Annotated in this window: 52 protein-coding genes (2 of these 52 running past the window's edge); 25 read left to right on the forward strand and 27 right to left on the reverse strand. The window is 59.9% G+C overall.

Translation table 11 applies throughout. From position 1 onward, the window contains the following. On the reverse strand, nucleotides 1-116 hold the beginning of the coding sequence (locus PspS49_RS29265) for an acetyl-CoA carboxylase biotin carboxylase subunit (protein ID WP_025112637.1). The gene continues 1300 nt to the left of window position 1, outside the view; only the first 116 of its 1416 coding nucleotides appear in the window; the start codon lies at nucleotides 114-116; its stop codon lies off the left edge, out of view. Between the two features lie 190 nt (nucleotides 117-306). On the opposite strand from PspS49_RS29265, the gene PspS49_RS29270 reads away from it, so the two are divergent. Continuing rightward, the gene (locus PspS49_RS29270) at nucleotides 307-1269 is read left to right on the forward strand and encodes a LysR family transcriptional regulator (protein WP_016984010.1); all 963 of its coding nucleotides are present in this window, start codon (nucleotides 307-309) and stop codon (nucleotides 1267-1269) included. Here the strand turns inward: PspS49_RS29270 and PspS49_RS29275 are convergent. From PspS49_RS29275 to PspS49_RS29285, 3 genes are all read right to left on the reverse strand, one after another. Then, nucleotides 1211-1414, reverse strand: coding sequence for a hypothetical protein (locus tag PspS49_RS29275; protein ID WP_008078845.1), 204 nt, complete (start codon nucleotides 1412-1414; stop codon nucleotides 1211-1213). The genes PspS49_RS29270 and PspS49_RS29275 overlap by 59 nt on opposite strands. Nucleotides 1415-1653: 239 nt before the next feature. Then, the gene (gene hexR / locus PspS49_RS29280) at nucleotides 1654-2520 is read right to left on the reverse strand and encodes a transcriptional regulator HexR (protein ID WP_008078846.1); all 867 of its coding nucleotides are present in this window, start codon (nucleotides 2518-2520) and stop codon (nucleotides 1654-1656) included. Nucleotides 2521-2647: 127 nt separating this feature from the next. Further along, nucleotides 2648-5518 (reverse strand): GGDEF domain-containing phosphodiesterase, encoded by a 2871-nt coding sequence (locus tag PspS49_RS29285; protein ID WP_160042398.1) that lies wholly within the window; start codon nucleotides 5516-5518, stop codon nucleotides 2648-2650. A 257-nt stretch (nucleotides 5519-5775) separates the two neighbouring features. Here PspS49_RS29285 and uvrD point away from each other — a divergent pair, with 257 nt between their 5' ends. From uvrD to PspS49_RS29300, 3 genes are all read left to right on the forward strand, one after another. After that, nucleotides 5776-7959, forward strand: coding sequence for a DNA helicase II (uvrD, locus tag PspS49_RS29290; protein ID WP_003229685.1), 2184 nt, complete (start codon nucleotides 5776-5778; stop codon nucleotides 7957-7959). Nucleotides 7960-8255: 296 nt separating this feature from the next. Further along, nucleotides 8256-9131: a Tim44 domain-containing protein gene (locus PspS49_RS29295; protein ID WP_127930292.1), complete on the forward strand. Its 876-nt coding sequence runs from the start codon at nucleotides 8256-8258 to the stop codon at nucleotides 9129-9131. Nucleotides 9132-9269: 138 nt separating this feature from the next. Further along, nucleotides 9270-9677, forward strand: a complete 408-nt coding sequence (locus tag PspS49_RS29300; RefSeq protein WP_008078852.1) for an SMI1/KNR4 family protein — start codon at nucleotides 9270-9272, stop codon at nucleotides 9675-9677. A 21-nt stretch (nucleotides 9678-9698) separates the two neighbouring features. Here PspS49_RS29300 and PspS49_RS29305 read toward each other — a convergent pair whose 3' ends face one another. Next, the gene (locus PspS49_RS29305) at nucleotides 9699-11462 is read right to left on the reverse strand and encodes a cation:proton antiporter (RefSeq protein WP_127930293.1); all 1764 of its coding nucleotides are present in this window, start codon (nucleotides 11460-11462) and stop codon (nucleotides 9699-9701) included. 279 nt (nucleotides 11463-11741) lie between these two features. Between PspS49_RS29305 and PspS49_RS29310 the strand changes: the two genes are divergently transcribed. Then, nucleotides 11742-12224, forward strand: coding sequence for an acyl-CoA thioesterase (locus PspS49_RS29310; RefSeq protein WP_003229693.1), 483 nt, complete (start codon nucleotides 11742-11744; stop codon nucleotides 12222-12224). A gap of 118 nt (nucleotides 12225-12342) precedes the next feature. On the opposite strand, the gene pdxY is transcribed toward PspS49_RS29310, so the two are convergent. Then, nucleotides 12343-13215 (reverse strand): pyridoxal kinase PdxY, encoded by an 873-nt coding sequence (gene pdxY / locus PspS49_RS29315; protein ID WP_127930294.1) that lies wholly within the window; start codon nucleotides 13213-13215, stop codon nucleotides 12343-12345. Nucleotides 13216-13332: 117 nt separating this feature from the next. Here pdxY and PspS49_RS29320 point away from each other — a divergent pair, with 117 nt between their 5' ends. After that, entirely contained in the window at nucleotides 13333-13746 is a 414-nt protein-coding gene (locus PspS49_RS29320) for a DUF3301 domain-containing protein (RefSeq protein ID WP_122593228.1), read from the forward strand. Between the two features lie 6 nt (nucleotides 13747-13752). Here the strand turns inward: PspS49_RS29320 and PspS49_RS29325 are convergent, their stop codons facing one another. Continuing rightward, nucleotides 13753-14718, reverse strand: a complete 966-nt coding sequence (locus tag PspS49_RS29325) for a CobW-like GTP-binding protein (protein ID WP_160042400.1) — start codon at nucleotides 14716-14718, stop codon at nucleotides 13753-13755. A 29-nt stretch (nucleotides 14719-14747) separates the two neighbouring features. On the opposite strand from PspS49_RS29325, the gene PspS49_RS29330 reads away from it, so the two are divergent. Beyond that, nucleotides 14748-15104: an NADH:ubiquinone oxidoreductase gene (locus PspS49_RS29330; RefSeq protein ID WP_150749887.1), complete on the forward strand. Its 357-nt coding sequence runs from the start codon at nucleotides 14748-14750 to the stop codon at nucleotides 15102-15104. A 4-nt stretch (nucleotides 15105-15108) separates the two neighbouring features. Here PspS49_RS29330 and PspS49_RS29335 read toward each other — a convergent pair whose 3' ends face one another. Both PspS49_RS29335 and zigA read right to left on the reverse strand, forming a co-directional pair. Then, nucleotides 15109-15753, reverse strand: a complete 645-nt coding sequence (locus PspS49_RS29335; protein ID WP_160042402.1) for a DUF1826 domain-containing protein — start codon at nucleotides 15751-15753, stop codon at nucleotides 15109-15111. Next, entirely contained in the window at nucleotides 15753-16958 is a 1206-nt protein-coding gene (zigA, locus tag PspS49_RS29340; protein ID WP_150774650.1) for a zinc metallochaperone GTPase ZigA, read from the reverse strand. The genes PspS49_RS29335 and zigA overlap by 1 nt, the downstream gene beginning before the upstream one ends. 222 nt (nucleotides 16959-17180) lie before the next feature. Between zigA and PspS49_RS29345 the strand changes: the two genes are divergently transcribed. Then, entirely contained in the window at nucleotides 17181-17558 is a 378-nt protein-coding gene (locus PspS49_RS29345) for a glutamine synthetase (RefSeq protein ID WP_127930299.1), read from the forward strand. On the opposite strand, the gene PspS49_RS29350 is transcribed toward PspS49_RS29345, so the two are convergent. Further along, entirely contained in the window at nucleotides 17555-18757 is a 1203-nt protein-coding gene (locus PspS49_RS29350) for an N-acetylmuramoyl-L-alanine amidase (RefSeq protein ID WP_160042404.1), read from the reverse strand. The genes PspS49_RS29345 and PspS49_RS29350 overlap by 4 nt on opposite strands. Before the next feature lie 84 nt (nucleotides 18758-18841). Here PspS49_RS29350 and folE2 point away from each other — a divergent pair, with 84 nt between their 5' ends. From folE2 to PspS49_RS29380, 6 genes are read left to right on the forward strand one after another with little or no spacing between them, the layout of a single operon-like run. Then, nucleotides 18842-19738 carry a GTP cyclohydrolase FolE2 gene (folE2, locus tag PspS49_RS29355; protein WP_160042406.1) on the forward strand — a complete coding sequence of 299 codons (897 nt, stop codon included), beginning with the start codon at nucleotides 18842-18844 and terminating at the stop codon, nucleotides 19736-19738. Next, entirely contained in the window at nucleotides 19735-20403 is a 669-nt protein-coding gene (locus PspS49_RS29360; protein ID WP_150774646.1) for an ATP-binding cassette domain-containing protein, read from the forward strand. The genes folE2 and PspS49_RS29360 overlap by 4 nt, the downstream gene beginning before the upstream one ends. Next, nucleotides 20403-21269 (forward strand): metal ABC transporter permease, encoded by an 867-nt coding sequence (locus tag PspS49_RS29365; RefSeq protein WP_160042408.1) that lies wholly within the window; start codon nucleotides 20403-20405, stop codon nucleotides 21267-21269. The genes PspS49_RS29360 and PspS49_RS29365 overlap by 1 nt, the downstream gene beginning before the upstream one ends. 11 nt (nucleotides 21270-21280) lie before the next feature. Beyond that, on the forward strand, nucleotides 21281-22156 hold the full coding sequence (locus tag PspS49_RS29370) for a metal ABC transporter substrate-binding protein (protein WP_160042410.1): 876 nt from the start codon (nucleotides 21281-21283) through the stop codon (nucleotides 22154-22156). Next, on the forward strand, nucleotides 22153-22713 hold the full coding sequence (locus tag PspS49_RS29375) for a carbonate dehydratase (protein WP_122842141.1): 561 nt from the start codon (nucleotides 22153-22155) through the stop codon (nucleotides 22711-22713). The genes PspS49_RS29370 and PspS49_RS29375 overlap by 4 nt, the downstream gene beginning before the upstream one ends. A 3-nt stretch (nucleotides 22714-22716) precedes the next feature. After that, a complete protein-coding gene (locus PspS49_RS29380) occupies nucleotides 22717-24048 on the forward strand; it encodes a dihydroorotase (RefSeq protein ID WP_160042412.1) in 1332 nt (443 codons plus the stop codon). Between the two features lie 114 nt (nucleotides 24049-24162). Here PspS49_RS29380 and PspS49_RS29385 read toward each other — a convergent pair whose 3' ends face one another. Next, on the reverse strand, nucleotides 24163-24681 hold the full coding sequence (locus PspS49_RS29385) for a DUF3617 domain-containing protein (protein WP_150749895.1): 519 nt from the start codon (nucleotides 24679-24681) through the stop codon (nucleotides 24163-24165). Nucleotides 24682-24812: 131 nt separating this feature from the next. Between PspS49_RS29385 and cls the strand changes: the two genes are divergently transcribed. Then, nucleotides 24813-26252, forward strand: a complete 1440-nt coding sequence (cls, locus tag PspS49_RS29390) for a cardiolipin synthase (RefSeq protein ID WP_127930306.1) — start codon at nucleotides 24813-24815, stop codon at nucleotides 26250-26252. Nucleotides 26253-26280: 28 nt separating this feature from the next. Here the strand turns inward: cls and cfaB are convergent, their stop codons facing one another. From cfaB to PspS49_RS29430, 8 genes are all read right to left on the reverse strand, one after another. Continuing rightward, nucleotides 26281-27468, reverse strand: a complete 1188-nt coding sequence (gene cfaB / locus PspS49_RS29395) for a C17 cyclopropane fatty acid synthase CfaB (protein WP_127930307.1) — start codon at nucleotides 27466-27468, stop codon at nucleotides 26281-26283. An 86-nt stretch (nucleotides 27469-27554) separates the two neighbouring features. Next, the gene (locus PspS49_RS29400) at nucleotides 27555-28343 is read right to left on the reverse strand and encodes a DNA-binding domain-containing protein (protein WP_160042413.1); all 789 of its coding nucleotides are present in this window, start codon (nucleotides 28341-28343) and stop codon (nucleotides 27555-27557) included. After that, on the reverse strand, nucleotides 28334-29179 hold the full coding sequence (locus PspS49_RS29405) for a DUF692 domain-containing protein (protein WP_160042414.1): 846 nt from the start codon (nucleotides 29177-29179) through the stop codon (nucleotides 28334-28336). Before PspS49_RS29405 ends, PspS49_RS29400 begins: the two co-directional genes overlap by 10 nt. Nucleotides 29180-29243: 64 nt before the next feature. Beyond that, on the reverse strand, nucleotides 29244-29495 hold the full coding sequence (locus PspS49_RS29410) for a hypothetical protein (protein WP_150774640.1): 252 nt from the start codon (nucleotides 29493-29495) through the stop codon (nucleotides 29244-29246). Nucleotides 29496-29606: 111 nt separating this feature from the next. After that, entirely contained in the window at nucleotides 29607-31514 is a 1908-nt protein-coding gene (locus PspS49_RS29415) for a heavy metal translocating P-type ATPase (protein ID WP_160042415.1), read from the reverse strand. Further along, nucleotides 31511-32560, reverse strand: a complete 1050-nt coding sequence (locus tag PspS49_RS29420; protein WP_160042416.1) for a protease modulator HflK — start codon at nucleotides 32558-32560, stop codon at nucleotides 31511-31513. Before PspS49_RS29420 ends, PspS49_RS29415 begins: the two co-directional genes overlap by 4 nt. After that, a complete protein-coding gene (locus PspS49_RS29425; protein ID WP_160042417.1) occupies nucleotides 32557-33597 on the reverse strand; it encodes a protease modulator HflC in 1041 nt (346 codons plus the stop codon). The genes PspS49_RS29420 and PspS49_RS29425 overlap by 4 nt, the downstream gene beginning before the upstream one ends. Continuing rightward, entirely contained in the window at nucleotides 33594-35555 is a 1962-nt protein-coding gene (locus tag PspS49_RS29430; RefSeq protein ID WP_160042418.1) for a protease modulator HflK, read from the reverse strand. Before PspS49_RS29430 ends, PspS49_RS29425 begins: the two co-directional genes overlap by 4 nt. Nucleotides 35556-35766: 211 nt before the next feature. Between PspS49_RS29430 and lpdA the strand changes: the two genes are divergently transcribed. Continuing rightward, nucleotides 35767-37167 carry a dihydrolipoyl dehydrogenase gene (gene lpdA / locus PspS49_RS29435; RefSeq protein WP_150749902.1) on the forward strand — a complete coding sequence of 467 codons (1401 nt, stop codon included), beginning with the start codon at nucleotides 35767-35769 and terminating at the stop codon, nucleotides 37165-37167. A gap of 129 nt (nucleotides 37168-37296) precedes the next feature. Here lpdA and PspS49_RS29440 read toward each other — a convergent pair whose 3' ends face one another. After that, complete coding sequence (locus PspS49_RS29440) at nucleotides 37297-37770, reverse strand: Lrp/AsnC family transcriptional regulator (RefSeq protein ID WP_064116528.1); 474 nt, start codon at nucleotides 37768-37770, stop codon at nucleotides 37297-37299. Nucleotides 37771-37914: 144 nt separating this feature from the next. On the opposite strand from PspS49_RS29440, the gene PspS49_RS29445 reads away from it, so the two are divergent. Continuing rightward, nucleotides 37915-38544 (forward strand): LysE family translocator, encoded by a 630-nt coding sequence (locus PspS49_RS29445; RefSeq protein ID WP_127930316.1) that lies wholly within the window; start codon nucleotides 37915-37917, stop codon nucleotides 38542-38544. On the opposite strand, the gene PspS49_RS29450 is transcribed toward PspS49_RS29445, so the two are convergent. From PspS49_RS29450 to PspS49_RS29470, 5 genes are all read right to left on the reverse strand, one after another. Continuing rightward, the gene (locus PspS49_RS29450) at nucleotides 38541-40679 is read right to left on the reverse strand and encodes a hypothetical protein (protein ID WP_160042419.1); all 2139 of its coding nucleotides are present in this window, start codon (nucleotides 40677-40679) and stop codon (nucleotides 38541-38543) included. The two genes, PspS49_RS29445 and PspS49_RS29450, sit on opposite strands and share 4 nt — an antisense overlap. After that, nucleotides 40666-41850, reverse strand: a complete 1185-nt coding sequence (locus PspS49_RS29455; RefSeq protein WP_160042420.1) for a DUF3142 domain-containing protein — start codon at nucleotides 41848-41850, stop codon at nucleotides 40666-40668. Before PspS49_RS29455 ends, PspS49_RS29450 begins: the two co-directional genes overlap by 14 nt. 148 nt (nucleotides 41851-41998) lie before the next feature. After that, nucleotides 41999-42823, reverse strand: a complete 825-nt coding sequence (locus PspS49_RS29460; RefSeq protein ID WP_160042422.1) for a class I SAM-dependent methyltransferase — start codon at nucleotides 42821-42823, stop codon at nucleotides 41999-42001. Nucleotides 42824-42878: 55 nt separating this feature from the next. Beyond that, a complete protein-coding gene (locus tag PspS49_RS29465; RefSeq protein WP_160042424.1) occupies nucleotides 42879-44180 on the reverse strand; it encodes a glycosyltransferase in 1302 nt (433 codons plus the stop codon). After that, nucleotides 44174-45751: a glycosyltransferase gene (locus PspS49_RS29470; RefSeq protein ID WP_238786310.1), complete on the reverse strand. Its 1578-nt coding sequence runs from the start codon at nucleotides 45749-45751 to the stop codon at nucleotides 44174-44176. Before PspS49_RS29470 ends, PspS49_RS29465 begins: the two co-directional genes overlap by 7 nt. A 428-nt stretch (nucleotides 45752-46179) precedes the next feature. On the opposite strand from PspS49_RS29470, the gene PspS49_RS29475 reads away from it, so the two are divergent. Genes PspS49_RS29475 through PspS49_RS29510 form a run of 8 tightly spaced genes read left to right on the forward strand, consistent with a single transcriptional unit; the run spans nucleotide 46180 to nucleotide 55168 of the window. Continuing rightward, on the forward strand, nucleotides 46180-47094 hold the full coding sequence (locus tag PspS49_RS29475) for a GDP-mannose 4,6-dehydratase (RefSeq protein WP_150774632.1): 915 nt from the start codon (nucleotides 46180-46182) through the stop codon (nucleotides 47092-47094). Further along, nucleotides 47091-48062 carry a GDP-mannose 4,6-dehydratase gene (gmd, locus tag PspS49_RS29480; RefSeq protein ID WP_160042428.1) on the forward strand — a complete coding sequence of 324 codons (972 nt, stop codon included), beginning with the start codon at nucleotides 47091-47093 and terminating at the stop codon, nucleotides 48060-48062. Before PspS49_RS29475 ends, gmd begins: the two co-directional genes overlap by 4 nt. 3 nt (nucleotides 48063-48065) lie before the next feature. Further along, nucleotides 48066-49508 carry a mannose-1-phosphate guanylyltransferase/mannose-6-phosphate isomerase gene (locus PspS49_RS29485; protein ID WP_150749908.1) on the forward strand — a complete coding sequence of 481 codons (1443 nt, stop codon included), beginning with the start codon at nucleotides 48066-48068 and terminating at the stop codon, nucleotides 49506-49508. After that, nucleotides 49509-50306, forward strand: a complete 798-nt coding sequence (locus tag PspS49_RS29490) for an ABC transporter permease (protein ID WP_093429564.1) — start codon at nucleotides 49509-49511, stop codon at nucleotides 50304-50306. Next, nucleotides 50306-51559 (forward strand): ABC transporter ATP-binding protein, encoded by a 1254-nt coding sequence (locus PspS49_RS29495; RefSeq protein WP_160042430.1) that lies wholly within the window; start codon nucleotides 50306-50308, stop codon nucleotides 51557-51559. The genes PspS49_RS29490 and PspS49_RS29495 overlap by 1 nt, the downstream gene beginning before the upstream one ends. Beyond that, nucleotides 51556-52923, forward strand: a complete 1368-nt coding sequence (locus PspS49_RS29500) for a glycosyltransferase family 1 protein (protein ID WP_127930326.1) — start codon at nucleotides 51556-51558, stop codon at nucleotides 52921-52923. Before PspS49_RS29495 ends, PspS49_RS29500 begins: the two co-directional genes overlap by 4 nt. Further along, nucleotides 52907-54037, forward strand: a complete 1131-nt coding sequence (locus PspS49_RS29505; protein WP_160042431.1) for a glycosyltransferase family 1 protein — start codon at nucleotides 52907-52909, stop codon at nucleotides 54035-54037. Before PspS49_RS29500 ends, PspS49_RS29505 begins: the two co-directional genes overlap by 17 nt. Continuing rightward, complete coding sequence (locus PspS49_RS29510; protein WP_160042432.1) at nucleotides 54038-55168, forward strand: glycosyltransferase family 4 protein; 1131 nt, start codon at nucleotides 54038-54040, stop codon at nucleotides 55166-55168. A gap of 134 nt (nucleotides 55169-55302) precedes the next feature. On the opposite strand, the gene PspS49_RS29515 is transcribed toward PspS49_RS29510, so the two are convergent. Continuing rightward, a complete protein-coding gene (locus tag PspS49_RS29515; protein ID WP_160042598.1) occupies nucleotides 55303-57333 on the reverse strand; it encodes a pyridoxamine 5'-phosphate oxidase family protein in 2031 nt (676 codons plus the stop codon). A 45-nt stretch (nucleotides 57334-57378) separates the two neighbouring features. After that, nucleotides 57379-57464: the end of a glutathione S-transferase gene (locus PspS49_RS29520; protein WP_160042433.1), read on the reverse strand. It continues 541 nt past the right edge of the window; only the last 86 of its 627 coding nucleotides appear in the window; its start codon lies beyond the right edge, outside the window; it ends in the stop codon at nucleotides 57379-57381.

Consider the following 57464-nt stretch of genomic DNA (forward strand, 5'->3'; position numbering starts at 1 on the left):
GCATGGCGGTCGGCGTCGGAGAAAATCGCAACCGAGCGAATGCCCATTTCGGCGCAGGCTCGCACGATTCGTACGGCAATCTCACCACGGTTGGCGATCAGGATCTTTGTTATCACTTGGAGGTTCCCTTGAGCCGGTGGCACCACGACCTGCTAGACCCAGGTCGACGCGTGACCAAATGTTTCAATTTAGTCGCAGGTCCACACTAGCGCTCATGAGGGATTAACAAAAATGAATAAAAATTGGGTCAGGCATAAGTAAAGACTTATAGTTAAACGACAAGCCCGCCGCAAGAGCCAATAACAAATGCGTAAGTCCTTGATGCGTATGACATTACGCCAGTTGCAGATCTTCAACGAAGTGTGTGATTTACGCTCCTACAGCCGCGCCGCCGAGGAAATGTCGCTCACACAACCGGCCGTCAGCCTACAGATTCGTCAGCTCGAGGAGCTGATCGGGCAGCCATTATTCGATTATGTCGGCAAAAAACTCTACATGACCGAGGCTGCCGAAGCACTCCAGCGCGCCAGTCGGGACATCTTCGGACGCCTGGAAAACCTCGATATGCAGCTGTCGGACATGCAGGGTTCACTGCAAGGTCAGCTGAAACTGGCAGTGGAATCCAGCGCCAAATACTTCGTGCCGCATCTGTTTGCCGCGTTCAAGCGCCAGCACCCGGAAGTGAATCTGCAACTGACCGTGGTCAACCGTGGCCAGGTGATCCGCAGGCTTTCGGATAACCGCGATGATCTGGTGATCATGTCGATGGTGCCGCAGGACATGGGGCTTGAGTTTTTGCCGTTCCTCAACAATCCGATTGTTGCCGTGGCGCGTCCGGATCATCCGTTGGCGCACATGGGCCCGTTGCGTTTGCAGGATCTTGAGCCTTACACGCTGCTGATCCGCGAGCCCGGTTCGGGGACGCGACTGGCCTGCGAGGAGTATTTCAAAGAGAAACGCGTGCACTTCACCCAGACCCAGGAAGTGGCCTCGGCCGAAGCGCAGCGTGAATGTGTGCAGGCGGGTTTGGGCCTGGCGCTGTTGACGCGCCACGCCCTGAACCTGGAGCTGGCGACCGGTGGGCTCGTCGAGCTGCCGGTCGAGGAATTGCCGCTGCTGCGTAGCTGGTGCCTGGTGCAAGCGAAAGCCAAACGCTTGTCACCGGTGGCGCACGCCTTCCTGGCGTTTATCCGCAGCGAGCGCGTGCAGATCAGCGCGCTGGTTGAGCGCTTCGACGGGAAGCTGCGGGTGCTGCCTGCCAGTGAGTGATCTCGGGAAAGTCGCCGATTTCGGCTTGAAGCTGACGGAGTTCGAAGCGATCTTCGATAGCGCGGCGAAATTCCATGCGGCGCTGATCTTCCTGCTGACGACGGGTTTTCGCGGCGCTGTTGCGTTCTTCGTAGGGCTGAGCCATTTCGAGTCTCCCAAGGCGATGACGGGAGTTTCACGATAGGCGGCGGGGATGACGGTTTGGCTGCGCGAGGATGACAGTGCGATGAAACTTGCGAAGGGTTGTGGTGTTTTTGAGGACGCTATCGCGAGCAGGCTCGCTCCCACATTTGATCTCGGTATGACACAGAATTTGTGTACCTCGGAGATCCCCTGTGGGAGCGAGCCTGCTCGCGAATGAGGTTGGAACGAACTTAGATGGCTTCAGTCATCCAGCGCTTTGGCAGCTTTCGGCGACAAGCGCAAGCTGCGCAGACTGCGCTTCACGCTCTTGAGGTGATTGACCAGGCTCGGCCCGCGCGCCATGGCCACGCCCATCGCCAACACATCGATTACCACCAGGTGCGCAATGCGCGAAGTCAGCGGCGTATAGATTTCCGTGTCTTCGTGCACATCGATCGCCAGATTGACCGTCGACAATTCGGCCAGCGGTGTCTGGCTCGGGCACAAGGTAATCAGCGAAGCGCCGCTCTCGCGCACCAGATTGGCAGTGATCAGCAGATCCTTGGAACGCCCGGACTGGGAAATACAGATCGCCACATCGGTCGGTTTCAGGGTCACCGCCGACATCGCCTGCATGTGCGGATCGGAATACGCCGCCGCGGTCAGCAGCAAACGGAAGAACTTGTGCTGCGCATCCGCCGCCACTGCACCCGAGGCGCCGAAGCCATAGAACTCGACCCGCTGCGCCTGCGACATCAACGTCACCGCGCGCTGCAGCTCAATCGGATCGAGTTTCTCGCGAACCTCCATCAAGGTGTGCAACGTGGTGTCGAAAATCTTCAGGCTGTAATCGGCGACCGAGTCGTCTTCATGGATCGCAAACTGGCCGAAGCTGGCACCGGCCGCGAGGCTTTGCGCTAACTTCAGTTTGAGATCCTGAAAACCGGAGCAGCCGATGGCGCGACAGAAGCGCACGATGGTCGGCTCGCTGATGCCGACGCTGTGGGCCAGGTCGGCCATGGAACTGTGCATCACCGCCGCAGGGTCAAGCAGCACGTGGTCGGCGACCTTGAGCTCCGACTTGCGTAACAGGTGACGTGACTGGGCGATGTGTTGCAGCAGATTCAAGGGGCTGGACTCTTCTTATGGGCAAGGATGTAGCATGCTTGTAGTTATACTACATGAATTGGCTTTTTGCCTGCTCAATGCGTAACTCCATGTCCCCATATCAGGCGCGATGAGGTGCATGTAGCCCTTAAAGCGGTTTTTCCTGATCGCGCAAAAGCCCGGCCAGACTGTCAGCCTCCACGGGCCGGCTGATCAGATAACCCTGAACTTCATCACAACGCTCGGCGCGTAAAAATTCCAGCTGCTCTTGCCGCTCGACGCCTTCGGCGACCACCTTCAGCGACAAGCCATGCGCCATGGCAATGATTGCGCGGGTGATCGCCGCGTCTTCACTGCCCTCACCCAACCCGCGAATGAAGGCCTGATCGATCTTCACGTAATCCACCGGAATGCGCTTGAGGTAACTCAGCGACGAATACCCGGTGCCAAAATCATCGATGGCCAGTTTCACCCCCAGATCACGCAGTTGCTGGAAGGTCGCGATGATGTGTTCGACGCTGTCGAGCAACTGGCTCTCAGTCAGCTCCAGCTCGAGGTAGTGCGGCGCCAGCCCGGTTTCCTCGAGCACCTGGCGCACCAGACTGACCAGCTTGCCTTGGCGCAGTTGATGCACCGACAGGTTCACCGAAACACGGATCGGCGCAAGGCCCTGACGCTGCCATTCGCAGGCCTGCCAGCACGCCTGACGCAGGACGAATTCGCCGATCGGGCCGATCAGACCGGTCTCCTCGGCCAGCCCGATGAAATCCCCCGGCGGTACTCGGCCCATGGTCGGATGATCCCAGCGCACCAGCGCTTCCGCCGCATTCAAGCGCCCTGTTTCCAGACACAGTTTGGGCTGATAGAACACTTTCAGTTGCTTGTCTTCAATGGCCTTGCGCAGCTGGTTTTCCAGTTGCAAGCGCTCAAGGGTGCTGGCCTGAAGGCTGTCGGTGTAAAACTGGAAGTTGTTGCCGCCCAAGTGCTTGGCGTGTTGCATGGCCATGTTCGATTGACTGACCAACGCAGAAATCTCCCGGGCATTGTCCGGCAGCATGCTGATGCCCATCGAGGCGCTGACCACCAGTTCATGCCCCTCGACTGTCAGTGGCAGGCGCAATTTGCTCGACAGGCGCGTGGCGACCCGGGCCAGACTCGACAGGTTGCCATAGGCATCGAACAGCACTGCAAACTCATCACCGGACAAGCGGGCGATGGTGTCGGCTTCTGGCAAGGCGTTGACCAAGCGGCGCGCCATTTTCTGCAGTAACTGGTCGGCAATCTCATGGCCAAGACTGTCGTTAAGCAATTTGAAACGATCCAGATTGATGTGCAGCAGCGCCAGACTGCGCCGGCCCTGACGGGAGCGCTGATGCGCTTCATGCAGGCGTTCGCGGAACAGTGAGCGGTTGGCCAACCCAGTCAGTTCGTCGTAATGGGTCAGGTAACGCATGCGCTCTTCGGATTCGCGGCGTGCTGACAGATCGGCGAAGAAGCCGACGATATGACTGACATTTCCCCGACCATCACGCACTGCATTCAGTTGCAGCCACTGCGGGTACAGCTCGCCATTCTTGCGGGTTTCAACCAGTTCGCCCTGCCAACTGCCGTGTTGCTCAAGTGCATGACGGATGGCGACGTAATGGCGGCGGGCATCACGGCTGCACGGTAACTCGACGACGTTGCGACCGAGCATGTCCTCGATGTCGTAACCGGTGACCCGGCTGAACGCCTGATTGATCGCGATCAGCGCGTAGTTCGGGTCGAGAATCACGATGCCTTCACTGGCCGCTTCGAACACCGTCGCCGCCAGTCGCTGCTGCTCTTCAAGGCTTTTGCTGGCACTAATGTCGCGACGGGTGCCGACCATGCGAATCACCCGACCGCTGTCGCTGCGTTCTACCGCGCGGCCACGGTCTTCGATCCACACCCAGTGGCCATCGCTGTGACGCACGCGGTATTCGATCTGATAGTCCTCGGTGCGCCCCTTCAAATGCTCGATCAACGCGTATTTCAGCGTCGGCACATCGTCGGGGTGCAGACGTGGCTTGAGGTCGCGCAACAGCGCCGTGACGTATTCGGGAGCGAGGCCGAACAGTTCCTGAATCTGCGTGTGGTGGACTTCGTCGGTTTGCAGGTTCCAGTCCCACAGACCCAACTCACTGGCTTTCAACGCCAGTGCCAGCCGTGCCTCGCTTTTGCTCAAGGCCTGATTGGCCGCGTCCAGCTCGCGGTTGCGCTGGGCAACGCGGTCTTCGAGTTCAACCTGAGCTTCACGCAGCTTGCCCTCGGCACAGCGGCGCTGGTCGATTTCCCTGGCCAGTTCCTGATTGAGCTGCTCGCTGCGCGATTGCGTCTGTTGCAGGTGTTCGATCAAGTGCTGATTCTGAAAGCGCCGCAGCAAGCCGCGATCAATCAGGCGATTGACCTGCCACGCGACCACACTCAGCGAGCCAAGCAGAATCAGCCCGAGCCAGCCCCAGCCACGCGCCTGCTCGTCGCCGCCCCAGAACAGATAGCCGATCGCCGGCAACAGACAGGGCAAGGTAAACGACAGGAACGCCGGCAGGCTCACCGCGTAGGCAACGCTGGCCGACAGAGTCGCGGCGCCGATCAGGCCGAACACCCAGGCTTGTTGCATGAAATTATCGGCGGGCACCAGCGCAATTCCGGCGCCGGCCAGAGTCAGGCCGGTCATGGTCGAACCCAGCAGAAACATCCGCCGCCAGATCGGTTGTGCCTGCCGGTCAGGGATTGCCGAGTCGAATGCTGCGACCTGAATCACCCGCAACGCCACCAGCGACAGCAACCACACCAGCCAGACGCTGACCACAAAGTAGCGCTGCGGGCTCCAGAGCAAAGCGGCGCAGACCAGACCATTGATCAACATGAACAGGGTGGGCAATAACGAGCCCTGATACAGCAGGCGCGTGCGCTCGACCGCCATTTCGACGGCATAGTGCTTGCGGATAACCCGGGGTTCCACGGAGGGGCCCGACAGTTCGGCGCTGAGGGTCATGGGCAACGTTCTTGTTCTTATAAGGAGGGCGTGCGCCCGAAACGTGGACGGAGCATACACAAGCCGATCCCGTTGCCAAACTGCCCCAGATCATAATTTCAGTGAAACTTTTCCGTCCTTTGCCACCGGCCAAACCCTTGGAGCGCGGCGGGCCGATGCCTGTAGGCAGTGACCGACCGGTCGTCATCGACAGGAGTTTCATCGGCTAATGCAAAGCTCGGTTTGCCCGGGCCTGCGGCGCACCCTAGAATGCCCCGATGCGCGATGATCTCTCCCTTCTGCTGAATTCCCTCAACGATGCCCAACGCCAGGCCGTAGCAGCCCCCGTTGGCCGTCAGTTGGTCCTGGCCGGCGCCGGTTCCGGTAAAACCCGAGTGCTGGTGCACCGTATCGCCTGGTTGATCCAGGTCGAAAACGCCTCGCCCCACTCCATCCTGTCGGTGACCTTCACCAACAAGGCCGCTGCCGAGATGCGTCATCGCATCGAGCAGTTGCTGGGGATCAACCCGGCCGGCATGTGGGTCGGCACCTTCCACGGCCTCGCGCACCGCTTGCTGCGGGCGCACTGGCAGGAAGCGGGCCTGAGCCAGACCTTCCAGATTCTCGACAGCGACGACCAGCAACGGCTGGTCAAGCGGGTGATCCGCGAGCTGGGTCTGGACGAACAACGCTGGCCGGCCCGTCAGGCACAGTGGTTCATCAACGGCCAGAAAGACGAAGGTCTGCGTCCGCAACACATTCAGGCCAGCGGCGATCTGTATCTGGCGACCATGCGCGGCATTTACGAAGCCTACGAGGCGGCGTGCCAGCGTGCCGGCGTCATCGACTTCTCCGAACTGCTGCTGCGCGCACTCGACTTGTGGCGCGATCATCCGGGCCTGTTGGCGCACTACCAGAAGCGCTTCCGCCATATTCTGGTGGACGAGTTCCAGGATACCAACGCCGTGCAGTACGCCTGGTTGCGCCTGCTCGGCAAGGGCGGCGACAGCCTGATGGTGGTCGGCGACGACGACCAGTCGATTTACGGCTGGCGCGGCGCGAAGATCGAGAACATTCATCAGTACTCCTCTGACTTCCCGGATTCGGTGACCATTCGTCTGGAGCAGAACTACCGCTCCACCGCCGGTATCCTCAAGGCTGCCAACGCCTTGATCGCCAATAACACCGGTCGTCTCGGCAAAGAGCTGTGGACCGACGGCGGTGATGGCGAAGCGATCAATCTGTACGCCGCGTTCAACGAACACGACGAAGCGCGCTACGTTGTCGAAACCATCGAAAGCGCGCTGAAAACCGGCCTGGCGCGCAGCGATATCGCAATTTTGTACCGCTCCAACGCCCAATCACGCGTTCTGGAAGAAGCTTTGCTGCGCGAACGTATTCCTTACCGCATCTACGGCGGCCAGCGCTTCTTCGAACGTGCGGAAATCAAGAACGCCATGGCTTACCTGCGGTTGCTCGAAGGCCGCGGCAACGATGCAGCGCTGGAACGGGTGATCAACGTGCCCGCCCGTGGCATCGGCGAGAAAACTGTCGAAGCCATCCGTGATCACGCGCGCCACAGCGATGTGTCGATGTGGGAAGCGATGCGCCAACTGGTCGCCAACAAAGGCCTGACCGGTCGTGCGGCCGGTGCCCTGGGTGCGTTTATCGAACTGATCGAAAACCTCGCCGCCAAGTGCATGGAAATGCCGCTGCACCTGATGACGCAAACCGTCATCGAGCAATCCGGCCTGATTGCTTATCACGAAGCGGAAAAAGGCGAGAAAGGCCAGGCCCGGGTAGAAAACCTTGAGGAACTGGTCAGCGCCGCGCGCAACTTCGAGAACACTGAAGAAGACGAAGAACTGACGCCACTGGCGGCGTTCCTCGGCCATGCTTCGCTGGAGGCCGGCGACACCCAGGCCGACGAGCATGAAGACAGCATTCAGCTGATGACCCTGCACAGCGCCAAAGGCCTGGAATTCCCTTACGTGTTCCTCGTGGGCATGGAAGAAGGCCTGTTCCCGCACAAGATGAGCCTGGAAGAGCCGGGGCGTCTGGAAGAAGAGCGGCGCTTGGCTTACGTCGGCATTACTCGGGCGATGCAGAATCTGGTCATGACCTATGCCGAGACCCGACGCCTGTACGGCAGCGAGACCTACAACAAGGTTTCGCGTTTCGTCCGCGAAGTGCCGAAGGGGCTGATTCAGGAAGTGCGCTTGTCGAACAGCGTCAGCCGTCCGTTCGGCGGCAATCAGTCGATGAGCGGCAGCAATCTGTTCAGCGGCAGCGAGATTCCGGAAACGGGTTTCAGCCTCGGTCAGGCGGTACGCCATTCGATCTTTGGCGACGGTGTGATCCTCAACTTTGAGGGCGCCGGTGCGCAGGCGCGGGTGCAGGTGAACTTCAGCGAAGGCAGCAAGTGGCTGATGCTCGGCTACGCCAAGCTGGAAGCGATCTGACGCCGGTTTTGCTTTTCTGTGAGAGCGAGCCTGCTCGCGAATGAAGTCATCGCGGTTGATCTGATAGACCGCGATGGGGCTTTCTCAAGCAGGCTCGCTCCCACAGGGTTCGGGGTTCTGACCAACAATCCCGCTGAACCTATCTCCTTTTCCTACAGACAAAAGTACATAGGCTGATTGCCTCGCGAAGCTGAACGCGACCTGTCAGGCAAAAGCCCGAAACACTCTCTCGCTAGCCAGTAACACTTCAGCTGTGCAACATGGCGCGCGTGTCTCCACAAACGGGAATTCCCTTTATGAAACGTTTTCTTAGCATCGCCATGGCGTTGTGCATCGGCCTGACGATGAGCCTCGACGCCAACGCCAAGCGCTTTGGTGGTGGCAAAAGCGCCGGCGCTGCGCCGACGCACCAGACCAGCCAGATGGCTCCTTCTTCTCCAGGTGTCGGCGGCGCTGCTGCGACCGCTGGTGCTGCCGGTGCCGCAGGCGCTGCCGCCAAGGCCGGTGGTGCTTCGAAATGGCTCGGCCCTCTGGCCGGTATCGCCGCTGGTGGCCTGCTCGCTTCCATGTTCATGGGCGGCGGCTTCCAAGGCATGCAGATCTTCGACATCCTGATCATGGCTGTGATCGCATTCGTGATCTTCCGCTTCATTGCCGCACGTCGACGCAAGCAGCAGGAGCAATTCGCTCCGGCCGGCGCGCCGATGCAGCGTGAAGCGTTCGAGCAGAAGCCTGCTGCCATGGGTTCGATTTTCGGCGGTTCGGCTGCGCCTGCTGCCGCTCGTCCGGTGATCAACGCGCCAGCCTGGTTCAACGAGCAGAACTTCCTTGAAGCTGCACGCAGCCATTTCCAGTCGCTGCAGCAGCACTGGGACGCCAACGAAATGGACAAGATCGCCGAGTTCGTGACCCCGCAAATGCTCGAGTTCCTCAAGCGTGAGCGTGCGGATCTGGGCGATGCGTTCCAGTCGACCTACATCGACAACCTCCAGGTACAACTGGATGGCGTGGATGACCGTGCCGACAAGACCATCGCCACCCTGACCTTCAGCGGTGTGTCGAAGTCTTCGCGCTTCGATCAGGGCGAAGTGTTCAGCGAAAGCTGGAACATGGAACGTCCGCAGGGCGAGAACCAGCCTTGGCTGGTTGCCGGTATCCGCCAGAACGGCTGATCCCTCACTACGCTTAACTTGCGGTAATAAAAACCCCAGCCTCGGCTGGGGTTTTCTATTTCGCGGTTGCATCTATAGCGAGCTACTGTATAAACCGGCCCATATAAACCGCGCCATTCAAGCAAGAGGATCCCGGACGTGGAAGAAATCATCGAACAACTGCGTGAAGCCAACGAACCCGTGCCGGTTCCTTTGGAATTGCCTGACGAAGACCAACTGGTGGAAGTCGAAGAAGAACTGTTCATCAATATTCCGTTCGTCTTCAAAGAATTTTTGCTGACCGTCAGCGACGTGGTTTACGGCAGCCTCGAGCCGGTGACTGTCACCGACCCGCAATCGCACACCTATTTGCCGGATGTCGCGGCCAATGCATGGGACATCGGCGTACCACGTGACCTGATCCCGATCTGCCAGGACGGTGAGAACTACTACTGCGTCGAAGAAGACGGCACCGTGGTGCTGTGGTCCGGCGAAGAAGAGCTGATCACCGAAGAGTCCTGGGAATCGGTGTGGCACTGGGCGCGGGACGTCTGGCTGGAAAGCTGATCGACCCAACGCCCAGGATGATCAGTGCCCCGACGACTCCTTGTGGTTGTCGAGGGTTTCCAGCAGCGCCACCTGCATCCGCGTGTGCACACGGATGAACCAGCGCCAGAGCAGCGCCGCCACGGCGGCAGCGACCACGGCGATCAGCATCAGCAACTTGTTGGTCGGCAAGATACTGGCCGACAAGGCTGCCAACAGCAGGAAAATCACCAGCAGCGAGAGAATCGGGATCACTTCGGAGATCACCCGGCGCACTCGCTGCGTGTGCCGCCCGGCCATCTCTGGCTTCACGCCCATTTCCGCCAGCAGCATCGACAGTGCCTTGAGCTTGCGATAGGCCGCGATCAAGAACGGCAGCGAGACCAGCAGCGCCCCACCCCAGATCAACGCCTTCTGCCAACTCGGGTCGGCAATCCAGTCCTGCAGCCAGGTCGAGAGGCGCTCGGCGAAGAATGCTCCGCTAAAGAAGATCGCAATCACCAGCGCCAGATTGACCCCGACCTGCAGCAAGATCTTGCGGATAATCGAAGCCAGCATCGCACCCTCACCTTGCGGCTGAATGCTGCGTAACCATTCGCCGTACATGCCCAGCACTCGGCCAAGAGGCTTGGGCACCGCCGCCGACAGCTTGATCGACAGCGGATCCGCCGCACGGATCAGATACGGCGTCAGCAGCGTGGTAATCACCGACACCGCCACGGCGACCGGATAGAGGAAGTTGCTGGTGACCTGCAAGGTCATGCCCAGCGCGGCGATAATGAAGGAAAATTCGCCAATCTGTGACAGCCCCATCCCCACGCGCAGTGAGGTACGTCCGTCATTACCGGCGATAAACGCACCGAGGCCGCAGGACAACATCTTGCCCAGCACCACGGCGACGGTAATCACCGCGATCGGCCACGCGTATTCGAGAAGAATCATCGGGTCGAGCATCAGGCCAATGGCAACGAAGAAGATCGCACTGAACAGATCACGAACCGGCTCGATCAGGCGTTCGATTTTAAGCAACTGCCGCGACTCGGCCATAATCGCGCCGATCAGGAAGGCGCCGAGCACCATGCTGTACTCAAGCTTGACCACCAGCAGACAGAAGCCGAAACACAGGCCCAGCACGGTGATCAGGAGCATTTCGTTGCTTTCGAATTTGGCCACATAAGCCAGCAGGCGCGGCACCAGCAGGATGCCAATGACCAGCGCGACGATCATGAACAACGAGAGTTTGCCGACAGTGGAGAACACCTCACCGGAGCTGACCGTACCGCTGACAGCAATGCTGGATAGCAGCGCGATGATGCCGATGCCGAGGATGTCTTCGACGATCAGGACGCCGAAAATCAACTGCGCGAAGCGCTCGTTCTTCATCTTCAGATCATTGAGCGCTTTGACGATGATGGTGGTCGAGGAGATCGCCAGAATCGCGCCGAGGAACAGCGAGTCCATGGTGTTCCAGTCGAACCAGCGGCCGATTTCATAGCCGATCCAGATCATCAGGACAATTTCGAGGAACGCCGCAATAAACGCCGTGGCACCCACCTTGAACAGCTTGCGCAGGCTGAACTCCAGTCCCAGGCAGAACATCAGGAAAATCACCCCCAGCTCGGCGAGGGTCTTGATGGTTTCTTCGTCGTGGATCAGGCCGAACGGCGGCGTGTGCGGGCCGATGATGAAACCGGCGACGATGTAGCCGAGCACCACCGGTTGCTTGAAACGGTGGAACAACACGGTCACCACACCCGCGACCAACATGATCACTGCCAGATCCTGAATAAAACTGATGGCATGCATGGCGTGGGCTCCTTGAATGACGAGGCTCGCAGTCAGACGTCAGAAAACTCTGAGCGAGCGAAGTAAAAATCCGCTTTTCGTGTGGGAATTGCCCTTGAGAGGGGCTTTTGCAGGTTAACACCGCGACTTCCGCCTGGAAGGCGGTGCAATATATGGAAACAGATCGATTCCGGCGTGACGGCGGCCAGTCGCCCGGCGTCCCGATAACGGTGCTTTCGAAAAGCGACCAGGCACCCGTAGAGGTGCTTCCAGAAATCAGCCTTGATCCGTGAGAACGTTATGGAACCCGGAAACGCCCAGCTGTCGATGACGGTACTGATGACCCCCGACATGGCCAACTTCTCTGGCAATGTCCACGGCGGCACCCTGCTCAAATACCTCGACGAAGTGGCCTACGCCTGCGCGAGCCGTTACGCCGGCCGCTATGTGGTGACGCTGTCGGTGGATCAGGTGATTTTCCGCGAACCGATTCATGTCGGCGAACTGGTGACCTTCCTCGCCTCGGTCAACTACACCGGCAACACATCGATGGAAGTCGGTATCAAAGTCGTCACCGAAAACATTCGCGAGCGTTCGGTGCGCCACACCAACAGCTGCTTCTTCACCATGGTGGCGGTGGATGACCAGCGCAAGCCGGCCGCCGTGCCGCCGCTGCAACCGCAGAACAGTGAAGACAAGCGTCGTTATATGCAGGCGCAGCAGCGTCGGCAGATTCGTCAGGAGCTGGAGAAGCGCTATCAGGAGATCAAGGGCGACGCCTGATCTTTGTAGCGCTCAGACCGCGTTCGCGAGCAGGTCGAATCGTCGCACCGTCGCTCCCACAGATGAATGCATTTCAAATGTGGGAGCGAGCCTGCTCGCGAATGGGGGCAGCACGGTCTTAAAGACTGATTGCAGTAGCCTCGAACTTCACCCGCGGATGTGCAATCCGATCCTGCGCCCGCACCAGCTGCAGCTCGTAACTGGCGCACGCCTGAGTCTCCAGCAGCACCTCATGCACCGCCGCCGCCGTGAATTCGAACGCCGCCACCAGACTGTCGCCCAGCAGCACCCGCGCCAGAAACAGGCCGGACGTCAGATCGCCCACACCCACTGGCTGACGGGGAAACGCCAGCAGCGGGCGGCGCAGATGCCAGCTGCCTTCAGCCGTTACCAGCAGCATCTCGAAGCCATCCGCCGGTTTGCCCGGATAATCCAGATGCTTGACCAATACCGCTTTCGGTCCGCGCGCCAGTAGCGACCGCGCCATCGCCAGACAATCGAACAGCGACTGCGGCTTGCGCCCGGAAAAGCTGTCCAGTTCCAACTGGTTCGGACACATGATGTCCGCCATGGCCGCCGCCTCTTCCAGCAGGAAGTCGCTAACCTCGGTCGGTACGCTGCAGCCCTTCTCCGGGTGGCCCATCACCGGATCACACAGGTAAAGCGCCTTCGGGTTGACTGCCTTGATGCGCTCGACGCCGCTGAGAATCGCTCGTCCCTGCGCCGCGCTGCCGAGGTAACCGGACAGCACCGCATCGCAGTTGCCCAGCTCGCCAATTGCAGCGATACCTTCGACAAGCTCGGGAATCTGCTGCGGCGCCAGCACTTCGCCGGCCCATTGGCCGTACTGAGTGTGGTTGGAAAACTGCACGGTGTTGAGCGGCCAGACGTTGACCCCGACCCGCTGCATCGGAAAAACCGCCGCGCTGTTACCGGCGTGGCCGAACACGACGTGGGACTGAATGGCGAGCAGATGAGGCGTACGTTTCATTCGGGTCATTCCGTAAAACGATTGAAATTCAAGCCGCGCAGTATGCGACGAAACGCAGCCTGTACGACAGACCGGCGACGCAGTTAAGCTGACGCTATCTTTTGGAGTTCGATGTTGATGCTGACCCTGGAAAACATCTTTGTGCTGATGCTGTTTGCCGCTGCCGGCGCATGGCTGTGGCACAACCACGGCTTGCGCGAACGCGCACTGGAGCGGGTCAAACAGCATTGCCTGAACGTACGGGTCGAATTGCTCGATGGCAACGTCGCGCTGAAGAAGATCGGTTTCATCAAGGACGCCAACGGTCGCCGACGACTGGCGCGGGTGTACAACTTCGAATTCACCGTGACCGGCGAAACCCGGCATAACGGCACCATCACCCAGTTTGGTGCGCACAGTGCGCAGATCGAACTCGCGCCCTACCCGGCACCGTTCGACGATACGCCGCCAGTGGTCGAAGTGCAGAGGCCACGGGCAGAAGTCATCGAGCTGAGTCAGTGGCGGCAGGAACACACGAAGTGGAAGCCTTGAGCTGAATCACTGGGTTCGGCATCGCGCCAGACCTGCCTGCAATTGATCAATATTTTGCGGATCGACGAAGATCAGTTCGATTCGCGAATCTTTACGCCATTCGCTGGCCTGCCAAATCAGCTTGGTATTATCCAGAGCATTCGCAGACACCCAGCCCTCCGTGCTGTGGATAACCAGTTTCGCTCTTTTCCAATTAAGGCCAGTTAGCCAGTCGGCAATGCGTTGCTTGTCGAACGTCTGGCCCGGATGCCAACGCCAACCAATGCTCCAACCACCCTCCTGCGCCTGACTCAGGCAAATCGGCACCGTCGGAGCGCTCCAGACGGCCGGCATTTGTCCCAATCCTCGGGGCACCGCCAGGTTATCCACTCCTTTCAACGCATGCGCAGCCAAGCCCGGCAGTTCACTCAGAGGCAACTGCGCCTGTTGCGTCCAGATCCGTCTGACTGAAGGCAACTGACTGATAATTTTCTGCCTCGCCGTTTCATCAAGGTTTTCAGCCTTGTTCAACAGCAGCAAGCCCGCACTGGGCAACGCTTCCTGCTGTGCCGCCGGCAATGCTTTGCCAGCCTCGAGCGCCTGCGCATCCAGCACCAGCACACATGGCTGCACCGCCAGCACGCCTGACCATGGCGCCTCATTCAATTGCTTGAGCAACTGCGCCGGATGCCCCAGCCCGGACGGTTCGATAAACAGTCGATCAGGCTTGGCTTTGCGCAGCAAACGCCCAAGGCCGATCTGAAACGGCGCGCCATTGACGCAACACAGGCACCCCCCGGCCACTTCGCCCAGTGCGATACCATCGGCGTCGTTGGTCAGCAGCGCGGCATCGAGGCCGATCTGGCCGAACTCGTTGATCAGCACCGCCCAGCGCTCGCCAGCCGGCCGCTGAGCCATCAGTTGACGAATCAGGCTGGTCTTGCCGGCGCCCAAAGGGCCAGCAATGACATGGGTAGGAATGTTCTGCAACATGGCGGGAAGCTTTCTTGGGAGATGCAAAGATGCGTTGGATGGGATGGTCGTTGCTGTTGACGCTGCTGTCGAGCGAAGCGTGGGCTCAGGCCTGCGTAGTGCACAGTCAGGGCGAGCGACTCGACGTCAAAGTCTGCCAGCAAAACCGCAATATTCCTGAAAAACTGTTCAACGACGGCTTCTGCCAGCCAACCCTGGCCGGGCAAAAAGTCGAGGTGCAATACGTCGATCAATGCCCGAACGGCGCGTTTGGCGTGTGCAGCAACGCGCAAGTCGCCAATATGCCTTATCGCCAGGACATCCACTATTACGGGGTCGCCACCGATGCGGCGTATTTGAAACCGTATTGCGAAGGCCAGAGCCAAGGCTCGTGGCTCAAGCCTTGAGGCGTCAACCGAGCCAGTCGAGGGTCAGTATCAGACGACGCTCGCCTGCGGCCGGTTGCGGCGAACGGTGAATCAGACCGAAACCTTCATTACCGTGCCATTTCTCGCCTTTCAGTAAGGCGACGTCGCCGCTCTTGAGTTGCTGTATTTGCGCTTGGGGTTCAGCGTTCGCCTGCCCCAATTGACTGCGATCCATCGCGCCTTCCTTGAGCCATTGACTGCCGACGCCGGCGTAGGTCGTGATCAGCCGCACCGGCACATGATCAACGTGGAAGCGCGGGCACATGGCTTTATCGAGCACCCGCAGGCGCAGTCCGATGCGCTTGGCTCCCAGCAAACAGACGAAGGCGCTGACCAGCCATTTCAGGTCGGCGATGAAGCCTTCATAGCCTTCCAGATCACGGAAACCTGAAGCCAAACCAGTCAGGTCAGGCTCAGCGTCCTCGTGCGGCAGCTCCAGGCATAGCGATTGGCCCAACGGTTCGTTGAGCGACAGAAGCAATTGAGCGAAATCGCTGATGTGCAACGGCAATTGTCGCTGCCAGACGGCAAGGTTGGTGTCGTCATCCAGAATTCGCGTCAGCGTCTTTGGAGTCGGTCCTTGGTGCTGATAACGCGTGCGGTTTTGCAGCAGTTTGAGCGCGAGCATCAGGCAGCCTCTTCATGCCAAGGGCCAAACGGATCCGCCAGCAATCGCCAGCCCTCTACGCCGAGGGCCATTTCTTCATCAGTGAGCAGGCAGTCATCCAGTTCCTCTGAAAGCTGTAGGAAATCGATGTTCTGACCGATGAACACCAGTTCCTGCCGGCAGTCTCCTACGCTCGGCGTCCAGTTTTCCATGATCGCGGCGGTGCTTTGCTGATCTTGTGGCCATTGGTTCTTCGGCACAAAACGCCACCAGCGTCCGGCAAAACCGTGGCGCATCAGGCCGCCAGCCTGCGACCAGCTACCAGCGTCTGTGGGTTTGCTCGCGAGCCAGAAGAACCCTTTGGAACGCAGCAGCTTGCCGTTCAGCCACGGACGGTCGATGAAGCTGAAAAAGCGTTGCGGGTGAAAGGGTCGGCGCGCGCGATAGGCGGTGGAGGCGATGCCGTACTCGTCGGTTTCCGGCACGTGCTCACCGCGCAACTCCTGCAGCCAGCCCGGTGCCTGCGCGGCTTTCTCGAAATCGAAGCGACCGGTGTTGAGGATCTTCTCCAGAGGCACCTCACCCATGACCATCGGGATGATTTCGGCTTGCGCATTGAGGCGTTTGAGAATGGCGATCAATTCCTCACGCTCGGCCTGGCTGATCAGGTCGATCTTGCTGATCAACAGCACGTCGGCGAACTCGATCTGCTCGATCAACAGGTCGGTGATGGAGCGCTCGTCCTCCTCGCCGAGAATTTCGCCACGGGAGGCGAGGCTTTCAGCCGCCTGGTAGTCCGGGAGGAAATTCACCCCGTCGACGACAGTGACCATGGTGTCGAGACGGGCGATGTCGGAGAGGCTTTGTCCGTGTTCATCACGAAAAGTGAAGGTTTCTGCGACCGGCAGCGGCTCGGAGATGCCGGTGGATTCGATGAGCAGATAATCGAAGCGACCTTCACGGGCGAGCTTGCTGACTTCTTCGAGCAAGTCTTCGCGTAACGTACAGCAGATACAACCGTTGCTCATTTCGACGATTTTTTCTTCTGCACGGTTAAGGCTGACATCACGCTGGACTTCGCTGCCATCAATGTTGATCTCGCTCATATCATTGACGATGACAGCGACGCGAAGACCATTTCGATTACGTAGTACGTAATTCAAAAGTGTACTTTTTCCGGCGCCTAAAAATCCGGAAAGTACGGTGACGGGCAATTCGGCTGACATTGGATAATCCTCTTATGAAGGCAGCCGATTGGCGCTTTTGCCAGCGCTTGGCGTTTTGGCGCTTCATGCGAGGGCCTCGCTGAAGGTAAACGCTTGAAATCGGCCCGCTCAGGCTCAATAGTTGTTTATGTTATATTATAACACGACAAATAAACCAGCCCTGCCCTTGTCCTGAGCGATAAACAGCAGGAAGCTGAGCCCATCCCACACTCGGAATTGCTAATGAAAACTGCGCTGAAATGCTCGTTGTTGAGCCTTGGATTAATGGTGGCGGGCAATACGTGGGCGCAGTTTCAGGCGCTGGCAAGCTGCACCCGCAGCGCCAACCTGCTTGCCTGCGTCGATGCCGAGGGCAATGCGTATAGCGTCAACACTGTCGGCAGCACGCTTTATCTGCGCGGGTTTGAAAAGGCTGGGCAGCGTTATTGGGCGCAAACCAACAGCCGTTTCGGCCAATTGACGTTCTTCACCGGCATAGCCTCTGACGGTGAGGCCTGGGCTGGTTACACCCGACGCATCGGCTGGACGACTATCAATCGCTTCTCCAGCTCGGGCGGCAGCAGCGCGAAATTCATTTGCAGTCGAATTGTGGGCTGCTAGACCTGCGCCTTTAGCTGCTCCTGTCGCCAGGCAAGATAGCTGTCGATCGGTGGGTTTTTCTCAAAATAACGCAGAAAACCCTCAAACAAACCATCCGCGACAGCCTGTTGATGCCGCGCGGTTACCAGCCGCTGACTGTCGCGAGCGTTGGAAATGAAGCCGGTTTCCACCAGGATTGACGGCACATCCGGCGACTTCAACACGGCGAATCCGGCCTGTTCCACACGCTTCTGATGCAGAGTGGTGATGCCCGCCAGACTGCCCAGCACCGTGTTGCCCAGTTGCAGACTGGCGGCAATGGTCGCATTCATCGACATGTCGAGAATCACCCCGGCAAGCATTGGATCTTTGTCTTTGAGGTTGAGCAGACTAGTAGCGCCGAGCAGGTCAGCGCCGTTCTCACGCTGCGCCATAAAACGCGCCGTCGCCGATGTCGCACCACCTTCAGACAGGCAATACACAGACGCTCCAGAAGCTGTCAGCCTTGGCGCTGCATCGGCATGCACCGAGATAAACATGTCTGCCTTGTGCTGACGGGCGATCTCTACGCGTTTACGCAAGGGCACAAAGAAGTCGTCATTGCGCACCAGTTTCACGTCGAATCCTTTCTCTTTTTTCAGGCGTTTGGCGAGTAGCTGAGCAATGGAAAGCACCACATCTTTTTCCCGCTCACCCTTCGCGCCGACCGCACCGGGATCCTTCCCTCCGTGTCCTGGATCGACAACTACGATGATGTCGCGCTTGGGGTGAGCGCTGATTCTGGGTGTTTCACGTGGAACCATTGGGATCTCTGGCGCTACTTTCGCACTGACTAAATCCAGAACCAGCCGATGACTCTGGCCATCCTGGGGCGCCAAAAGAAAGCTGTTAAGCAGCACTGGATTGCTCAGATCGAGAACAATCCGCGTGCCTCCCTGACCAAAAGGCCCGGATCGAATCGAGCGGATCACCGTGCCATTCAAAGCCAACTGACTGAAATCGCCGCTCAGATCTGCGCCGGACACATCGATTATCAGCCGTTCTGGAGCACTGAGCGTGAAGGTTTTGTATCGCACCGGGCCACTTAAATCGAAGACCAATCGCAGCTTTTCCTCAGAACGCCAAAGCCGTGCGTTGCGAATTTGCGCGGCCGAAACACTGAACGGAAGGGCGAAGGCCGCGCTGGCGAGAATCAGATTGAGCAAATGGCGTCTGTGCATATGAAAGCCTGTTCATGAAAAAAGCATCGTGATCTGTATTGTTATAATGTAACATTCATTTCAATCAACACGATGGTTCCGAACATGAATTCGCTGACACTTCCGGATATCGCTGCGCAATCCGCTCGCCAAGCCTTGCCCCTCGAATGGGTGGGCATGCACGGCATCGCGTTACCTGTTTTATTGGAAGGCCAACGCGTGAGCGCAAAGGCTGATGCGGGGGTGAGTCTGGATGACGGCGAAGCTCGCGGGATTCACATGTCGCGACTCTATCTGGCCCTGGAAGCGCTCGAACAGGGGAGTCTTTCCCCTGCTCTGCTGCACCAGGTACTCAAACGTTTTCTGGATAGCCACGAAGGTTTATCCCACTGTGCCTACCTGAATATCCGCACCGATCTACTGCTGAAAAGACCAGCACTAATCAGTCCACTGGCCGGATGGAAATCCTATCCCGCGACGATTTCAGCCAGTCTGAAAAACAAGATGTTCCACGTGGAACTCAACATCGAAGTGCCCTACTCCTCGACTTGCCCGTGCTCCGCGGCATTGGCCCGGCAATTAATTCAGCAGCAATTCGTCGACGACTTCGCCAACAAACCCCTTCAGCATGCAGACGTTCTCGCTTGGCTTGGCTCGACTCAAGGCATCGTCGCCACGCCTCATAGCCAACGCAGCACTGCACAATTGCATCTGCACCTCGACGAGTTCATCGACGAATTACCGCTTAGCGTGATCATCAATGACGCCGAAGCGGCCCTCGGCACCGCCGTACAAACCGCAGTAAAACGCGCGGACGAGCAAGCCTTCGCCTTGGCGAATGGACAGAATCTGATGTTCTGCGAAGACGCCGCGCGCCGATTGAATCTCGCACTTCGTCGCACACCCGGCGTTAACCAGTTCCATCTGCGAGTGATCCACGCCGAAAGCCTGCACGCCCACGACGCCGTCGCCGAAAGCCACTGGCAGCGTGAGCAAGCATGATCCGCTGCCAATCCCTGAGTTGGGGCGCTCCCGGTCAACCGCTGACCACGCCCCTGAATCTAGAACTCGAAAGCGGCAGCCTAACGGCAATCATCGGCGCCAACGGCTGCGGCAAAAGCAGCCTCTTGAAGGTCATCGCCGGGCTGCAAAAACCACTGGCAGGCAAAGCCTCCCTGAGTGTTCCACGTCAAAGCGGATTGTCATTCCTCCCCCAGCAACAACATCTCGACCGCCAGTTCCCCATCAACCTCGAAGAACTGATCGCCGCCGGTTTCTGGGGACGTCGACTCTCAACCCAACTGCGCGCACAACGCCTGAAAGATGCACTGGAAAACTGGCACCTGAGCGGACTCGAACACCGCCCGCTCATGGCCCTCTCCGGCGGCGAACTACAACGTGCCCTGCTCGCCCGCCTGAGTTTGACCGACGCTCCGGTTCTGCTCCTCGACGAACCCCATGCCGCCCTCGATGAGCTCGGCCAACAATTGCTCTGGCAGCACATCCACACCTGGCATAACGAAGGTCGAACAATCGTCGTGGTCTGCCATGACCTCTGCGCCGTGCGCCAACACATCCCGCAAACCTTGCTGATCAAAAACCGCGAATGCGTGTACGGCGCCAGCGTCGAACTGATCCGGCAACCCCCTCACACGCAGGTGGCCTGATGGTCACCGTCACCCACTTGTGGCAACCGTTCAATGAGTTCCTGTTCATGCGACGTGCCCTCCTTGGCGGACTGGTCTTGGCATGCAGCACGGCACCACTCGGCGTGTTTTTGATCCTGCGACGGATGAGCCTGATCGGTGACGCCGTCGCCCACGGCATCCTTCCTGGCGCCGCATTAGGATTCTGGTTTGCCGGACTGAGTCTGCCTGCACTCACACTCGGCGGCCTCGGCGCGGGTCTGAGCATGGCCGGACTCGCGGCGTGGATCACCCGCCGAACCGGTCTACGCGAAGACGCCAGCCTCGCCGCGATCTACCCAATATCCCTCGCCAGCGGTGTGCTGATTCTGGGCATCGCCGGCAAACGTCTCGACCTGCTTCATCTGCTGTTTGGCTCGGCATTGGCCGTCGACGGCCCGACCCTCACCGGCATGTTATGGGTTTCGGGATTCAGCCTGATCGCCATGGCACTGATCTACAAACCGCTGCTGCTCGACACCCTCGACCCGCTGTTCCTGAGAACCGTCAGCCGCCTCGGCCCACTCGCCCACGGCGTATTCCTGACCCTGGTGGTGCTCAATCTGGTGATCGGCTTCCAGGCCATCGGCGCGCTGATGGTGGTCGGGTTGATGATGCTCCCCGCCGCTGCCTCGCGGTTCTGGAGCCGTCGACTGCCGATCCTGATTGGCACCGCCGCCATTATCGGTTGCCTCTCGGTGTGGTTTGGCTTGTTGCTTTCGTTCTACTACTCGCTGCCAAGCGGACCGGCCATCGTGCTGGTCGCCGGCGTCGGTTATCTGCTGTCGGTGGTGTTCGGGCCGGTTCACGGTCTCCTGCGCCGCCCGCCTTTGCTTACATCCCAATGAGGTGTTTCCCGATGCGCGTTCTACTCGTGTTGTTCAGCCTGATGCTGTCGATGTCATTGTCGGCGGCGGAAAAATTACCGGTGGTGACCAGCTTCAGCATTCTCGGCGACTTGGTGCATCAGGTCGGCGGCGAGCATATCCAGATCACCAACATGGTCGGCCCGGACGCCGACGCGCACACCTACGAGCCGACACCGGACGATGCCAAAGCATTACTCGGCGCCAGGCTGATCATCAAAAACGGACTCGGTTTCGAGCCATGGCTGGATCGACTGGTGAGCAGCACCGAGACCAAAGCCACCGTCATCAGTGCCAGTCATGGCGTGATTCCGCGCTCACTGGACGAGGATGGCGAAACCGTTCCCGACCCGCACGCCTGGCATAATCTGGCGAACACGGAACTGTACATTGCCAACATCACCAAGGCGCTGATCGCTGCCGACCCGGCGAACAGGGCCGACTACGAACGCAACAGCCAGGCCTATCTGAAGCAGATCTACGCCCTGCTCGCCGAAGCAAAAACCAAGCTCGGTTCGCTGCCGCCGGGCAATCGCAAGATCGTCACCAGCCACGATGCATTCGGTTATCTCGGTCAGGCCTACGGCATCGACTTTATGGCGCCGCAAGGTTTGTCCACCGAGCGTGAACCCTCGGCCGCCGAAGTCGCTGCGCTGATCACACAGATTCGTCAGGCCAAAGTCAAAGCGGTGTTCATGGAAAACATCAAAGATGCGCGTCTGCTCAAGCAGATCGCTGATGAAAGCGGCGCGCACATCGGCGGCACCTTGTACTCCGACGCCCTCGCCGCCAGTGGCCCGGCCAGCACTTTCACCGGCCTGTTCGAATACAACCTCAACACCCTTTACGACGCACTGAGCCGACCATGATCCGCAAGAATCCTTCAGGCGATTTGCCGCAAATCGCCGAGTCGGCTTACGTCGACAAAACCGCGATCATCTGCGGCAAAGTGGTGATTGGCGAAAACGTTTTCGTCGGCCCCTACGCGGTGATCCGCGCCGACGAAGTGGACGCCTCGGGCGAGATGGAGCCGATCACCATCGGCGCCAATTCGAACATTCAGGACGGCGTGGTGATCCACTCAAAATCCGGTGCGGCGGTGACCATCGGCGAATTCAGCTCGATCGCCCACCGCTCAATCGTGCATGGCCCGTGCGTGGTCGGCGACCGCGTGTTCATCGGTTTCAACAGCGTGCTGTTCAACTGTGTTGTAGGTAACGGTTGCGTGGTGCGGCACAACTCGGTGGTCGATGGTCGCGATTTACCGGACGCCTTCTATGTGCCCTCCACCACCCGCATCGGCCCGAACACCGACCTCTCGTTATTCCCGCCAGTGAGTGTCAGCGCCTCGGAGTTTTCCGAAGACGTGGCGCGCACCAACGTCGATCTGGTGCGCGGCTACAAAGCCTTGCAGAACGAGTTCTGAGCCATGAGCAGCGTGCTGATTCGCAACGCAAGGCTGGTCAACGAAGGGCGTGAGTTCGACGCAGATCTGTTGGTCAGCAATGGACGCATCGTCAAGATTGCGCGCAGCATCGAAGGTGAAAACGCCAAAGTGGAAATCGACGCGAACGGTCAATGGCTGCTTCCCGGAATGATTGATGACCAGGTGCATTTCCGTGAACCAGGTGCGCCAGCCAAGGGCAGCCTTCACACCGAGTCGCGTGCGGCGGTTGCCGGTGGCATCACCAGCTTCATGGACATGCCCAACACCAACCCGGCCACCCTTACCCTCGAAGCGCTGGCGGATAAAAAGCGTCGGGCGGCGATCAACTCGGTGGCCAATTACGGCTTTCACTTTGGCGTGAGCCGGGACAACCTCGACACGGTAGCCGCGCTCAATCCCTGTGAAGTGGCCGGGGTGAAAGTGTTTATGGGCGCCTCGACCGGCAACATGCTGGTCGATGATCCGCAGATCCTTGAGCGACTGTTCGCCGAGGTGCCGACCATCCTGCTGGCGCACTGCGAACACACGCCAAGCATCGATGCCAACGCGGCCAATCTGCGTGAGTTGTTCGGCGATCGTATTCCGCCCGCCGCCCACCCGCTTATTCGCAATGCCGAGGCGTGTTATCGATCCTCATCACTGGCGGTGGAACTGGCAAAACGTCACGGCACCCGCCTACATGTTTTGCACCTGACCACCGCGCGTGAACTGGCGTTGTTCGAGGACGAACCGTTGGCGCAGAAACGCATCAGCGCCGAAGTCTGTCTGCACCATTTATTGTTCGATGATCGCGACTATCCAAAGCTCGGCAATCTGATCAAGTGCAACCCGGCGATCAAGAGTCAAAGCGATCGTGATGCTTTGCGTGAAGCTTTGAACAGCAATCGGTTGGACGTCATTGGCAGCGATCATGCGCCGCATACCTGGGAAGAAAAGCAACGGCCTTACGCGCAGGCGCCGTCGGGATTGCCATTGGTGCAGCATGCGTTGCCGGCGCTGATGGAGCTGGTGGCGGACGGGGTTTTGCCGGTCACGACGTTAGTGGCGAAGACCAGCCATCGCGTCGCGGATCTGTTTGCGATTCCGGATCGTGGGTATTTGCGTGAAGGGTATTGGGCGGATCTGGTGTTGGTTGAAGCGCAGGCGTTGGAGGTCGATCGGCAGCCGATTTTGTCGCAGTGTGGATGGACGCCGTTTGCCGGGCGCAGCTTTCGGCATCGGGTGAGCACGACGATCGTGTCGGGACAGATTGCGTGGCGGGAGGGTCGGGTGAATGAGGGGTGTCGGGGGTTGGCGCTACGATTTATGCGTTGATTCAAAAACCCTGTAGGAGCTGACGAGTGAAACGAGGCTGCGATCTTTTGATCTTGTTTTTTACAATCAAGATCAAAAGATCGCAGCGTGCCGCAGCTCCTTCAGGAGATACATTTAGGCGCGGGGTTTAACCGCGCCGCACTCTTGGCCTAGCCAAACTGCACGCGTCTCCAGGCTGCCCTTCTGGTTGATCCCGATCGCATTGAACGTGCCATTGGCCACGGTGGTGAACTCGCGATCACTGAGGAACGTCGCCACGCCGGTACCCTGCGCTTTCGGGCAACTGAAGCGGAACTTCCACTGGTTACCGGTGCGATCGGTGATCTGCTGTTTGCAGCCCGATTGCGGGTCGGCCAACGGAATATCGTTGGTCGCCACCTGCTCTGGCGTCAGGCAAGCGCGGATGCCTTTGCCGCCAATATTGATCCCGTTCTTCTCCAGCGCTGCGCGCTGTTGCGGGGTCATCTGCCCTTGCAGTTGACCGAGGATCGATTGCACATCCATCGGCTGATCATCGACCTTGACGTTGCTCGATGTCATTTCCCACAGCCCCGGCTGCAGCATCTGCGCCTGCGCAACCACCGGCAATGCCAAACCCAGGCCCAGCGCCAAACCCAGCAGACGAACGTTCATCGAAAAACTCCTGATCAGTAGTGGCCGTTAGACGTCGGCCGATTGCTTCGGTTCATGCACCAATTAAATAGCGACAATCGCGACAGAACATGGTCTGTTAAGCATTGAATCTTCCGGAGCAAGGCTGCCCCATGGATTATTTTGGACCGCACATTTTCGGTTATCTGATCGCCCTGATACACACCCTCGGCTTGATCGCCGCGATTCACGCGGTGCTCACCGTGCGCACAGCTCAAGGCTCGATCGCCTGGGCATTGTCGCTGATCTTCATTCCCTACCTCACGCTTATTCCGTACCTGGTGTTCGGCCGCAGCACCTTTGATGGTTACATCAAGGCGCGGCGCCAGGCCAACGAACAAATGCGTCAGGCCATCTCCGAACTGAACTGGCGCCCTTGGGTGGAAGAAGCCCTCACCGCGCGCGCGTCCAATGCCTACGCCTCGTTACGGGCGATGCCCAAACTGGGGCGCATGCCATGCCTGGCGAACAATGAAGTGCAATTGCTGGTGAACGGTACGGCGACGTTCGAGGCGATTTTCCACGCCATCGATCAAGCGAAAGAAGCGGTGCTGATCCAGTTTTTCATCATTCACGATGATCGACTCGGCCAACGTTTGAGTGATCTGCTGCTGAAAAAAGCTGCGGAAGGCGTAACGATTCATCTGCTTTACGACCGCATCGGCAGCCACGCCCTGCCCCACAGCTATGTGCAGACGCTGCGCGATGCGGGCGTCGAGGTAAAAGCCTTCGCCACGCGCAGCGGCTGGCTCAACCGCTTTCAGGTCAACTTCCGTAACCACCGCAAGATTGTCGTGGTCGATGGCGTGGTCGGCTTTGTCGGCGGGCATAACGTCGGCGATGAATACATGGGTGAAAAACCACCGCTGGCACCGTGGCGCGATACCCATGTGAAGGTGCGCGGCCCGGTGGTCGCGTGCATGCAGGAATCCTTTGCCGAAGACTGGTTCTGGGCCGCCCGCACCCTGCCGCCGCTGATCCTGCCGGATGAATACCCGGAAGACGGCGTACTCTGCCAACTGCTCGCCAGCGGCCCGGCCGACGCGTACGAAACCTGCTCGCTGTTCTTCGTCGAAGCGATACATGCGGCGACGGAAAGAGTGTGGATCACAAGCCCGTATTTCATCCCCGATGAAGCCGTCTTCGCAGCGTTACGATTGGCAGTATTACGCGGTGTTGATGTACGTCTGCTGCTGCCCTCGCGCCCCGATCACCGCATCGTCTACGCCGCTTCCAGCCTTTATGCCTTTGAAGCGGTGCGCGCCGGTGTCCGAGTGTTCCGCTACCGTCCCGGGTTTCTGCATCAGAAAGTGGTGTTGATCGACAGCGAAATCAGCGCGATCGGCAGTGCCAATCTGGATAACCGCTCGTTCCGGTTGAATTTCGAAGTGATGTTGCTGACGGTCGACAGTGAGTTCTCCGCCGCCGTGGAACACATGCTCATCGATGACTTCGCGCTGGCCGACGAAGTCGCCAAAGAAGAAAGCCGGGAGCTCCACCGCCTGCAACAAGTCGGCATGCGGATCGCCCGGCTTATTTCACCGATCCTTTGAAACCCTCTCCCAAAAGAAGGGAATAGGCTCAGGGGTTGTAGATATCGTCACGGGTCCATGGCAGTTCATGGCTGCCATCAGGATGCGCTTTCACCGCGAGGATCTGGTGCAGATTGATCCAGCCACGGGCAAACGCGTAAGCACAGCCGGCCAGATATAGTCGCCAGATGCGCAACGCTTGATCCGGCACCAGTTTGCCCGCTGCCTCAAGGTTGTCCTCCAGCCGCTCGCTCCAGTGATCCAGCGTGCGCGCGTAGTGCAGGCGCAGGCTTTCGACGTCGACAATTTCCAGGCCCGCCTCGCTGATCTCCGCCGAGATCATCGACAGGTGCGGCAACTCACCGTTGGGGAACACGTACTTCTCAATGAAATCCCCGGCACCGCGTCCCACCGGACGGCCATCGGTGTGCTTGGCGGTGATGCCGTGGTTCATCACCAGACCGCCCTCCTTGACCGCACCGAACAGGGTTTTGCAGTACTCGGCGAGATTGGCGTGGCCGACGTGTTCGAACATGCCGACACTGACCACTTTGTCGAAACGCCCGTCCTGGGGCAGATCGCGATAGTCGAGCAATTGCAGTTCGATCTGCTCCTCCAGGCCTTCAGCCTTGACCCGCTCACGCGCCAGTTCCAGTTGCTCCTTGCTCAGCGTGATACCAAACACCTTGGCGCCGAATTCCCGCGCGGCGTAACGCGCGAGGCCGCCCCAACCGCAACCCACATCAAGCAGATAGTCACCTGGCTGCACACGCAGCTTGCGGCACAGATGTCGGAATTTGGCTTGTTGCGCCTGCTCAAGGCTTTCGCTGCCCGTTTCGAAATACGCGCAGGAGTACGCCATGTCGCTGTCCAGCCAGAGCTGGTAGAACGCATTGGACAGGTCGTAGTGGTAGGAAATGGCTTTGGCGTCGGTTTCCTTGTCGTGCACCGAACGCACTGGCTGACTGTCGTCATCTTCACCTAGCAAAGCGTTGCTCAATTCGTCGCAGACCCGGATGACTTCGCTGATCGAACCCTCCAGTTCAAGCTTGCCTTCGACGAATGCTGCTCCGAGCGCATCCAGGCTTGGATGGGTGAACTGGCTGACCATCTGCGGGTCCTTGACCACGATGGTGACGCTGGGCGCCGGCCCCAGATTGAACTCATGGCCATCCCAGAGTCGCAGTCGAAGCGGTAGCTGCAGATTCTGTAAGGCCGGTGGAAGTTGCGCGAGCATGGAAAATCCCCCCTTGTTTCAGACCGTCAGATCTGAGGGTAGACCATCCCGGAAAAATAGCAGGCTATCGATTTGATTAGCCTTGGCTATCGTTGCAGACGCTCCAGCAAACCGTCTTGAACCCACTGTTTCAACCAGGTAACGGCTTGAAGTGGCGCGCCCTCACCATAAATGACTGCTAATTGTGTGCACAGTTCGGAGAAATTCCAGCCACCGGCGAGCAGGCCATTGAGGGCCGTGGCTTCGGCAGGATCGAGGCTGCGATAGTGACAGATCAGTTCGCAGCGCCAGATCAGACAGGCCTGTGGGATTTCGAGCACCGTGCTGTCAGGGAAGTCGGATTCTTCCTTCACCGAACGCCATAGCGAGAGACTGTTGAAGCGGCATTCCAGCCACTGCAGCGAAGGCGTTGGCTTCACCCGCAGCTCAGGCCATTCCTCTGGGGCCAGCGTCGCCATTGATTGCAGCGTCAACGTCTGCCCCGCCGGCGCATCGAACGCCAGTGTAAACGCCCATTCAAGCGAGGCCAGTTCGGCCAGTGGCGCGCTTTGTTCCGGCACCAGATGCTCACGGATAAAGGCTTCGAAGCCTTTGCCCAGCCAGCGCAAGCTGTAATGCCCCGGCGGGGAATGGCGGATGTAAGAACTGGCGAGCCGATCGAATTCGTCGTCACCCATCCAGTGCAAGATCGCCACGAAGTCATTGCGCAAGACTTCCAGCAGACGCGCCTTGTACGCGTTGTGATAGATCGCCAGTCCCGTGCCGACATCCAGTGTCGGGCCACCAATCAGGCTTTTGCCCAAGACCGGATTCGCCGTAGCGTCGTCGTCGAGCAGAAACGACTCGAACGCCAGTTGCCAGTCTTTCAGGCGCATTGCTGCCTCCCGGCCAAGACCTTGTCACCCAGTTCACGTGCCTTGTGCAATTCACCGAGCAGTTCTTCGAAAGGCGGAAAATGGTCGTCGCGTTCCAGCAATGTGGCCACCGGGCCGAAGTGTTCAAGTGTGCGTTGATAGAGCGCCCAGACCGGATCGCTCACCGGATGGTCGTGGGTGTCGATCACGTAATCACCGTAGTCGCTGTGCCCCGCCAGATGCAGTTGACGGACTTTGTCGACAGGCAGGCCGCGAATGAATGCCCACGGATCAAAGCCGTGGTTGCGTGAGCTGACATAGACATTGTTCACATCCAGCAGCAACTCGCAGCCAGTTATCCGGCTCAGCACTGCGAGAAACTCCCACTCGCTGAAATCATCCGCGGCAGCACGAACGTAACTGGAGACATTCTCCAGTACCAGCGGACGCTGCAGAATGTCCTGCACCTGCCTTACCCGGCCGGCAATGTAATCCAGACTTTCTTCGGTATAAGGCAGCGGCAGCAGATCATGCAACTGATGGGCATTGCCGCGGCTCCAGCACAGATGATCGGAGATCCATGCAGGTCGGACCCGATCGGCCAGTTGCTTGAGTTGTTTGAGATAGTCCGGATCGAGGGCATGCGGCCCGCCGATGGACAGGGATACACCATGCATCACCAGCGGATGGCGCTCGGCGATGGCATCGAGGTAATACAGAGCCTTGCCGCCCTGCACCATGAAATTTTCCGAGACCACTTCGAACCAGTCGACATCCGGCGACTGCTCGAGGATCTGCTGGTAGTAAGCGCTACGCAGTCCGAGGCCGTAACCCAGGAAAGGCACAGAAGCTGACATAAGCGGACTCCTGATAAAAGTGGCCGCAGTGGCGCAAACCACTGCGGCGACACTAACCGGTCAGTTATTCGCCGACCTTGCCACCGGCTTTTTCGCAAGCCGCCTGAGTCATCGCCTTGAAGCCCTGACCTTTGCACGAACCCAAGCCTTTGCACGCGTGATCTTTGGTCTTGCAGTCGTTCTGGCCCTTGCAGCCATTCACGCCATAACAGTGAACGTTGGCATCAGCAGCCATCGCGTTAGTGGCAACACCGGCAAACAGGGTCGCGGCGGCCAAAGCGAGAGCGGCACCAGCAGCAGCGGTCTTGATAGTCATTTTTCTTATCCTCGGTAATCGTCAGGGGTGTCGGCTGAAAGGTTTGTTCAGTCCCGACATAGCACTAGAGAGAGCGCCCCCGAAGGCGTTACAGAAGATCAAAAATAATTTTCAAGGCTCTTCCTTGAGCTTCAATAACGGCTCCTGAAAGCGCAGCAACCGCCCGGCATTGCCCAGTACCAGCAGCGTGCTGAGGTTGTGCAGCAGCGCGGCGATCATCGCCCCGGCCGCACCGAGCCAGCCGAATGCGGCGAACACGACGATGGCGAGCGTCCAGCCCAGACCAATGATCACGTTGACCTGCAACGTCCTGCGGCACTGACGGCTGAGGCGCACGCAGGTGCCCAGTCGGCGCAGGTCGCTGCCGATCAAAACGATGTCTGCCGAGGCCAGCGCAATGTCCGCACCTCCCGCGCCCATCGCCACACCAACCACGCCCGCCTTGAGCGCGAGCGAATCATTGATGCCGTCACCGACCACCATCGGCCGGAAGCCGTTGTCGATTTCCTTGAGCACACGATTGAGTTTGTCTTCGGGCAACGCCTGGGCTTCGACCTCATGCAAACCGACATCCTTGGCCAGCGACTGAGCCACACTCTGGCGATCGCCAGTGAGCAACAGCTGTCGACCCAGACCCAGTTCACGCAATTCACTGAGGGCAAAGCGGGCCTCCGGTTTGACGCTGTCCGCCAGCAGCAACCAGGCAAGGAACTCACCGTTGAGTGCCAGCCCGGCGATGGGGCCGTCATGATCGGGAATAGTTGTCGTAATAATGCCGAGTTGCGCGAACAACTCCGGGCGGCCAAGCGCCGCTTCGCCCTGCCCGGTCATGGCCACGACCCCGAGGCCCTGGCGCTCGTGGATATCACTCAACGGTAAGCATTGGTCTTGAGTGACCAGCCCTGCGAGCGCACGACTGACCGGGTGGCTGCTCGCCGCCCCGAGACTGGCGGCGAGCGCCATGATCGCGGACGACTCTGCGCGCGGGTTGTCGATCGACTGCAAGCGCAAGGTGCCGTAAGTCAGCGTCCCCGTCTTGTCGACCACCAGTGAAGTGAGATCAGCCAGCTCTTCAAGAAACGCTGAGCTGCGAATCAGAATGCCGTGGCGTGCCGCCACTGCCACACCGGCAATCGCCGTCGCCGGGGCAGACAACACCAACGCGCAGGGACACGCCGCTACCAACACGGCGAGCATTGCCTGCGCATCATTGGTGATGAACCAGGTCACCGCCGCCAGCAACAACACCAGCACCATGTAGCTGCCGGCGTAACGTTCAAGCAAACGCGTGATCGGCGGCTTCGAGCGCTCGGCGTTCTGCATCAGCGCGATGACCTTGCCGAGCGTCGACTCATCGCCGGTTCGCGTCACTTCGATGCGCAACAGGCCGTCGAGGTTGATCGCGCCGCCAAATACGCTCATGCCGACGCCCGCCTCGACCGGCACTGATTCCCCGGTAATCGAAGCGGTGTCGAGGCTGGCTTGGCCAGACAACACCCGACCATCTGCCGGCACTCGATCCCCGGCTCGCACCTCAACGGTGTCGCCAGCTTTCAACGTGCCGTTGTCCACTTCGATGATCGAGCCATCCGTCAGTACCTTACGCGCATGGCTGCGGGTCAGTTGACCGAGGGCATGAATCGCTTCCTGCGAACCGATGACGCTGCGTTCCTCCAGCACATGGCCGAAGATCATGATGATCGGCAGCAACGCCGCCGTCAGCAGATCACCGGTTGCCCACGCGCCGAGCATGGCCAGAGCAATCAGTTGATCAGTGATGCCATGCAGACTCGGATAACGCAGGCTGTACCACGCCGAACGCATGACCGGCACGGCGACCAATAAAGAAGCGAAACCCAACAGCAACTGGCTGACACCGGTTTGCTCCGGCACCAGCCAACGCCAGATCAAGCCCAGACCCAGCAAGCCCAGTGCAAGCATGGCCAAGGTCAGTTGTCGGGCAGCGCGGCGTTGTTCGGCCGAGGACAACAGACTTGGTGCGGCGATGGTCGCGGTCATTTACTGGCTCCCTGAATGATCAGGCGGGAATCGTCTTTCGGGTTGACCGTGGTTACCGATCCGGCCTGACCGAGAATCTTCGGCATGCGCTCGCGATAAAGGCGCAGGAGCATTTGCGGGTCGGTGCTGCTGGCCAGACTCGATACCGTGGCGGTGTCGGCCGAGGCTTTGGCCAGGCGCTCACCGGCCTGCGCGTGAGCAACTTGCAGCGTGCGGTCGGCTTGTTCGTTGGCGGTCTGCGTGAGTTTCTCGGCGTCGGTGCGTGCGTTGGCCACGGCTTTGTCGGCTTGCTGACTGGCGGTCAACACCGCATTGAAAGCACTGACCGCCGGATCGGGCAGACTCGATTGCACATCGACCCGCGCCACCTCGATACCGATGCCCTGCCCGCTCGCCTTCAACTCGGCCAAGCGTTTGTTGATGCCTTGCACCAGATCACCGCGCAGCCGTTCACGGCGTTCGGCCGCTTGATTATCGGCGCCGATCAACTCTGGGCGAGCCACCAGAATGGTGTCCAGATCCCGCGCGGCAGTCAGTGCCAGCGCGCTGCGGGTGACCAATCGATCCAACGCCGGCAGCACATGATCAGCCTGCAAGACAAAGTCATAAGGATCGGTGACTTTGTAAAACACCCGCACATCCAGTTGCACCACCCCCGCATCACCGGTCAATAAATAACCAGAACCGGCCAGGGCATCGCTGATGGGTGCAGCGAACGATGCGACCCGATCGGCCTTGAGCGCCTCATCGCTGCGCAGCAGATTCTCGACGCGACATTCAATAACCCGATCGGCTGCCGGCAACAGAATCACCTGTTCGAAAGGCTGTGGCCAGGCCAACAAAAGGCCGGCGTTGTGGATGCGATCCAGCGCGCCGAAGTGTAGAACCACCGCTCGATTCTGCGGATCGATTTGCCGCACATTGGAAAACGCCCAAGCCAACGCGGCCAGTACCGTCACCGCATACAAAGCAAAAAATGCCAAACGTCCAGCCTGAATCCACGGACTGTTCAGCGCATGTGTTCCACGTGGAACTTGTTCATTCATGGCTGCAAACCGGATTTGCTGTCGAGTGTCAGAGGGCCGTCGACCAGCACGCGGAATGGCGCAGCATCGGTGCGCAGAATCAGTTTGGTGTCCGGCGTGACGATGGTGCCAAGGGTGTCCAGTGAACGAAGCAAGTTATACAGCTGCGGCGAACTGGCGTACGCCCGGCCATAGATCTGTGCGGCTTCGACGCGAGATTGTGCTTCGATTTCTGCCGCTTTCACCATGGCGTCAGCCTGCACAATTCGCGCATCGCGCTCGGCAGCGGAACGAATTTGCGCGGCTTCGCGCTTGCCGATCGCCGTACGCTCGGTGGCAATTGTTTCACGCTCGGCGCGCATGCGATCGACCGTGGCGGTGAGCGTCACCGACGGCAAGGTCAAACGCTCAATGCCGACCTGCACAACATGTACGCCATAGGTCGCGAGCAATTGCTGATCGATCTGCTGACGCAACTGCGCTTCGAAGTCGGCGATGCGCACCTGACTGGCATCGGTGTTGACCAGATTCGCCAGATCGAAACTGCTGGCGGTGGTTTCCAGTGCCGAGCCGACAAAGGTACGAATCTGCCGCGCAGCCTCATCCGGCTGGTTCTGCACTGCGCGCATGAATCGCTGCACGTTGTCCGGATCGCCCTGCACCTGCCACGCCACATAAGCCTGGACGATGATGCGCAGACCGTCACGGGTGCCGACATCCTGCAAGCCGCTGGACGTCGTCCGTAGCCGCAAATCAACCGGGATCGCCGCTTCGAACGGCGCCGGCCAGCGCCAGCTCAAACCCGGATCGAGCAACACCCGCGACGGATTACCGAAACGGGTGATGACCGTGGCTTCACCGGAGCGCACTTGCACCAGGCTCGCCGCGGCGATGGCGAACGCCACCAGCAACACGGCCCAGCCCATGCGCCGCCACGGAAACGGCCCCGCCTCTTCCGGCGCACCGTGGTGATGGTGATGATGCCCATGATGATGTCCGCCGTGGCCGTGATCGTGGCCGCTGTGATCATGCGGTTGGTGCGTGTGCGACTGGCTCAATGGGTGACTCCTGGTTGAGCGGTGGTGCGCGCGGGCGTCGGGTCAGCCGGCAACGTGAAGGTACGCAGGTCGATGGTCGGCGCATTGCTGCTGCCACCGAGGCGATGATCGAGTACCAGCAAATTGGCTTTGCTCAGGCCCTGACTGAGCTGGCCGAGGTATTGCTCGAGCACGAAGGCCTGACCGGCACTGGCGTAGGCTTTTTGCTCGGCAGTGAATTTCAGATCCGCCGCTTGCGCCGTGGCACTGGTTTCCCGCGCATTGGCGCTGGCCTGATCGCGAGCAAGGCTGGCCTGCAACAGCGCCTGATTACTCGCTTCAGCAGCGGCGCCACGTTCGCGGGAGATCAACGCTTGCGCGCCGATCTGTGCGGCTTGCACGCTGTGATAGGCATTGGCGGCACCGGCCGGCGGGTGAATGGCTTCGACGACCGTGGCGAGAATCTCCACGCCACTGTTGAGTTGTTGCAAATCGCGTTGCACCGCACGACCGATCTCTTCGCCCAGCCCTACCCGATCTTCGCCGAGCAAACCGTCTAACGTGCGCGAGGCAAAATCGTGCACCAGAATCCGGCTGGCGGTGCTGCGGATCAGTGTCGGCACGTCGGCGCTGTTGTAGGTCGCCGCCACTGCTGCCTGATCAGTCAGGCCAATGCGATAGACGAAACGCACGTCCATGTTGACGATCTGAAAGCTCTGCTGATCGCCACGGCTGCTGGCAATGACTTGCGATTTGTCATTGACGTGACTGGCGTCCCACAAACGATTGGCTGTGAATGGCGCCGGACCTTCAGCAGGATCGGCTCGCACCGGCACCGGATTCTCGCCGACGCTGGTTGCCAATTCGTGCACCACGCCGTTTTCAACGATCAGCACGCGCCCCAGCGGCCACGGCAAACCTGTATGCAATCCCGGGCCGAGCACCTGCACCGGTTTGCCGAAACGCTCATAAATGCCGCGGCCTTGCAGGGGGATTTCATGAATGCCGGTGAGCAACCACCCCACGGCAGCAACCAACGCCAGCACCGGCAGAAACGCCCGGCGCATGTAACTGAACGCCCAGATCTGCCGCAGATCGATGCCAAAACGGTTGTGCAATTCATGCTGCAACGCGAGCAATGGCTGTGGCGGCCAGCGCAGCATGCCGGCGACGAAACTGCGCGCCATTAGCGTCGGTTCGAGCTGTTCTCGGCGCGGGCTGAAGACGGAAAGCACGGCGCGCAATAGCAGTTCGATTGCGACCAGTCCCGGCAATATGCCGAGTAGAACGGCGACGCGAACCGGCCAAATGGCGTTCTCGCTGGCGAACAGTAAGCACAGCGCCCCAAGCACCAGCGTGATGATTGCCACACGCGTCAGTTGTGCCAGTGAGCCCGCGTCCGGCCATTGCGCGGGATTTTCCTGTGCGAGTTGTCGCTCCAGCACCAGCAAGCCGAACGCCAATAACAACGCCAGCGCCGCGCCGACTGTGGCGGATAAACCGACGGCCGCGGCGGGCAAAGCGAGGTTCCACACCTGGTCGATGCTTAACACCACCAGCAGCGCCAGACCGCCCAACCACAGGGTCGCCGCACCGATCTGGCCGAGCAGATGCAAACTGCGCTGGCTCAGGCGCTCCAGTAATCGCTCGTACCAACCTTGCGGCGCAGATTCTTCGTCCACGGCTACCGGCGTCACCGCGACAGGATTGATCGCCTGCGCGCGCCATTGCGTGACCCACCAAGCCGATTGCATCCCGGCAACCAACACCAGCAACGCCGCACTCTGATTGATCAGCAACGGCAACCACAACGACTGCGGAGCAAACAGGCCGACAAAAAACGCCAGCAACCACCCCGCTCCGGCCAATCCGCCAAGGCTGATCGCCCAACGTCGCAAGTACCGGCTCTGCACGTCCGCCTGCTGAAAGCGCGGCAGTCCGGTCACTTGCGTGCCATCCACCTCCAGATCGACTTGCATATCACCCCAAATTCAATGGTCCGCTGTTCATATCGTTACGATATAACGAAAAGCGTGAAATATTCGTACACAATTACCCTTATTCAAAGATGCCCAACCTGTCGCTTGCCTGAAGCCTTGACCGAAAAGCCTCGAAACGCACATATTACGTTCGTAATTTTTATCCGGAACTACTTTTAGCGATCCGCATCCATCAATCAGGAGCAAGCGCATGAGCAACTATGACGTAGTGATTCTGGGCGGCGGCCCCGGTGGTTATAACGCGGCGATCCGCGCCGGCCAGCTGGGCCTCAAGGCTGCTTGCGTGGAAGGTCGCGCGACCCTCGGCGGCACCTGTCTGAACGTCGGTTGCATGCCCTCCAAAGCCCTGTTGCATGCTTCGGAGCTGTATGACGCGGCGATGGGGGCGGAATTCGCCAACCTTGGCATCGAGGTCAAACCGACGCTGAACCTCGCGCAAATGATGAAACAGAAAGACGAAAGCGTGGCCGGCCTGACCAAAGGCATCGAATTTCTGTTTCGCAAAAACAAGGTCGACTGGATCAAAGGCTGGGGCCACATCGACGGTCCCGGCAAGGTCACGGTGACTGGCGATCAGGGCAACAAAATCGAACTGACCGCTAAGGACATCATCATCGCCACCGGTTCCGAGCCCACTCCCCTGCCAGGCGTCGAAATCGATAACAAACGCATCCTCGACTCAACGGGCGCGCTGTCGCTAAGTGAAGTGCCCAAGCATCTGGTGGTGATCGGTGCCGGCGTCATTGGCCTGGAATTGGGCTCGGTGTGGCGACGGCTGGGTGCGCAGGTCACCGTGGTCGAATACCTCGACCGCATTTGCCCCGGCGTCGATGGCGAGGCCGGGAAAACCCTGCAACGCTCGCTGAGCAAACAGGGCCTCGCCTTCAAGCTGAGCTCGAAAGTCACCAGCGCCACGTCTTCCGCCACCGGTGTACAGCTCAGCGTCGAGCCTGCGGCGGGTGGCAGCGCTGAACTGCTCGAGGCCGATTACGTGCTGGTGGCGATCGGTCGTCGTCCGTACACCCAAGGCCTGGGTCTGGAAAACGTCGGCCTGAGCACGGACAAACGCGGCATGCTCGCCAACAAACAGCATCGCACCGAAGCCGCTGGCATTTGGGTGATCGGCGACGTGACCTCAGGCCCGATGCTGGCGCACAAGGCTGAAGACGAGGCGATGGCCTGCGTCGAGCAGATCCACGGCAAGGCCGGCGAAGTCAATTACGACCTGATCCCCAACGTGATCTACACCCGACCGGAGCTGGCCAGCGTCGGCAAGACCGAAGAGCAACTGAAGGCTGAAGGGCGCGCCTACAAGGTCGGCAAGTTTCCGTTCACCGCCAACAGCCGGGCGAAAATCAACCATGAGACCGAGGGCTTTGCCAAAGTCATTGCCGACGAGCGCACGGACGAAGTACTCGGCGTACATCTCGTGGGACCGAGCGTCAGTGAAATGATTGGCGAGTTTTGTGTGGCGATGGAGTTCAGTGCTTCGGCCGAGGACATTGCGTTGACCTGCCATCCGCATCCAACAAGATCAGAGGCATTGCGCCAGGCGGCGATGAATGTCGAGGGAATGGCGACGCAGATGTAGGGTTCTGAAATCTTTATTGACCGGACTCCCGCTTTCGCGAGCAGGCTCGCTCCCACATTCGACCGCAGTCCTCCAGAAGGAGCGCGGTCACTGTGGGAGCGAGCCTGCTCGCGAAGGGTGCGACTCGGTCTACAGCGGAAGATGCCCCAAGGGCAAAGCCCCCGGCGTCTTCACCGTATGAATCGCAAAGTTGCTGCGAATATCGCTCACCCCGGGCAACTTCAACAGACAACCGCTGAGAAAGCGGTCATACGCACGCAAGTCCGGCACCACCACTTGCAGCAGAAAATCCGACTCTCCTGACACCAGAAACGCAGAAATCACTTCCGGCAATGCGGTGACAGCTTTGTAGAAAGCCTCGGCCTGCTCGTCGTTATGACGCTCGACCTTGACCCCGACAAACACCGTCAACCCCAGCCCGACCTCATCGCGATCGAGATTGGCCTGATAGCCACGGATCACCCCGGCCTCTTCCAGCATCCGCACCCGGCGTAGACACGGCGAGGCCGACAGGCCGATTTCGTCCGCCAGTTCGACATTGCTCAGGCGTCCATTGCGTTGCAGGGCCGCGAGAATCTTGCGATCAAAGGCGTCGAGTTTCATGTTTGGCAGATCCTGATAGTCGTTACGGTGAAAACCAGCAGGTTATGCTAAAGCAGCAGGCTTTTGAAGCGGACTACGCAAGCACCTGCCCCACCTTTCGGCCCTAGACTTGGCTCACCGAATCGACAACGAAAGGGGTGTAGCGTGGCGAGTCTCTGGCTGTTTTTCCTGGCATTGGCGGTGGTCTATCTGTTGCCCGGCCCGGACATGATCCTGCTGCTGCAAACCGGTGCCCGCCAGGGGCGCGGTGCGGCGCTGGCCACTGCCATCGGCCTGGGCGTTGCCCGTGGTTGTCACGTGGCCTTGGCGGCGTTGGGGCTGGCGGCGCTGTTCAAAGCCGCGCCGTGGACATTCGAGGCGGTGCGATTGGCGGGGGCGGCGTATCTGTTGTGGATCGGCATTCAATGCCTGCGCAGCACCCTGCTGCCGAACCTGAATGCTGGCGAGCCTGGCAATTCCCACGGGCAATGGCGCGACGCCGTCCGACGCGGTTTGCTGACCAACCTGCTCAACCCAAAAGCACTGTTGTTCTGTTCGGTGCTGCTGCCGCAATTCATCGTCAACGACGGCGCGCCGGTGTTAAGCCAGTTTGCCGTGCTTGGCATGCTGCTGGTTGGCGTCGGCCTGCTGTTCGACAGCGCCTACGCCCTCACCGGCGCCGCGCTGGGCCGTTGGCTACAACACAGTCCAACGGCCCAACGTGTACAACAATGGCTGTTTGGCAGCCTGCTGATCGGTTTCGCCGTGCGCCTGACCTTCGTCCAGCAGGCTTAGCCTTTGCGGGCCTTGCGCTGGCGACGACTGATCAACAGCAACGCAGCGCCCGCGACCAGCACAACCGCGCCGATCTGCACCGGCCACTTGTACGGCCGCAACGACGAGCGCACAGCATCGGTTACCTGAGTGACGTAACGCTTGTCGGCGTTTTCGAAATCCGGGTACGGGCACTGATTGCCGAAGTCCACCGCCCACGGTACGAACGGGCCTTCCTTTATATAGCGCTGATACAGCGCGCTCTGATCTTCCAGGCTGCTGTTCCAGCCAGCGGCGTTGCACAGCACAGCAGCAAACGCCTGACTGGTGTGCGGCAGGTTGTCAGCAGCGCGCCCGGCCAGCTCGGTGGCGACGAAACGGTAGTGATAGCGCTGATCCGGTTTCGCTTCGCTAGCGGTCTGACGCTGCACTTCGGCTTCGCTGACCAGCGGGCCGACTTTCAACTCAACACTTTCCAGGCTGTAGTTGCCACCGAACGTGGCGTAGTCCGGCGCCATCTCGTAACCGAGAATATCCATGCCCCACTCGCGGGCTGTCCACGCCGCGTTGTACAAGGCACTGGCGCGTTTGGTCGGCCACCACGCGGCATCGGCCTTCAGCCGTTGTTCGCCGTAGAGTCGGGCCTTGTTTTGCAGGTCGAGATTGTCGAAATAAGCCACCGCGTCGGCGTAATGCCCTTCGCGCAACAAGCGTCGACCAAGCAGATTGCGCAGGCTGGCGGCGACCGGCAGCGGCACGTAGTTGTCACGCTCCTGCTGGGTCAACGCCGGCGGCGCCGGGACGTTGTCGTCGACGTATTTTTTCAGTTCTTCGACCGTCAGCACGCGTTCGGCCACGGTCGCAGCGTCGAACCAATAGGTGCTGTTGCTGCGATACAACTGCACGAAGGCTTGCAGGTATTCGCCGCGCTGCAAGGCGAGAATCGCGCTTTCGCCCTCGACCCGGCACTTCGGCTGAACGGCTTCATACGCCCAGTCCGGCGTGCGCCGGTAACCCCAGTCTTCACTCTGCGGGAAGGCCTGCGCGGCTTTCGAATAGGCGGCGGCCGCGGCATTTTTATCGCCGTCACGCACCGCCAGTTTCGCCCGTAGCCACCACGCCAATCCACCGTCGCCGGCGTTCTCGAGAAAAGCCTTGGCCCCAGCGTAATCACCCTGTTGATAACTCATCGCCGCCAGACGATCCGCGTTTTCCAGACTGCCACGGGTGCTGTTTTGCAGCAGCTTGACCAGTTTCTTCTCGTTCGGCGGCTCGTCGCCGAACGACCAGCCCTGGCGGCTGACCAGCGAGGCCGTCACCAATTGCTGCACGGATTTGTGCTGGAGCAACTCAGCCAGTTCGGCCTCGGGCAACTCCGCCAGTTCGTTCATCAATTGCTTGAGCGAGGTGTAACCCACCGCTGAGCCATGCAGATTCTGCGCTTCATACAATTCAATCGCGCCGTTCCAGTCGCCGGCGGCGCGCACAACACGCGCCTCTTCGCCAAGACTGGCAACACCCAGTTCCAGCGGATCGCTGAAACCATCGATGCTCAGTTGCCGGGCCTGCCGGAACGCATCACGCGATCGCTCCAGCGCGACGACCTTATCCCCGGCCTCGCTGCTCATGGCGAACAATGTACGCCCGAGAGAATACGCCGCCCACGTACTGCGCAACGGACGCTGATCCGCCGGCAGCGCCAGCAGCTTGTTGAAATAATCGACAGCGAGTTGATGCTCGCCGGTAGCAAACGCCACCGCGCCGGCCACGTACAAACGGATTTCCGCCGGCAGGCTGGCGCCCTGCACCTCGACCTGACGTGCATCGGTCAGCTCGCGCAATTGCTTGACCAGTACTTGCTGCTCGGCACTCAGGCCAGCCTGCTCGGCTTTTCCGCGCGCCTCGGCGGCCGCGTTTTCCTCGCCGTACAGGTCGTTGGGATTGTGCGTTGCAGCGGTGACGTTCTTCAGCCCGGCAATGGTTTTGCCGAGGCGACTGAGTTCGAAGTTGAAGTTGCCCTCAGGCAGATCCGCCAGGGTTTGCCCGCGATTGTCGAGCAGGCGCATCGGGAAGTCCGGCCCGCAAGCCAGCGCCGAGCCCAGCGGCAGGCAGAGGCTCAGGCAGAGCAGATGGCGGGGCCAGTTACGGGTCAACATGCGAACCTCCTTGATCAATATTTGCGCAACGCGCCCAACCGATGACGCGTTGTCCACCCGCCGGCAAGCGACCGTCGCGCAGGCGGGTGAAGGTAAGCAGATCCGGGCTCTGTTGCAACGAGTAACCGGCGAGCGCATCGGCACCTTCACAGCTTTGCGCCTTCAGCGTGATTTGCGCCGGCCAGGCACTGTCGAGATTGCCCGGGTTGTCGAGTTTGATGTCGTAGAGACCGTTGTGTTCGCTGAACGTCACGCCGAGCCGACTGACGAGTTGATCGCCACGGGCGACCGCGCGCAGGGTGGTCAGGCTCCAGGCGCGGCGATCATTGGCCAGCGGCAGACGAAACCAGATCAGACCGGCCAGATGCGCCGGCGGGCTCTCGCGCAAGGCCTTGCCGAGTTGGCTCAACTGCTGCGGATCGGCGAGCAGCTCCCGGCGCTCACCGCCCCGCTCTATTTGCACTTCGCTCTCCACCACCGGCGCCCCGCCGTCATCCGGCAACAGCGCGACACCGTAAGCCGGCAGCGCGAGATAAAAAGGTTTATCGGTGATTCGCGCCCAGGCCTTGGCCCACTTCAACGCCTGATCAGGATCGAACAATCCCCGACGCGGATCGCTGACGGCGTGGACTTGCAGCACACTGCTGTCGACGGTTTGCAGGAGGGTCGGCAATTGCGCACTGTCGAGCCAGGCCGGCAGTGCGGTGATGCTCAGCGGGAGATCTTTCGGCAATGCCGAGCGCAGGTGTTTGAGGAATTCAGCGTAGACCGGCAAGCGTGCGTTACCGGCGTCGTGATCGATCTCGACGCCGCTCAGCGTCAGGCCTTGCGCCTGCCACTCGGCGAGTACCTGAAGAATCTGCGTAGTGACTTGATCCTGATCCAGCGACTTGAGCTGGCCGTCGAGACGAATCACCGCGATCAACGGGCGGCCATCGGCTTTCAATAACGGCGCATCGATCCGGGCGCGACTCCATCCTGCGTTTGGAAAGGCCTGCAGCGCGAGGACGCGCAGTGTCGAGAAGTCATCGTGGCTGCCACGCAGCGCCAGCGCATGGGCCGGCGTCCATTGGCGTTGCCAGATGTAGAGTTGTTGGTCGAGGGGTGGCGCGTCGTGCTGCTCGCAACCCGACAGCAACACGCCCAAAAACAGACCGACAATAAACCGCATACCTTCCAACCCCAGACCACACAAGGCTGCAAGGTTACACAAAACCTTGTGGGAGCGAGCCTGCTCGCGAAGGCATTGTGTCATTCAACCACGATGTCGACTGACACGGCCTCTTCGCGAGCAGGCTCGCTCCCACAAAGGAAAGTGCTCAGGGTTTACGGGCAATGATGACCTGGCTCTTCGCGACAACGGCATCCAGCGCCTGTTTGATCTGCGCCCCACGCGGCGAGTCGAGCACCGCTTGCCAGGTGTCGGCCCAGTGATTGAGCAGCGGATGATCCGGGTTGCTGAATTCGACCTTGGCCTCCCAGAACAGCAGCATCCACATCGACCAGTAAAATCCGTACTGGCTGTGGCTGATGATCTCCAGCCCTGCCTCGCTGACCATCGCCTTGAATTGCTCTTCGCTGATGATGCGAATGTGGTTGGGCTTCTGGAAATACTCGGCGGCGGCGATGTCTTTTTGCAGGTCTTCGGAACTTGGGTGCGGCACGCTCAACAGGTACAGCGCGCCCGGCTTACCGACACGTACCAGTTCAGCGAGAAACTGCGCCGGGTCGTCGACATGCTCGATGACTTCGGTGGAAACCACGCGCGTCGCCGTGGCGTCGGCGATCGGCAATGGGTTGCAGTCGGTGACGTGGCATTCAACGTCCCGTGCTGGCGTGTCACTCAGACGCTGGCGGGTCGCTTCGACTTTGCCTGCGTCGATATCGGCAATGATGATTTTCGCTCCGCGCATGCCGCAAAAATGCACGTTGCCGCCATCGCCGCAGCCGACGTCGAGCAGCGTGTCATCGGCAGTCACCGGGAAGCCTTTGAACAACTCGCCGGTTTCCTGATTGAACCAGCCACTGAGCATCGCATCGTGCAGGCCGAGCATGTACGGATCGGTCTTCCCGGCAGCTGCGACTGGCAGCTCCGGGGCCGGTGCAGGCGTGCCCGCCGTGAGTTTCTTCAAAAGGCTCAGCATGAGGTGGCTCCAGGAGATGGGACGACGGTTCGGGACGTGCCGAGGTGTTTGCTGTTCATGCTTCACGGGCCTCCATGACAGCCAGGCGTTGCTCGAACAACTGCGCGAGGAACACCTGCAGACGCTGTTCAGCCACGGCCTGACTGCAGAAGCCTTGCAGGCTGTTGACCGCTTGCGCCGACATCTGTGCATAACGTGCTGGCTGGTTTTTCGCCACCTCGTAACTGGCTTTATAGGCCTCGCACAACGACGCCCAGTTGGTCACATAACGCAGCGTGCGGAAGGCCCGGCGCGGGTCGTGTGGCCAGGCGGTGAGTTCATCGGTGGACTCGATCAGGAAGGCGTTGTCGGCGCTCAGGTAATCGATCATCGCCGTGGTGCGCGGCGCCACCGCCGGTTTGCCGCAGGACATGAACTCCATCAGCGGCAAGCACTGACCTTCACCATATGAGGTGTTGACCACGTAACGGGTGGCCTGCACCAGCCGCTCGTAATCAGGGTCGGCGAGGTAGCCGTAGATCAGCACGATGCGGCAGCGATAGGACTGGTTTTTGTACAAGTGATGCAGGATATCGCCGAGCGCTTCTTCGGCGTCGTGATGAGTCAGTTTGAGCACCAGCGTGGCATCTTCGACGTCGCGAAAACTCACGCAAAAAGCGCTGAGCATGTCTTCCCAGTTCTTGCGTCCGTCACCGGGATTGAACACTGACGTGTACACCACGCCGTCAAGCAACAACGCCTGCTCGGTAATCGGCGCGGCAAAATCAATCCCTTCGCCATTGCGCAAATGCGCCGGGCCGAACGCATTCAGATCGAGGGTTCGACTGTCCGCCACCAGGCCTTTGATCGTCAGGCGCAGCGGCTCAGTCGCTACTTGCCCCTGCAATTGCGCGCCGCGTGCAGCAAAGCGATCCCACACCGGCGCCGGTACCGCGACGATCGGATAATCCTCCGTCATCGCCTCGCGCACGGCGTTGACCGTGTAACTGGAATGGGTGATCGCCGCGCCACAGGCTGCCAGCACGGTGCGCCAGTCGTTGCGCGGTTCACCGGCAAACGGCTCGTTGGGAATGGTGCTGAATTCCCAGGCAAATACCGGCAACGTCGGACACGCCAAATGCACCGGAGTGCGGTGCGGCGGCGAGAACGACAGAAACACACAGGGCTCGCCACGGCTCAGGCATTCCCGGTACAGCGTATCGACTTCGGCTTGGGGATCGAGCACTTCCACCACCCGCCCGAGCCGTTCGAGCACCGGACGATATTCCTTGAGCACGAAGTAATAGCTGTACTCCGAACGCCCGAGATTCTGCGCAATGGTGTGCTGGTTGGTTTCCGAATGAATGATGATCAGCATGAGGCGTTATCCGTCACGGGCGTGGCATCGGCAGACATGGGCGTCAGCGCGAAAAAGTCCGCCATGCGTTTTTGCACCGGCGCGAACGCGCAGTAATCGTGCATGCGCTCGACGGCAGCCACCGACATCCGCTGATAGTCCTGTGGCCGGGCCTTGGCCATCTGATAGCTGTTTTCGTAGGCGCTCTTCAGCGAGCCCCAGTCCGGGCGGTAACGCAACGTGCGGTAGATGATCCGCGTGTCCTGCGGCCAGATCGTCAGCTCTTCGCTGGACTTGACCACGAACGCCACTGCGTCATCGATGTAATCTTCCATCGCCGTGTGATCGGGAGCGATCACCGGTTTGCCACTGGACATGAACTCCATCAGCGGCAGGCACAGCCCTTCGCAGCGCGAGGCATTCACATAGAAACTCGCCGCCTGATAGAGCCTGGCGTACTGCGCGTCGTCGAGGTAACCGTGCATCACCACCACCCGACAAGCGAACGGCGTGAGCTGCGCGAGCAAGGTCATCAACTCGCTGTAGTAGGAGGCCAGATCGTTCTGGGTAATCTTCAACACCAGCGTCGCGTCGGACGTTTCACGAAACGCCCAACAGAACGCGGTAATCAGTTGGTGCCAGTTCTTGCGACCATCCTTGGGGTTGAACACCGTGACGTAAACCACGCCGTCGACCGTGGTCTCGACCGCTGAGGTAGTGTCCGGCAAATCCAGTGGCACGGGTTCCACAACAGGCACCGGCAGCGCGCCACACACCGCCGGCAGGCGTTGTTCGAGCCAGCCGTGCAGCGTGTCCGGCACCAGGTCGCGAATGCCTTCCCAGTACCAGTTGTAGAGAAATTTCACCCGTGGCACCGGCTCGACCTGCTCGTGCCCGAGATTCAGCGCCCACAGCCGCAGGTAATGCCGGGCAATGACGAAGCGGCGTTTGAGGGTCAGCGGTGGCGGGCGCGCGGCTTCGATTGCAGCGGCCAGCGCGGCTTCCTCTTCCGGCGTTATCGGCGTCGGGATCAGTGCGTCGGCGCAGAGGCCGAGAGTGCGAGTATCGAAAATGCAGCCCTTGATCGCCAGCGATGTGCCCGGATTCACCGGTGTACTCAGCGTCTGCTGACGAATCGTTGCGAAGTTTTCCCACAGCGGTGTTGGCAATACCAACACCGGAAAGTTTTCGCCCATGGCACGACGAATTGCCCGGGCGGTGTGGCTCGACAGCGTGATAACGCGGCCCTGACGGGCAAGCATCTGCGTCCAGTCCTGACGCGGGTCGTTGTCCCACTGCTCATCAGGAATCGAATCGAACTCCCAGGCCACCACGCACATCGTCGGGCACTCCAGGTCGACCGGGGTTTTCTGCGGCGGGGTGAATGACAGGAACAGGCTGTCTTCGCCGGCGACGAGCAACTGTCGATAGAGCGTATCGACATCGGCGGGAGAGGCCACCACGTGCACGCGTCCAAGACTTTCCAGCACCGGGCGATAGGCCTTGAGTACAAAGTAATAGCTGTATTCGGGGCGCCCGAGACTCTGGCTGATGGAACTGTCGTTGACGTCCGAGTAAAGAATGAAATTCATGGCATCCCACGATGAAGGCGCCATCCCGGCACCTTCATGCTATGACGGCCGTGCGTTGGATCGAGTCGGCATGGCCGGCCCTCGTCCTTCGTCATCGGGTGCGTCTTCGTTCTTGTTTTAGTGGTCGGTTTCACCCTGCGTCGCGGTTCCCGAATCAAAGCCCGGGATTTGGCGACGAGGGGCATTCTAAACACATCCGTCGAGGATTCGTGAACCGCCCGGCGAGAATAAATCCGCTACGCTGACGAGAACTGACCAGTCACGGTATGGCCAGTTGAAATTGCTCGGCAATTGGCACAGATTGGCAGCAAATAACTACAACAACGTTTTCGCCTGTCGTCTTAGCGGTTTTTTTCCGACCGGTCTGACAGACCCTTCTCTAGAGCCTGTAGGAAGTGCCGCGAAAACCAAGACCAAGGGGTCGCTGTTTGAAAAAGCGTCTGTTCGTCACGGGTCTCAGTGGATTCGTTGGACAACATATTCAGTCACGTTTGGCCTCGCCTGACTCTGCGTGGGAACTGCTGCCTGCAGCTTCACGTTACGACCTGACGGCTCCAGACAACCTTGTCGACCTGTGGCCGCAAATGCCTGACGCGGTCATTCATCTGGCCGGCCAGACGTTCGTCCCCGAAGCTTTCCGCGACCCGGCACGTACCCTCGACATCAATCTGCTCGGCACCCTCAATCTGTTGCAGGCTCTCAAGACCCGTGGTTTTCAGGGCACGTTCCTGTACGTCAGCTCCGGCGACGTTTACGGCCAGGTCAGCGAAAGCGATCTGCCGATCACCGAACAACAAGCGCCCTGCCCGCGCAATCCGTATGCGGTGAGCAAACTCTCGGCCGAGTTTCTCAGCCTGCAATGGGGTTTGAGTGAGGACTGGCCGGTGCTCGTCGCGCGGCCGTTCAACCACATCGGCACAGGACAGAAAGAAAGTTTCGTCATCGCCAGTGCCGCCCGCCAGATCAATCGCATCAAACAGGGCCTGCAAGCCCCGCAACTGGAAGTCGGCGACATCGACGTCACGCGGGATTTCCTCGATGTCGGCGATGTGATTTCGGCCTATTTCGCGCTGCTGGAGAAAGGTGTACCAGGACAGGTTTACAACATCTGCTCAGGGCGCGAGCAGAGCATCCGCAGTCTGATTGAACAACTGGCCGATCTGGCCGAAGTGCCAGTGCAACTGGTTCAAGATCCGGCTCGCATGCGCCGCGCCGACCAGCGCCGCGTTTGCGGCAGTCACACCAAGCTGACCCGGACCACCGGATGGACGCCTGAAATCACTACACAACAATCCCTGCGGGCGATCCTGTCCGACTGGGAGAAGCGAGTAAAACAAGAATGACTAAAAGTGCACTGATCACAGGGATTACTGGCCAGGACGGCGCCTATCTGGCCAGACTGTTGCTCGACAAGGGCTACAAGGTTCATGGCCTGGTGGCACGACGCAGCAGCGATTCGCGCTGGCGCCTGCGCGAGATGGGTGTCGAAGCCGACATCGTTTATCTCGATGGCGACATGGCCGATGCCTGCTCGGTGCAGCGTGCGGTCATCAAGTCGGCGCCGGACGAGGTGTATAACCTCGCCGCGCAAAGCTTTGTCGCCGCCTCGTGGGATCAACCGGTGACCACCGGCATCGTCGACGGCCTGGGCGTTACCCATCTGCTCGAAGCGATCCGTCAATTCAGCCCGCACACCCGCTTCTATCAGGCTTCGACCAGTGAGATGTTCGGCCTTATCCAGGCTGAGCAGCAGGACGAAAACACACCGTTCTACCCACGCAGCCCTTACGGCGTGGCCAAGCTGTACGGCCACTGGATCACCGTCAACTACCGCGAAAGTTTCAACCTGCACGCCAGCAGCGGCATTCTTTTCAACCATGAATCGCCACTGCGCGGCATCGAGTTCGTGACCCGCAAGGTCACCGACGCCGCTGCACGCATCAAGCAGGGCAAACAGCAGGAGCTGGCCCTGGGCAACATTGACGCCAAGCGTGACTGGGGTTTTGCCGGTGATTACGTCGAAGCCATGTGGCTGATGCTGCAACAAGACAAGCCTGACGATTTTGTGGTCGCCACCGGCGTCACCACCACCGTACGGGAAATGTGCCGCATCGCCTTCGATCACGTCAGCCTCAACTACCGCGATTACGTGAAGATCGACCCGGCCTTCTTCCGCCCGGCCGAAGTCGAAGTGCTGCTCGGCAATCCGGCCAAGGCTCAGCGCGTACTGGGCTGGAAGCCGAAAACCGACCTGGATACCTTGATCCGCATGATGATGGATGCGGACATGAAACGCGTCGCCAAGGAGTAGGCCATGCTGATCCCCGTGATTCTGTCCGGCGGTGCCGGCACCCGTTTGTGGCCGGTGTCCCGCGAGGGCCATCCCAAGCCGTTCATGACCCTGCCCGACGGCCAGTCGCTGCTCGGCAAGACCTATCAGCGCGCGGCGGCTTTGCTCGACGGCTGGGGCGACATCGTCACGGTGACCAATCGCGAGTACTACTTCCAGAGCAAGGATCACTATTGCGCCGCCCACGTATCGCGTCATCGCGGGCACTTCCTGCTCGAGCCGAGCGGGCGCAACACCGCGCCGGCCATCGCTGCAGCGGCGTTGTCGCTGCAAGCGTTGCACGGTGACGACGCGATCATGGTGGTGATGCCCGCCGACCATTTGATCGTCAATCAGGACGCACTGAAAACCGCGGTCGAGCACGCAGTCCATCTGGCCAGGGACGGTTATCTGGTGACCTTCGGCGTGATCCCGACCGCACCGGAAACCGGCTTCGGCTACATCGAGACCGGGGCGCCGCTGGACGCCAAAGGCGCGGCGAAAGTGCAGCGCTTCGTCGAGAAGCCCGACCTGCAAACTGCCACGCATTATCTGGAGAGCGGCAACTTCCTGTGGAATTCGGGAATGTTCTGCTTCACCACCGCGACCTTGATTGCTGAACTGCAATCGCACGCGCCCGAGTTGCTGGAGCAGACCCGCGCCTGCATGGACGTCAGCGCGCCGATTGAAACGGTCGGCTGCCTGCAACAGGAACTGTCGCCGGCACTGTTCGCGGAAATCACTGACATCTCGATCGACTACGCGCTGATGGAGCGCTCGGAAAAAGTCGTCGTGGTTCCCGCCGGATTCGACTGGAGCGACATTGGTTCGTGGGGTGCCGTCGCGGCATTGGTCCCGGCCGATGCCGACAACAACCGCGCCAGCGGCGAAGCCATCTTCATCGACAGCCACAACAACTTCGTGCAGAGCGAAGGCCGACTGATAGCGACGGTGGGTGTGGATAACCTGATCGTGGTCGACACCGCCGACGCGGTGCTGGTGGCCCACGCCGACCGTGCGCAGGACGTGCGGCGCGTGGCCAAGCAGCTCAAGGACAAATCCCACGAAGCCTATCGGCTGCATCGTACCGTCAGTCGACCGTGGGGCACCTACACCGTTCTGGAGGAAGGCCCGCGCTTCAAGATCAAGCGCATCGTGGTCAAACCCGGTGGCAAGCTGTCCCTGCAAATGCACCATCACCGCAACGAACACTGGGTGGTTGTCGAAGGCATGGCCAAGGTCACCAACAACGGCTCCGGCACGACGCTGGTGGCCAAGAACGAATCAACCTTTATCGCCGCCGGCCACAAGCATCGTCTGGAAAACCCTGGGGTGATCGATCTGGTGATCATCGAAGTGCAAAGCGGCGAATACCTGGGAGAGGACGACATCGTCCGCTTCGAAGACCAATACGGCAGGACGGTTTAAATGCTGCTTTCCCTGTACCGCTCGTTGCATGGCTACCGGGGTTTCATCCTCGGCAGCGTGCAGCGAGAGTTTCAAGCGCGATACCGCAATTCGCTGTTCGGCGCCTTGTGGCCGATTTTCAATCCGCTGTCGATGATCATTGTTTACACCGTGATCTTTTCCCACATCATGCGCGCCCGTTTGCCGGGTGTGGATGACAGCATGGCCTACAGTGTCTACCTCTGCGCCGGGTTGCTGGCGTGGGGGCTGTTTTCCGAAATCACCTTGCGCAGCCAGAACATGTTTCTGGAAAACGCCAACCTGCTGAAGAAAATCAGCTTCCCGCGGATCTGCCTGCCGGTCATCGTCCTGTGCAATGCCGGGATCAACTTCGCGATCATCATCAGTCTGTTTCTCGGCTTTCTGCTGATCACCGGGCGCTGGCCGGGCATGGCGCTGCTGGCGCTGATTCCATTGATCGCCCTGCAAATGATGTTCTGCGCCGGGTTGGGCATGGTGCTCGGCGTATTGAACGTGTTCTTCCGCGATGTCGGCCAGCTCTTCGGCATCTGCCTGCAATTCTGGTTCTGGCTGACGCCGATCGTTTACCCGATCACGATCCTGCCGGAATGGGTGCAGCGCCTGTTGCAACTCAATCCGCTGACCAACCTGTTCAGCAGTTATCAGAACCTGTTTCTCTACGGACAGTGGCCGGTCTGGAGCTCGCTGCTGCCGATCTTCGTCACGGGGGTGCTGTTTTGTCTGATCGGTCTACGGCTGTTTCGCCAGCGCGTTGGCGAAATGGTGGATGAACTCTAATGGGGCATATTCGCGTCACCGGCCTGAGCAAGGCCTACAAACAATATCCCAACCGCTGGAGCCGACTGGCTGAGTGGCTGATTCCGTTTTCGCCGATCCGCCACCACCAGCACTGGGTGCTGCAGGACGTCGAATTCGAAATCGCCCCCGGTGAAGCGGTGGGCATCGTCGGTGCCAACGGCGCGGGCAAAAGCACTTTGCTGAAAATGATCACCGGCACCACCCAACCCACCACCGGCAAGATCGAACTGCAAGGCCGCGTGGCCGCGCTGCTGGAGCTGGGCATGGGTTTCCACCCGGATTTCACCGGTCGCCAGAACGCAATCATGGCCGGTCAGTTGCTGGGCATGCAGCTCGAAGAAATCGAAGCACTGATGCCCGACATCGAGCATTTCGCCGAGATCGGCGACGCCATCGACCATCCGGTGCGAACCTATTCCAGCGGCATGCAGATGCGCTTGGCGTTCAGCGTTGCCACGGCGCGGCGCCCGGACATCCTTATCGTCGACGAGGCACTGTCGGTGGGCGACGCCTACTTCCAGCACAAAAGCTTCGAACGCATCCGCAGCTTCCGCAAATCCGGCACCACGCTGCTGATCGTGTCCCACGACCGCTCGGCGATTCAGTCGATCTGCGACTCGGCCATCCTGCTCAAGGACGGCCGCATGGCCATGTACGGCAAACCGGAACCGGTGCTCGACTACTACAACGCGCTGATGGCCGAACGCGAAGGCCAGATCGTCCGTCAGGAAATGCTCGCTGGCGGCGAAGTGCAAACGATATCAGGCACCGGCGAAGCGGCGATTCTCGGCGTGCGCCTGCTCGATGAAAACGATCGCAGCATCGACGCCGCCGAAGTCGGCCAACCGGTGGTGCTCGAAGTTCAGGTCGAGGTGCGCAAGGACATCGAACGGCTGGTGCTGGGCTTTATCCTCAAGGATCGGCTGGGTCAGATGATGTACGGCATCAACACCCATCGCCTCGACAAGGCATTGACCGACCTGCACGCCGGCGAACGCTTCACCTACCGCTTCTCGTTCATCATGGGTTTGGGCAAAGGCAATTATTCAGTGTCGCTGAGCCTGTCGCGTCTGGACTCGCACCTCGATCGCAATTTCGAATGGCACGACTACGGGTTGGTATTCCACGTGATCAACAACCGTCAGGAAGATTTCGTTGGCTGCTCATGGCTCGGCGCCAAGACCACCATCACTCGCGACACCGAGGCCCGGCACGCAGAGCGTGCGCCATGACCCGCTTGCTGGTCGAATGCACCCATGTGTTCAAACACCCGGCCATCAATTCGGGTATTCAGCGTGTGGTGCGCAACGTCATCAAGCAACTGCCCGCCAGCGCCGCAGGTGTGGAGTGCATGCCGGTGGTGGTACTCAATGGCGAGCTTTATCGCGTGTTGCAACTGGCACCGTTCGATACGCCTTTTTTCAACACGCTTGAAACCTTCGGCGGACGACTGGAACGCCTCGCTCATCGCTTCTGGCAGTGGCATCAGCGACGTGATGCGCAACTCAACTCAAAACTGGCGCGACGGGTTTTATATGTCGGCTACCGACTGACGATCTTCGCAGCCTTCGGCCTGCCGATCCGCCTGATCCGGCGGATCAATCGCAGGCAACTGCTCAAACGTTGCTCACCGCTGCAACACCAGCCGGGCGATCAACTGGTGCTACTGGATTCGTCATGGCACTCGGATCTTTTCGCCCACGTCGAACGGCTCAAACGTGACGGCGTCGGTATGATCGCGGTGATCTACGACCTGATCCCGCTGACTCACCCACAGTTTTACGACACACGTCTGGTCGAGGTTTTCAGTGAGTGGTTCGACTGGATCACCCGCACAGCGGATGGCTACATGGCGATTTCCGCCACGGTGCGCGATCAGGTGCGTGAAGAGTTGCGCCAGCGAATCGGTGTCGAGCAAACCCATCAACGCTGGTTCGATTTCTTTCACTTGGGTTCCGAACTGGATCTGCACAACGACGTGGCAATGGTCGAACCGCGCCTGAAGCAACTGTTCACTACCTCTGAGCCGGTCTACCTGATGGTCAGCACCATCGAGCCGCGCAAAAACCACGCCTATCTGCTTGATGCCTTCGAGCACGCCTGGGCCGCTGGCTCAACCGCACGGCTGTGCATCGCCGGGCGGGTCGGCTGGAAATGCGACGCCCTGCTCGCCCGGGTGCGCAATCATCCCGAGTTGAACCAGCGCCTGTTCATGTTCAACGACCTCAGCGACACCAGCCTGGAACACGCTTACGCCCACGCCAGTGCGTTGGTGTTCCCTTCGTTCGTCGAAGGGTTTGGCTTGCCGCTGGTGGAGGCCATGCAGCGTGGCTTGCCGGCGATGGGCAGTGATATTGCGGTGTTCCGCGAAATTGGCGGCGAGTTCATGGCCTACTTCGATCTGCAGGATCCGCAAAGCCTCGCCCGGTTGATTATCGGATTTCAGCGCAACGGCCAGTTCCCCGCAGCTCGCGATGTTGCCGATTGGCAGTGGATCGGCTGGCGGGAAGCGAGCCTGCAACTGGTCGAACGCAGTGCGCGTAACGTTCTGGGAGCGCCAACGGCGCCAGCGAGTCAGCATGCGCATTGCTCTTAACGCGCGCATTCTGCAGGCACCGCGCACCGGCATCGGCCAATACGTCGCTGAACTGGTCAACGCCTTGCGCAATGAACCCGACGTGGACGTGACGTTGTTCCACGGCTGGGGCTGGAGTTCGGCACTGCCGGAAGCGGCCATGCCCGGTTACTCACGATTGACGCCACTGCTGCGGCAAATCCCCGGCGCCTATCAGGCGCGCCGCTGGCTGGAGCAGAAACGCTTCGATCAGGGCCGCGCGCAAGGTATCGACCTCTATCACGAGCCGAGCCTGTGGCCACTGGCCTTCGATGGCCCGACGGTGATCACCCTGCACGACCTGACTCACCTGCATTTCCCTGAGACCCAACCACCGGCACGGCTCAAGGAGATCGAGCGCCGACTGGCCGCCGGTGTCCAACAGGCGCAGGTGATTCTCACCGATTCACAGGCGATTGCCGACGAAGCCCAGGATTATTTCGGCCTGCCAGCCGAACGTTTTGTGGTGGCCACGCTGGGGGTTGCCGAGCGCTTTCATCCGCGCGAGGCCAGCGCCATTGACGCGGTGCTCAAGGCGCATGCGGTGGAGTCGCGGGAGTATTTCCTTTGTGTCGGCACGCTGGAGCCACGCAAGAACCTTGGCCTCGCCCTGCGCGCCCATGCCCTGTTACCGGAGGCAGTGCGTCAGCGTTTTCCATTGCTGATTGTCGGCATGGCCGGGTGGCAGCGCGAACAGTTCAGCGAACCGTTGCGCCAGGCGCTGGCCAGCGGGCATGTGTGCCTGCTCGGTTATCTGCTCGATGAACAGGTCGCCCAATTGCTGGCCGGCGCCCGGGCGCTGATTTTTCCATCACTGTATGAAGGTTTCGGTCTGCCGGTACTGGAGGCCATGGCCAGTGGCACACCGGTGGTGCTCACGCGTTCTTCGGCGATGCCGGAAGTCGCCGGTGCAGCGGGCAACTATATTGAAGCTGACGATGCAGAAGGCCTGCGTGATGCGCTGAGCCGACTGATCGACGATCAAGCGCATTGGCAGGCATGCCGAGAAGCCGGGTTGCAGCAGTCACGGCTTTTTTCCTGGAAGCGTTGTGCACAGGCCACGGCCGGTGCCTACCGCCAGGCCATGGGAGGTTGAATGCGAGTTCTTCATTTTTTCAAGACGTACCTGCCTGACTCGGTCGGCGGCATTGAGCAAGTGATTTTCCAGCTCTGCGAAAGCGGCGCCCAGCACGGTATCGACGGCCAGGTGCTGACGCTCAGTGCTGACCCGACACCGCCCGTGGTGCAATTGGGCCAGCACGAAGTGCACCGGGCCAAACTCGACATCCAGTTCGCCTCCACCGGTTTTTCCTGGAGCGTGTTCAAACAGTTTCGCGAACTGTCGGCCGAAGCTGACGTGGTCAATTACCACTTCCCGTGGCCGTTCATGGACCTCGTGCATTTCGCCAGCGCGATGAACAAGCCGAGCGTGGTGACCTATCACTCGGACATCATTCGCCAGAAGCACCTGCTCAAACTCTACCGACCGTTGATGAATCGTTTTCTCGCCAGCGCCGACCGCATCGTTGCCGCGTCACCCAACTATCTGCACACCAGCGATGTGTTACAGCAGTTCCAGGACAAGACCCGGGTAATTCCTTACGGTTTGAACAAGTCGGGTTATCCACAGCCGGAAACCGAGCGCATGAACCGCTGGCGCCAACAGCTTGGGGATAAGTTTTTTCTGTTTGTCGGCGTGATGCGTTATTACAAGGGCCTGCACATTCTGCTTGAGGCCCTGAAAGACGTGGACTATCCCGTGGTCATTGTCGGTGCCGGGCCACTGGAGCTGGAGCTGCACGCGCAGGCGCAGGCGCTGGGCCTGCGCAACATTCACTTCCTCGGACGTCTGGGTGACGAAGACAAGGTCGCGCTGCTGCAACTGAGCTACGCGATTGTTTTCCCGTCACACCTGCGTTCGGAAGCATTCGGCATTTCCTTGCTGGAAGGCGCGATGTACGGCAAGCCGATGATCTCCAGTGAGATCGGCACTGGCACCAGTTACATCAATATCCACAACGAGACGGGATTGGTCGTGCCGCCGAGTCATCCACAGGCGTTTCGCGAGGCGATGCGCACGCTGTGGGAGGATCCGGTGCGCGCTGCAGCGATGGGGGTCAAAGCTGAAGCGCGTTATCGGCAGTTATTCACAGCCGACGACATGGGCCGCAAATGGACGGCGTTGTATCAGGAATTGCTGGAAGAAAAGAACCTGTCCTACGCCTGATTTCAGGCTGAAACATATACCCAAATGTGCGAGCGAGCCTGCTCGCGATGGCGGTGGATCAGCGACAATGATGTCGACTGACCTGACGCTTTCGCGAGCAGGCTCGCTCCCACAGGGTGTTGTGGTGTTTTCAGTTACAGGTCAAGGATCAGCGGTTGCGGGCTTTGTGCCGGGACCGCGCAGCAGATCAGCACGTGACCCGCTTCCGGAACGTCTGCCGGCACCTGTGGATAATTCACTGCACCGCTGACCAGCCGGGTCTTGCAGGTACCGCAAGAACCTCCCCGGCAACTGAATTCCGGACGTAACCCGCGACTTTCCGCCAGTTCCAGCAAACTCCCGCCATCCGGCTGCCAACGCGCCTCTTTCGCCGAACGCTCGAACACCACCGGCACCGATGTGGTCGCAGCGGGCGGTTGTTCGATGACGATCGCGTCCGGATCAGCCTGACGTTTCAGCGTCGACGGGCCGAAGGTTTCCGCATGAATCTGCGCATCGCGCACGTCCAGTTCGCGCAGGGTGTCGTACAAGCCTTGAGTAAAACCGCCGGGGCCGCAGAGGACAAAGTCGAGCTGATCGAAATCATCGGCATCCAGCACGTTTCTCAGCACTTGCGCGTCGATACGCCCCGACAGATCGAAATCCTCACCTTCGTGCAGTTCAGCTTCCGGCTGGCTGAGCAAACGCAGAACTCGTACCGAATCGCCTGCCGTTTCGAGCAACCGATCCAGCTCCTGGCGAAACGGTTGATCGGCCAAGCTGCGTGAACTCTGCAACAACAGCGTCGGACGAATCCTTCGCGTCCGTAGGCCTTGGTACACCACCTCGCGCAGCATCGACAGCAAAGGCGTGACTCCTACACCGGCCGCCAACAACACCAAAGGGCGGTGCTCCAACGGCTTCACGGTGAAATGCCCCTGCGGCGCCCGCGCTTCCAGCACATCGCCGACATTAATTTGCTCATGCAGATGCGATGAAATCAGGCCCTCGCGCTTGACGCTAATGCGGTAGAACCCATCCGACGGCGCACTCGAAAGGCTGTAAGTGCGGATGTGCACCTCGCCATCGAGAGTGAAACGCAGCGGCAGATGCTGACCGGCAAGAAACACCGGCAAACCGGCACCGTCGGCGGGCTCCAGATAGATCGAGCGAATGTGCTGACTCTCCGCTTCGATCTTCGCCACCCGCAGTGGCCGCCATTGATTGCCCAGCGCCTGCGCCTGTAAACGTGCGTCCGCCTCGGCCCAGTTACCGGTCAACAGACTGGTCGGCGACATGCCGTCGAAGCGCCAGCGCAAGGCCAATGCCGCCGGGCGCCGCACCAGTTTTTCCACATCAAATGTCCACAGGCGTTCAGCACCTTGAAACGCCTCAATCTGCGGGCCTTCAAGAATGATCTCGGTACGCCCGCTGAGTTGCAGCACGTCGCCTGTGGAAAAGTCGATGAACAACAGACCAGCCTTGGGGTTGAGCAGCAAATTGCCGAGGGTGTTGAAGTGCAGATTGCCGGCGAAATCGGGGATGGTCAGACGATTGCCCTCCACCCGCACGAACCCGGCCTGGCCGCCACGATGAGAAACATCCACTGCCCGCTGGCCGTCGACATCCACATAACTGGCGACGAAAAAAGTATCGGCGCATTCGATCAGCGCGATGGCCGCATCATCGAGGCCTTTCAGATGCTCAGCCGGACGCGTCTGCGGATCCGTCAACGGCACACGCTGAAACTGGCGCAGTTGAATGTACTGCGGGCAGTTGCCGAAGGCTTGATCCACGCTCACATCAAAACCATGAGCGCTCAGATTGCCGACATGACCATTGAGGCGATTGCGCCGGCGGGTGTGCAACTCGATGCCGAGCAAGCCGATCGGTTCGCCGTTACGCAGTTGCGCCGGGTCATCGGCAGCAGGCTGGCTGGCGAAATGCAGATGCCCGGGATCCGGCGAATAGGCAAACCCCGGCGCGCCTTCGAGCACACTGGCCCACGGGCGCCCATCTGCATCAACGGCGCCGTACAACATGAAGGGTAATTGCTGATAGAACTCACGGTGCTGGTCCGGCATCCAGGTGCGAATCACCTTACGCCCGAAGGCTTCCATGCGTTCGGCAACCCCGACTCTCGCTTGCAACTGTTGCTCGCCAGCGTGCCACGGTGAACGTTCCATCATGACCTCTCCTCTGCACCCTCGGCACAGCGTGGATTGTGAGAATCAGACTGCGGTTTGCAGACCGGCAACCGTGCGTGGCATGCCGACGAAACCGGGCAAGGCTTCAACCCGGGCCAGCCAGGCGCGGA

This window comes from Pseudomonas sp. S49 (assembly GCF_009866785.1).
GTDB lineage: Bacteria > Pseudomonadota > Gammaproteobacteria > Pseudomonadales > Pseudomonadaceae > Aquipseudomonas.

Excerpts from the sequence above, each read along its gene's own strand:
- PspS49_RS29350 (WP_160042404.1), bottom strand. The coding sequence starts at position 18,757 with ATGCACAGACGCCATTTGCTCAATCTGATTCTCGCCAGCGCGGCCTTC.
- gmd (WP_160042428.1), top strand. The coding sequence starts at position 47,091 with ATGACTAAAAGTGCACTGATCACAGGGATTACTGGCCAGGACGGCGCC.
- cfaB (WP_127930307.1), bottom strand. The coding sequence starts at position 27,468 with ATGCTCGCGCAACTTCCACCGGCCTTACAGAATCTGCAGCTACCGCTT.
- PspS49_RS29495 (WP_160042430.1), top strand. The coding sequence starts at position 50,306 with ATGGGGCATATTCGCGTCACCGGCCTGAGCAAGGCCTACAAACAATAT.
- folE2 (WP_160042406.1), top strand. The coding sequence starts at position 18,842 with ATGAATTCGCTGACACTTCCGGATATCGCTGCGCAATCCGCTCGCCAA.
- PspS49_RS29285 (WP_160042398.1), bottom strand. The coding sequence starts at position 5,518 with ATGACCCTCAGCGCCGAACTGTCGGGCCCCTCCGTGGAACCCCGGGTT.
- PspS49_RS29410 (WP_150774640.1), bottom strand. The coding sequence starts at position 29,495 with ATGACTATCAAGACCGCTGCTGCTGGTGCCGCTCTCGCTTTGGCCGCC.
- PspS49_RS29360 (WP_150774646.1), top strand. The coding sequence starts at position 19,735 with ATGATCCGCTGCCAATCCCTGAGTTGGGGCGCTCCCGGTCAACCGCTG.
- PspS49_RS29405 (WP_160042414.1), bottom strand. The coding sequence starts at position 29,179 with ATGTCAGCTTCTGTGCCTTTCCTGGGTTACGGCCTCGGACTGCGTAGC.
- PspS49_RS29460 (WP_160042422.1), bottom strand. The coding sequence starts at position 42,823 with ATGCTGAGCCTTTTGAAGAAACTCACGGCGGGCACGCCTGCACCGGCC.
- pdxY (WP_127930294.1), bottom strand. The coding sequence starts at position 13,215 with ATGAAACGTACGCCTCATCTGCTCGCCATTCAGTCCCACGTCGTGTTC.
- PspS49_RS29380 (WP_160042412.1), top strand. The coding sequence starts at position 22,717 with ATGAGCAGCGTGCTGATTCGCAACGCAAGGCTGGTCAACGAAGGGCGT.
- PspS49_RS29370 (WP_160042410.1), top strand. The coding sequence starts at position 21,281 with ATGCGCGTTCTACTCGTGTTGTTCAGCCTGATGCTGTCGATGTCATTG.
- PspS49_RS29320 (WP_122593228.1), top strand. The coding sequence starts at position 13,333 with ATGCTGACCCTGGAAAACATCTTTGTGCTGATGCTGTTTGCCGCTGCC.
- PspS49_RS29295 (WP_127930292.1), top strand. The coding sequence starts at position 8,256 with ATGAAACGTTTTCTTAGCATCGCCATGGCGTTGTGCATCGGCCTGACG.
- PspS49_RS29515 (WP_160042598.1), bottom strand. The coding sequence starts at position 57,333 with ATGGAACGTTCACCGTGGCACGCTGGCGAGCAACAGTTGCAAGCGAGA.
- PspS49_RS29345 (WP_127930299.1), top strand. The coding sequence starts at position 17,181 with ATGAAAACTGCGCTGAAATGCTCGTTGTTGAGCCTTGGATTAATGGTG.
- PspS49_RS29310 (WP_003229693.1), top strand. The coding sequence starts at position 11,742 with ATGGAACCCGGAAACGCCCAGCTGTCGATGACGGTACTGATGACCCCC.
- PspS49_RS29485 (WP_150749908.1), top strand. The coding sequence starts at position 48,066 with ATGCTGATCCCCGTGATTCTGTCCGGCGGTGCCGGCACCCGTTTGTGG.
- PspS49_RS29270 (WP_016984010.1), top strand. The coding sequence starts at position 307 with ATGCGTAAGTCCTTGATGCGTATGACATTACGCCAGTTGCAGATCTTC.
- PspS49_RS29470 (WP_238786310.1), bottom strand. The coding sequence starts at position 45,751 with ATGAATTTCATTCTTTACTCGGACGTCAACGACAGTTCCATCAGCCAG.
- PspS49_RS29365 (WP_160042408.1), top strand. The coding sequence starts at position 20,403 with ATGGTCACCGTCACCCACTTGTGGCAACCGTTCAATGAGTTCCTGTTC.
- cls (WP_127930306.1), top strand. The coding sequence starts at position 24,813 with ATGGATTATTTTGGACCGCACATTTTCGGTTATCTGATCGCCCTGATA.
- uvrD (WP_003229685.1), top strand. The coding sequence starts at position 5,776 with ATGCGCGATGATCTCTCCCTTCTGCTGAATTCCCTCAACGATGCCCAA.
- PspS49_RS29505 (WP_160042431.1), top strand. The coding sequence starts at position 52,907 with ATGCGCATTGCTCTTAACGCGCGCATTCTGCAGGCACCGCGCACCGGC.
- PspS49_RS29440 (WP_064116528.1), bottom strand. The coding sequence starts at position 37,770 with ATGAAACTCGACGCCTTTGATCGCAAGATTCTCGCGGCCCTGCAACGC.
- PspS49_RS29510 (WP_160042432.1), top strand. The coding sequence starts at position 54,038 with ATGCGAGTTCTTCATTTTTTCAAGACGTACCTGCCTGACTCGGTCGGC.
- PspS49_RS29465 (WP_160042424.1), bottom strand. The coding sequence starts at position 44,180 with ATGCTGATCATCATTCATTCGGAAACCAACCAGCACACCATTGCGCAG.
- PspS49_RS29330 (WP_150749887.1), top strand. The coding sequence starts at position 14,748 with ATGCGTTGGATGGGATGGTCGTTGCTGTTGACGCTGCTGTCGAGCGAA.
- PspS49_RS29490 (WP_093429564.1), top strand. The coding sequence starts at position 49,509 with ATGCTGCTTTCCCTGTACCGCTCGTTGCATGGCTACCGGGGTTTCATC.
- PspS49_RS29305 (WP_127930293.1), bottom strand. The coding sequence starts at position 11,462 with ATGCATGCCATCAGTTTTATTCAGGATCTGGCAGTGATCATGTTGGTC.
- PspS49_RS29455 (WP_160042420.1), bottom strand. The coding sequence starts at position 41,850 with ATGCGGTTTATTGTCGGTCTGTTTTTGGGCGTGTTGCTGTCGGGTTGC.
- PspS49_RS29275 (WP_008078845.1), bottom strand. The coding sequence starts at position 1,414 with ATGGCTCAGCCCTACGAAGAACGCAACAGCGCCGCGAAAACCCGTCGT.
- zigA (WP_150774650.1), bottom strand. The coding sequence starts at position 16,958 with ATGTCAGCCGAATTGCCCGTCACCGTACTTTCCGGATTTTTAGGCGCC.
- PspS49_RS29375 (WP_122842141.1), top strand. The coding sequence starts at position 22,153 with ATGATCCGCAAGAATCCTTCAGGCGATTTGCCGCAAATCGCCGAGTCG.
- PspS49_RS29385 (WP_150749895.1), bottom strand. The coding sequence starts at position 24,681 with ATGAACGTTCGTCTGCTGGGTTTGGCGCTGGGCCTGGGTTTGGCATTG.
- PspS49_RS29450 (WP_160042419.1), bottom strand. The coding sequence starts at position 40,679 with ATGTTGACCCGTAACTGGCCCCGCCATCTGCTCTGCCTGAGCCTCTGC.
- PspS49_RS29415 (WP_160042415.1), bottom strand. The coding sequence starts at position 31,514 with ATGACCGCGACCATCGCCGCACCAAGTCTGTTGTCCTCGGCCGAACAA.
- PspS49_RS29335 (WP_160042402.1), bottom strand. The coding sequence starts at position 15,753 with ATGCTCGCGCTCAAACTGCTGCAAAACCGCACGCGTTATCAGCACCAA.
- lpdA (WP_150749902.1), top strand. The coding sequence starts at position 35,767 with ATGAGCAACTATGACGTAGTGATTCTGGGCGGCGGCCCCGGTGGTTAT.
- PspS49_RS29420 (WP_160042416.1), bottom strand. The coding sequence starts at position 32,560 with ATGAATGAACAAGTTCCACGTGGAACACATGCGCTGAACAGTCCGTGG.
- PspS49_RS29500 (WP_127930326.1), top strand. The coding sequence starts at position 51,556 with ATGACCCGCTTGCTGGTCGAATGCACCCATGTGTTCAAACACCCGGCC.
- PspS49_RS29325 (WP_160042400.1), bottom strand. The coding sequence starts at position 14,718 with ATGTTGCAGAACATTCCTACCCATGTCATTGCTGGCCCTTTGGGCGCC.
- PspS49_RS29400 (WP_160042413.1), bottom strand. The coding sequence starts at position 28,343 with ATGCGCCTGAAAGACTGGCAACTGGCGTTCGAGTCGTTTCTGCTCGAC.
- PspS49_RS29430 (WP_160042418.1), bottom strand. The coding sequence starts at position 35,555 with ATGCAAGTCGATCTGGAGGTGGATGGCACGCAAGTGACCGGACTGCCG.